The sequence below is a fragment of the Burkholderia sp. 22088 genome, assembly GCF_052045915.1.
GTDB classification, from domain to species: Bacteria; Pseudomonadota; Gammaproteobacteria; order Burkholderiales; family Burkholderiaceae; genus Burkholderia; species Burkholderia cepacia.
This window is the reverse complement of the sequence record NZ_JBQEPY010000004.1, coordinates 170,575-226,315: the sequence shown is the minus strand read 5'-3', so window position 1 is coordinate 226,315 and position 55,741 is coordinate 170,575. Positions and strand designations below refer to the sequence as shown.

Sequence of the window (55,741 nt, the reverse complement as noted above, 5' to 3'; positions counted from 1 at the left end):
TCCTGACGGCAGCGCCGCTGGCAGTCGAGCCGAGCACGGGTGAAGTGCACCTGCGTCACCACGTCAGCCCGAACGGCTACTACCGCGGCAAGAAAGTCGTCAAGACGAAGAACGACTAAGCGTCAAGTCACGCGTTGCGCGCTACGTTTGCCGTTCGCGTGACAACTGGTTCGCTTGACACTTTCCTGGCTCAACAAAAAGGCGGCATTCAACTGCCGCTTTTTTGTGCCTGAAATTCGTCGCATTCCATGACCGTAAAGCTCACAATCGATTGCATGGGAGGCGACCACGGCCCGTCCGTGACCGTTCCCGCGGCAGTCAAGTTCGTCCGCGCGCATCCCGATGCGCACCTGATGCTCGTCGGCATCGAAAGCGCGATCCGCGCTCAGCTGAAAAAGCTGAAAGTCCTCGACGATCCCGCGCTGACCATCGTTCCCGCCACCGAAGTCGTGGCGATGGACGACCCTGTCGAAGTGGCGCTGCGCAAGAAGAAGGATTCTTCGATGCGCGTCGCACTCAATCACGTCAAGGAAGGCGCGGCGCAGGCCTGCATCTCCGCCGGCAATACCGGCGCGCTGATGGCCGTTTCCCGTTACGTACTCAAGACGCTGCCCGGCATCGAGCGGCCCGCGATCGCGTTCGCGCTGCCGAACCCGACCGGCTACACGATGATGCTGGATCTCGGCGCGAACGTCGACTGCGAACCGCAGCACCTGCTGCAGTTCGCGGAAATGGGGCACGCGCTCGTGGCTGCGCTGGAAGGCAAGGAGCGTCCGACGATCGGCCTCTTGAACATCGGCGAAGAGATGATCAAGGGCAACGAGACGATCAAGCGCGCAGGCGAACTGCTGCGCGCCAGCACGCTCAACTTCCGTGGCAACGTCGAAGGCAACGACATCTACAAGGGCACGGTCGACGTGATCGTGTGCGACGGCTTCGTCGGCAACGTCGCGCTGAAGACGTCCGAGGGGCTCGCGCAGATGCTGTCGGACATCATCCGCGAAGAGTTTGGCCGTTCGCTGATGTCGAAGCTGATGGCGCTGCTCGCGCTGCCTGTCCTGATGCGTTTCAAGAAGCGCGTCGATCACCGCCAGTACAACGGCGCGGCGCTGCTGGGGCTGAAGAGCCTCGTGATCAAGAGCCATGGTTCGGCCGATGCCTACGCGTTTGAGTGGGCAATCAAACGCGGGTATGATGCCGTCAAAAACGGCGTGCTGGAGCGCCTCACGCGTGCGATGGCGGATAATTCGGTGTCGCTCGGCGACGGCGAACACAACGCGGGCGGCGCGGGCCATGCAAGCCCCGCCGCAGGCCATCACGCCGAACCTTCCGCTGCGCAATCCTCTAAAGCATAAATGGCCCAATCGACTCTCTATTCCCGCGTGCTCGGCACGGGCAGCTACCTGCCGCCTGACCGCGTCACGAACCAGCAGTTGACCGATCGTCTTGCGAAGGAAGGCATCGAGACGAGCGATGAATGGATCGTTGCGCGCACGGGCATCCATGCGCGCCATTTCGCCGCACCGGACGTCACGACCAGCGACCTCGCGCTCGAGGCGTCGCGTCGCGCGATCGAGGCCGCCGGCATCGATCCGCAGTCGATCGACCTGATCATCGTCGCGACTTCGACCCCCGATTTCGTGTTCCCGAGCACCGCGTGCCTGCTGCAGAACAAGCTCGGCATCAAGAACGGCGGCGCGGCCTTCGACGTGCAGGCCGTGTGTTCGGGCTTCGCGTACGCGATGGCGACGGCCGACAGCTTCATCCGCAGCGGCCAGCACCGCACCGCGCTCGTGGTGGGCGCGGAGACGTTCTCGCGCATTCTCGACTTCAAGGACCGCACGACCTGCGTGCTGTTCGGCGACGGCGCGGGCGCGGTGATCCTGTCCGCGTCGGAAGAGCCGGGCGTGCTCGGCAGCGCGCTGCACGCGGACGGCAGCTACTCGCATATCCTCTGCACGCCGGGCAACGTCAACCGCGGCGTGATCGAAGGCAGTGCGTTCCTGTACATGGACGGGCAGGCCGTGTTCAAGCTCGCGGTCAACGTGCTCGAGAAGGTCGCGATCGAGGCGCTCGCGAAGGCGAATCTCGCGCCCGAGCAGATCGACTGGCTGATTCCGCACCAGGCCAACATCCGCATCATGACCAGCACCTGCCGCAAGCTCGGCCTGCCGCAGGAGCGCATGGTCGTGACGGTCGACCAGCACGGCAACACGTCGGCCGCGTCGATCCCGCTGGCGCTCGACACCGCGGTACGCGACGGTCGCATCCAGCGTGGCCAGCACGTGCTGATCGAAGGCGTCGGCGGCGGCTTCACCTGGGGCGCGTCGGTCTTCCGCTACTGATCCGCGGCGCGCGACTGCTGCGCGCGGATCCCACCGGCGCGCCATTCGTGCGCGCCGTCCGAATCGATTCAATTGGGGACGATATGAAATTTGCATTCGTATTTCCGGGGCAGGGCTCGCAGGCGGTCGGCATGCTCAACGCATTCGCCGATCTGGCCGTCGTGCGCGAGACGCTCCAGGAAGCGTCCGATGCACTCAATCAGGATCTCGGCAAGCTGATCGCCGAAGGCCCGGCCGAAGAGCTGAACCTCACCACCAACACGCAGCCCGTGATGCTGACCGCGGCCTATGCGTGCTATCGCGCGTGGCAGCAGGCGGGCGGCCCGGCGCCGTCGATCGTCGCCGGCCACAGCCTCGGCGAATACACGGCGCTCGTCGCCGCCGGCGCGCTCGCGTTCAAGGATGCCGTGCCGCTCGTGCGCTTTCGCGCGCAGGCGATGCAGACGGCCGTGCCGGTCGGCCAGGGCGGCATGGCTGCGATCCTGGGGCTCGATGACGACACGGTGCGTGCGGTATGCGCGGAAGCCGCGGAAGCGGGCGTCGTCGAAGCAGTGAACTTCAATGCACCCGCACAGGTCGTTATCGCAGGCAACAAGGCCGCGGTCGAAAAGGCCTGCGAGATCGCGAAGGCGAAGGGCGCGAAGCGCGCGCTGCCGCTGCCGGTGTCGGCGCCGTTCCATTCGTCGCTGCTCAAGCCGGCGTCGGATCAGTTGCGCGACTACCTCGCGAACGTCGACGTGAAGGCGCCGCAGATTCCGGTCGTCAACAACATCGACGTCGCCGTGGTCAGCGATCCGGCCGCGATCAAGGACGCGCTGGTGCGCCAGGCCGCGGGCCCGGTGCGCTGGGTCGAGTGCGTGCAGCACATCGCAGGCACGGGCGTCACGCACGTGATCGAATGCGGTCCGGGCAAGGTGCTCGCCGGCCTGACGAAGCGCATCGACGGCAACCTGACGGGTGCGTCGGTGTTCGATCCGGCGTCGCTCGACGAAGCGCTCAAGCTGGTGACCGCCTGACGCGGCGCCTTTTCTCAAGAGACGGATATTCGATTCATGGACAAGACTCTCGATAAACAGGTTGCGATCGTTACCGGCGCATCGCGCGGCATCGGCCGTTCGATCGCGCTCGAACTCGCGCGCCTGGGCGCGACGGTGATCGGCACGGCGACGAGTGAGTCGGGCGCCGCAGCGATCACCGCGGCGTTCGCGGAAGCGGGCGTCACGGGTCGCGGTGCGGTGCTGAACGTCAACGACGCGGCAGCCGCCGAGGCGCTGATCGACGCGACCGTGAAGGAATTCGGTGCGCTGAACGTGCTCGTCAACAACGCGGGCATCACGCAGGACCAGCTCGCGATGCGGATGAAGGACGAGGACTGGGACGCAGTGATCGACACCAACCTGAAGTCGGTGTTCCGCCTGTCGCGCGCGGTGCTGCGCCCGATGATGAAGGCGCGTGGCGGCCGCATCATCAACATCACGTCGGTGGTCGGCTCGGCCGGTAACCCGGGTCAGGTCAACTACGCGGCTGCGAAGGCCGGCGTCGCGGGCATGACCCGTGCGCTCGCACGTGAAATCGGCAGCCGCGGCATCACCGTGAACTGTGTGGCGCCGGGCTTCATCGACACCGACATGACGAAGACGCTGCCGGAAGAACAGCAGGCCGCGCTCAAGACCCAGATTCCGCTCGGCCGCCTCGGCAGCCCGGAAGACATTGCCCATGCCGTCGCGTTCCTCGCATCGCCGCAGGCCGGTTACATCACCGGTACGACGCTGCACGTGAACGGCGGCATGTACATGTCGTAACGATTTTCGTTTACCATCCGCGCCGTATCCCGTTTTTCAGGCGGATCGGCGCTTGATCGACCATCAAGCCAACGCGCGTTTTGGCGTCAGCAAACCTGATAAAATGCGCGCACTTGTAAATCTGAACTTTCCCTCGGAGGGGTAATGGACAACATCGAACAACGTGTCAAGAAGATCGTCGCTGAACAACTGGGCGTCGCGGAAGCCGAGATCAAGAACGAAGCTTCGTTCGTGAACGACCTGGGCGCCGACTCGCTCGACACCGTCGAACTGGTGATGGCTCTCGAAGACGAGTTCGGCATGGAAATCCCGGACGAAGAAGCAGAGAAGATCACGACCGTTCAGCAAGCGATCGACTACGCTCGCGCAAACGTCAAGGCGTAACAGGCGCCTTTCGCGCTTGTCCGCCACGTCGCCGCGATCTTCGCGATTGACGCGCCATCCTGCCGGCCTCGCGCCGGACGGACTAACAGCCACAGGGCTCGCAGGGCTGGTTCCTGTGGCCACTGTGGCTTTTGTTTTTGTCATCCAATAATGGAAAAGAGGTTACCGTGAGCCGCCGTCGTGTTGTTGTTACAGGCCTGGGGCTGATTTCGCCTGTTGGCAATAATGTTGCCGACGGCTGGGCCAATCTCGTCGCCGGCAAGTCCGGCATTGCCACCGTCACGAAGTTCGACCCGTCGAACCTCGCCGTCCATTTCGCGGGCGAAGTGAAGGGGTTCAGCGCCGAGGAGTACATCCCGGCGAAGGAAGCCCGGAACATGGATACGTTCATCCATTACGGCATCGCCGCCGGCGTCCAGGCCATCAAGGACAGCGGGCTGGAAGTGAACGAAACCAATGCGGAACGCATCGGCGTGCTGGTCGGTTCCGGCATCGGCGGCCTGCCGATGATCGAAGATACGCACCAGACCTACGTCGATCGCGGCGCGCGCCGGATTTCGCCGTTCTTCGTGCCGGGTTCGATCATCAACATGATCTCGGGTCACCTGAGCATCATGTTCGGCCTGAAGGGCCCGAACCTCGCGGCCGTCACGGCCTGCACGACCGGCCTGCACAGCATCGGCCTCGCGGCGCGCCTGATCCAGGCGGGCGACGCCGACGTGATGGTCGCGGGCGGCGCCGAATCGACGGTGTCGCCGCTCGGCATCGGCGGTTTCGCGGCAGCGCGCGCGCTGTCGACCCGCAACGACGATCCGGCCACCGCGTCCCGGCCGTGGGACAAGGACCGCGACGGCTTCGTGCTGGGCGAAGGTGCGGGCGTGATGGTGCTCGAGGAATACGAAGCGGCGAAGGCGCGCGGTGCGAAGATCTACGCGGAAGTCTCGGGCTTCGGCATGACGGGCGATGCGTACCACATGACCGCGCCGAACATGGACGGCCCGCGCCGCTGCATGGTCGCGGCACTGCGCGACGCCGGCGTGAACGCGGACGAGGTCCAGTACCTGAACGCGCATGGCACGTCGACGCCGCTGGGCGACAAGAACGAGTCCGACGCGGTGAAGGCGGCTTTCGGCGAGCATGCGTACAAGATCGTCGTGAACTCGACGAAGTCGATGACGGGCCACCTGCTGGGCGGCGCGGGCGGCCTCGAGTCGGTGTTCACGGTGCTCGCGCTGCACAACAACGTGTCGCCGCCGACCATCAACATCTTCAACCAGGACCCCGAGTGCGATCTCGATTACTGCGCGAACACCGCACGTGACATGAAGATCGACGTGGCCGTGAAGAACAACTTCGGCTTCGGCGGTACCAACGGCACGCTGGTGTTCAAGCGCGTCTGACGCCGCAGTCACTTGACGAGTCAATTCGATGCGCCGGCCGGGCGTCCGCAGCGCTTTGCGTTGCGGGCCTCGGCCGTGTCATATGTCGTGCTGGCCGCGTTCGTCGCGTCGGCTGCCGCGTCGGCCTACCTGTTCTGGGCGCCGCGCGCGGGCGCTGCTGCGGGCGCATGCGTGTCGGCCGTGACGGCTGCGCTGCTGGCCGTATGCGCCGCACGGGCCTGTGCCCGCCGGCTGCCGGCCGAGCTGCGGATCGACGCGTTCGGGGAAATTGCGGCGTTTGGCCGCACCGGGCGCCTGCTGGCCCGTGGCCGCGTGACGGGGCATGCGCACTGGAGCAGCCTGCTGCTGGTGCTGTCGGTCGGGCAGGGTGCCCGGCGGGCCCGGCCGCTGCTGATTCCGGCCGATGCGCTCGACGCGGCATCGTTCAGCGCGCTTTCCGTGCTGGCGAAGACGGCGGGCGCGGCGGGGCGGGCATGACGGCGGCGCGGTTACGTACCGTAACCAGCGTCCGGCGCGGGAACGTTACAATGACGCTCCGCGTTGCATCCCTAGTTAACGGATTTGTCAGGTGAGTGAAAAAGAAATCGATCAGGCTCTGGTCGAACGCGTACAGAAGGGCGACAAGGCGGCGTTCGAACTCCTGGTCTCCAAATACCACCGCAAGATCATTCGGCTGATCTCGCGCCTCGTGCGGGATCCCGCCGAGGTCGAGGATGTGGCCCAGGACGCGTTCATCAAGGCGTATCGTGCGCTGCCGCAATTCCGCGGCGAATCGGCGTTCTATACGTGGTTGTACCGAATTGCCGTCAACACGGCGAAGAACTACCTTGCGACGCAAGGCCGCCGGGCGCCGACCTCGACCGAGGCCGATGCGGAGGAAGCGGAAACTTTCTCCGACGCAGACCAACTAAGGGATATCAACACGCCTGAGTCGATGTTGATGAGCAAGCAGATTGCCGAGACGGTCAACGCTGCCATGGCTCTGCTGCCCGAGGAACTGCGCCAGGCAATTACGCTGCGCGAGATCGAGGGCCTGAGCTACGAAGAGATCGCGGAAATGATGGGCTGTCCGATCGGGACGGTCCGGTCGCGGATCTTCCGTGCACGCGAGGCAATCGCTGCCAAATTGCGTCCGCTGCTCGATACGCCCGAAGGCAAGCGCTGGTAAGCGCGACAGGCGGAGCGACGCGGGTCGGGGTCTAGTTACGGTTAGAGTCGTGAAGTCACGACGGGGTGTGCAAGATGGGGAGCATCATGGGGTCGGTCAATACGCAGTCGCAAGCGTGCTCGCGCGGTGAGCGCCTTTCCGCGCTGGTCGACGGCGAAATGTTCGATGGCCCGGACAACGGGCAGTTTCTGGCTGAGCTCAACCGCGCGGATCGCGCTGCGTGGGCCCATTACCACCTGATCGGCGATGCGCTGCGCTCGGACGAACTGGCGCTGTCGCCCGCGCTGAGCGTCGCGTTCACCGCGCGCATGTCGGCTGCGCTCGAAAGCGAGCCGCACCTGCTCGCGCCGGCGGCAGCGCCCGTCGCGCGCAAGCTGCTGTCGCTGCGCCGGCGCGTCGTGCCCGCGTTCGCGGTTGCCGCCGCGGCGGCCACGCTGACGTGGATCGTCGTCCCGCAAATGCAGACGGCCGGTGCCCCGGGCGCCGTCCAGGTCGCGTCGGCCGGTGCGCCGCAAGGCGGCAACCTGCAGCGCGTGACGGTTGCGCAGGCATCGGCCCAGCCGGGGCTGCAGGACGTCAACATCATCCGCGACGCCAGCCTCGACCAATACCTTGAAGCGCACCAGCAATTCGCGCAGCAGCCCGTCGTCACGGGTTCGATGCCGCTGATCCGCGCTGCCGTGACCACCACGCCAGGCCAATAAACCCGATGCGGACATTGCAGTTGAATCAAGCCATCTCCGGATGGAAGCGGCTGCCGGCCCTCCTGCTTTGCGCAGCCGCCCTGTTGTCCGTTCAATCCCTTCCTGCCAGCGCCCAGCAACCGGACGATCCCGTCGCGACCCGCAAGGGTGCCGCGGACTGGCTCGACCGCGTCCAGCAAGCGGCGCAGCAGCAGAGCTACGAAGGCACGTTCGTCTATCAGCGCGGCGGGTATGTGCAGTCGTCGCGCATTGCGCACGTCGCGTCCCGCGACGGCGAGTTCGAACGCATCGAGACGCTCGACGGCAAGCCGCGCAAGCTGCTGCGCCACAACGACGAGCTGTACACGTTCGTACCCGAGCGCAAGCTGTGTGTGGTCGAGCGCCGTCAGACGCGCGACTCGTTCCCCGCGCTGCTTGGCGCGAGCGGCGAGCACGTGATGTCCGTCTACGACGCGAAGTCGCTCGGCAAGGATCGTGTCGCTGGGATCGACGCGCAGGTCGTCGAGCTCGTGCCGAAGGACGCATACCGCTTCACGTACAAGCTGTGGGCCGATGCGCGCACGGGGCTGCTGCTGCGTTCGCAGACGCTCGATGCGAACGATCATGTGCTCGAGCAGATCGCGTTCTCGCAATTGCAGACGGGCGGCGCAAGCGGCGACAAGGCCGCGATCGCGGCCGGCATGCGCAACCTGAGCGGCTGGACGGTCGTACGTCCGCCGGTCGCGACGGTCGACATGGAAGCGCAGGGCTGGCAACTCGCACCGAGTGTCGCCGGTTTCCAGAAGATTCGCGAAGTGCGCCGGCCGATGGCCGCGCGCGACGCGGGTGAGCCGCCGATTCCGGTCGATCAGGCCGTCTTCACCGACGGTCTCGCGACGATTTCGGTTTTCATCGAGCCGGCCGAAAAGAATACGCGCAAGGAAGGCGCGGGCAGCACCGGTGCAACGAACGTTCTCGTGAAGCGCCGCGGCGACTACTGGATCACCGTGCTCGGCGAAGTGCCGCCGGCTACGTTGCAGCAGTTCGCGTCTGCCATAGAATACAAGGCTTCCAAGTAACGCTACGGCTTCCGACATGATGAAACTCACGCTGCGCAAATGGCTCGCGGCGGCGGCGCTGTCTGCCTGCCTGCCGCTCGTGCCACATACCGCGGTCGCGGTGACGGCTCCCGCTGCCAGCCTGCCCGACTTCGCCGATCTGGTCGAAAAGGTCGGGCCGGCCGTCGTGAACATCCGGACCACCGCCAACGTGCCGACGAGCAGCGGCCCGCGCGGGATGCTCCCGCCGGGCTTCGACAACGGCGACATGTCGGAATTCTTCCGGCGCTTCTTCGGCATTCCGCTGCCGCAGGCGCCCGGCAACAGCGGCGGCAACCCGAAGAACGCGCCGGCGCCGGACAATCCGCCCGACACCGAACAGAATCGCGGCGTCGGTTCGGGCTTCATCGTGTCGGCCGACGGTTACGTGATGACCAATGCGCACGTCGTCGACGATGCGGACACCATCTACGTGACGCTGACCGACAAGCGCGAATTCAAGGCGAAGCTGATCGGCGTCGACGATCGCACGGACGTCGCGGTCGTCAAGATCCAGGCGTCGAACCTGCCGGTCGTCGCGATCGGCGATTCGAACAAGGTGCGTGTCGGCGAGTGGGTCGTCGCGATCGGTTCGCCGTTCGGCCTCGACAACACGGTGACGGCCGGCATCGTCAGCTCGAAGAGCCGCAACACGGGCGACTACCTGCCGTTCATCCAGACCGACGTCGCCGTGAACCCCGGCAACTCGGGCGGCCCGCTGATCAACATGCAGGGCGAGGTGATCGGCATCAACTCGCAGATCTACAGCCGTACCGGCGGCTTCATGGGCATCTCGTTCGCGATCCCGATCGACGAGGCGATGCGCGTGGCCGACCAGCTGAAGGCGACGGGCAAGGTCACGCGCGGCCGGATCGCGGTAGCGATCGGCGAAGTGACGAAGGACGTGGCCGACTCGATCGGGCTGCCGAAGGCGGAGGGCGCGCTCGTCAGCAGCGTCGAGCCGGGCGGTCCGGCCGACAAGGCGGGCATCCAGCCGGGCGACATTATCCTGAAGTTCAATGGCCGTTCGGTCGACACGGCGTCGGATCTGCCGCGCATGGTCGGCGACACGAAGCCGGGCACGAAGGCGACGGTCAGCGTGTGGCGCAAGGGTCAGGCACGCGATCTGCCGATCACGATCGCGGAAACCCCGGCCGAATCGACGGCGAAGGCCGAGCAGCGCAAGAACGCGCCGCAGAAGCCGCGCCAGGCCAACTCGCTCGGTCTGACGGTCAGCGACCTGACGGCGGAGCAGATGAAGACGCTGAAGCTGAAGAACGGCGTGCAGATCGACGGCGTCGACGGCCCGGCCGCCCGTGCGGGCTTGCAGCGCGGCGACATCGTGCTGCGTGTCGGCGACACCGACATCACGAACGCGAAGCAGTTCGCCGAAGTGACCGCGCAGCTCGATCCGCAGAAGGCGGTCGCGGTACTCGTGCGGCGCGGCGACAACACGCAGTTCGTGCCCGTGCGGCCGCGCCAGAAATAACGCGCCGATGTTCACGCTCTACGGCCGCGGCTGGTGCCACCTGTGCGACGACATGCGCGACGCCCTGGCGCCGGTGGCGGCCGAATTCGGTGTTGCGGTCGATTACATCGACATCGATACCGATGCGGCACTCGTCGCCCGCTACGACGAGGACGTGCCCGTGCTGCTGCTGGACGGTGCGGAAGTGTGCCGCCACCGGTTCGACGCCGCGAAGGTGCACGACGCGCTCGCGGCCCGGCGCTGAAGCCGGGCTGCCGCCTTGCGGCGGCGCCTGGCACCGGGCTTTGCCCGGCGGGCGGCCCCGGCAGGGTGCCGCGCGGGCCGGCGTTGGAAATACCGCCCGGCGAAGGCCTTTTCGGCTAAAATAAGCCGTTTTTTCACCGACTTACACAAGGCGTGCTCAGCGGTCGTCGAGCGCGCCTTTTTCGCTTGATCGGCACTGAATGGATCATATTCGCAATTTCTCGATCATCGCGCACATCGACCATGGCAAGTCGACGCTCGCGGATCGCATCATCCAGGTATGCGGCGGCCTCGCCGACCGTGAAATGGAAGCGCAGGTGCTCGACTCGATGGATATCGAGCGCGAGCGCGGCATCACGATCAAGGCGCAGACAGCCGCGCTGTCCTATCGCGCGCGCGACGGCAAGGTCTACAACCTGAACCTGATCGACACGCCGGGGCACGTCGACTTCTCGTACGAAGTCAGCCGTTCGCTGTCCGCGTGCGAAGGCGCGCTGCTGGTCGTCGATGCGAGCCAGGGCGTCGAGGCGCAGACGGTCGCGAACTGCTATACGGCGATCGAGCTCGGCGTCGAGGTCGTTCCCGTGCTGAACAAGATCGACCTGCCGGCCGCGAACCCCGAGAACGCGATCGAGGAGATCGAGGACGTGATCGGCATCGACGCGACCGACGCGACGCGCTGCAGCGCGAAGACGGGCCTCGGCGTCGAGGACGTGCTCGAAGCGCTGATCGCGAAGGTGCCGCCGCCGAAGGGCGATCCGGCCGCGCCGCTGCAGGCGCTGATCATCGACTCGTGGTTCGACAACTACGTCGGCGTCGTGATGCTGGTGCGCATCGTCAACGGCACGCTGCGTCCGAAGGACAAGATCAAGATGATGGCGACCGGCGCGCAGTATCCGGTCGAGCACGTCGGCGTGTTCACGCCGAAATCGCGCAATCTCGAATCGCTGTCGGCGGGGCAGGTCGGCTTCATCATCGCCGGCATCAAGGAACTGACGGCCGCGAAGGTCGGCGATACCGTCACGCATGCGACCAAGGCTGCCGCCGAGCCGCTGCCGGGCTTCAAGGAAGTGAAGCCGCAGGTGTTCGCGGGGCTGTATCCGGTCGAGGCGAACCAGTACGACGCGCTGCGCGAATCGCTCGAGAAGCTGAAGCTGAACGACGCGTCGCTGCAGTACGAGCCGGAAGTGTCGCAGGCACTCGGTTTCGGTTTCCGCTGCGGCTTCCTTGGGCTGCTGCACATGGAAATCGTGCAGGAGCGGCTCGAGCGCGAGTTCGACATGGATCTCATCACGACCGCACCGACGGTCGTCTACGAGGTCGTGCAGAGCGACGGCTCGACGATCATGGTCGAGAACCCGGCAAAGATGCCGGAGCCCGGCCGCATCGCCGAAGTGCGCGAGCCGATCGTCACCGTGAACCTGTACATGCCGCAGGACTACGTGGGCTCGGTGATCACGCTGTGCGAGCAGAAGCGCGGCTCGCAGATCAACATGCAGTATCACGGCCGCCAGGTGCAGCTCACGTACGAGATCCCGATGGCCGAGATCGTGCTCGATTTCTTCGATCGCCTGAAGTCGGTGTCGCGCGGCTACGCGTCGATGGACTACGAGTTCAAGGAATACCGTTCGTCGGACGTCGTGAAGGTCGACATGCTGATCAACGGCGACAAGGTCGATGCGCTGTCGATCATCGTGCACCGCTCGCAGTCGCAATACCGCGGCCGCGAAGTGGCCGCGAAGATGCGCGAGATCATCCCGCGCCAGATGTACGACGTGGCGATCCAGGCTGCGATCGGCGCGCACATCGTTGCGCGCGAGAACATCAAGGCGCTGCGAAAGAACGTGCTTGCGAAGTGCTACGGCGGTGACATCACGCGAAAGAAGAAGCTGCTCGAAAAGCAGAAGGAAGGCAAGAAACGGATGAAGCAGGTGGGTTCGGTCGAGATCCCGCAGGAAGCGTTCCTTGCGATCTTGCGCGTCGAAGACAAATAACAGGACTGTTCCTTTTATGAATTTTGCGCTGATTCTTTTTGTGCTCGTCATCTTGACGGGCGTAGCGTGGGTGCTGGACAAACTGGTGTTCCTGCCGCAGCGACGCAAGGCGGCCGACTCGGCGATCGAGGAGTTCGATCGCCAGCAGTCGCGCATCGACAAGCGTTTCGCGGATGAAAACGCGGTGCAGACGCGTTCGAAGCTGCGCGACGAAAAGCTGCGCCAGCCGTGGTGGCTCGAGTACACCGCGAGCTTCTTCCCGGTGATCCTGGCGGTGTTCGTCGTGCGTTCGTTCGTCGTCGAGCCGTTCAAGATTCCGTCGGGCTCGATGGTGCCGACGCTGCTCGTCGGCGACTTCATCCTCGTCAACAAGTTCGAATACGGGCTGCGCCTGCCGGTGACGAACACGAAGATCACGCAGGGCAGCCCGCTGTCGCGCGGCGACGTCGTCGTGTTCCGCTATCCGAAGGACGAGTCGGTCGACTACATCAAGCGCGTGATCGGCCTGCCGGGCGACACCGTCGCATATCAGGACAAGCAGCTCACGATCAACGGCCAGCCGGTGCCCGAAACGCCGCTGCCCGATTTCTTCGACGACGAGCGCCAGAATTACGCGAAGCAGTTCGAGGAAACGATCGGCAACAAGAAGAACGCGATCCTCAACAACCCGGCCGTGCCGCCGTTCGTGATGGGCGCATACGACTATCCGTTTCGCGACAACTGCACGTACAACAGCCGCGGCGTGATCTGCAAGGTGCCGCCCGGTCACTACTTCATGATGGGCGACAACCGCGACAACAGTGCGGACAGCCGCTACTGGGGTTTCGTGCCGGACCAGAACATCGTCGGCCGCGCGTTCTTCATCTGGATGAACTTCAGCGACCTCAAGCGCATCGGTTCCTTCAACTGATCGCATCCGGGTCACTCGCAATACGCGACGCACGGGCCGCGTCGCGTATTGCCGAACTACTTTAAGAACCGGCGGTAACACCGCCTCGTCACGCCTTTTCGCGTCCGGCCGTGCCGTTTCGGCCCGACCGGCGCCCGCGTTATACTCCTGCACATGCCCCTATCCCAGTTGGAAAGCCGGCTGCGCTACGAATTTCGCAATGCGGAATTGTTGCGCCAGGCTTTGACCCATCGTAGTCACAGTGCCACGCACAACGAACGGCTCGAGTTTCTCGGCGATTCCGTTCTGAATTGCGCGGTGGCTGCCCTTTTGTTCCAGCGTTTCAGCAAGCTGGACGAAGGCGATCTGTCGCGCGTACGCGCCAACCTCGTCAAACAGCAGTCGCTGTACGAAATTGCTCAGGCCCTGAATATCTCGGACGGGCTGCGGCTCGGCGAGGGGGAGTTGCGCAGCGGCGGGTTCCGCCGCCCGTCGATCCTCGCGGACGCGTTCGAAGCCATCATCGGGGCGGTGTTCCTCGATGGCGGCTTCGAAGCCGCCCAAGGGGTCATCAAGCGCCTCTATATCCCGATTCTCGACCACATCGATCCGCGCACGCTCGGCAAGGACGCGAAGACGCTGCTGCAGGAATACCTGCAGGGGCACAAGATCGCGCTGCCAACCTACACGGTGGTCGCCACGCATGGTGCGGCGCACAATCAGCAATTCGAAGTCGAATGCACGGTGCCGAAGCTCGACGTGAAGGTGTCGGGCTCCGGGGCGAGCCGGCGCGCGGCCGAGCAGGCCGCCGCGAAGAAGGCGCTCGACGAGGTAATGGCGGCCGCGCCGATGCTGGCCACCAAGCCGAAGCGCTCGAAAAACGCACGCGGGTCGAAGCATGTCGAACCCGAAATCGTACCGGGCGTGAAGGGCGTGCAGGAAGCACTCGACCTGCGCTCGCCGGAGCGCAAGGAACGCGCGGCGGCGCGCGAGGCGAGGGCGGCCGGTGCAGCGCCCGCAGCAACTGCGGCGACCGGTAATGAGCCGGCCGCGGCGCCGATGGCCGCGATTCGCGCGGCGCATGTCGACGCATCTGCCGAGAAGGGTGAGCGGGCGGCGAAGCCGGCGGTCGACAAGGCTGCTGAAAAGCCAGCTGAAAAGCCGGCCGAGCGACCCGACAAGTCCGCGGAGAAGCCCGCTGAAGCCGTGCCCGCCGCACGCGCAGCCGACAAGCCGGCTGCGCAGGCCGCCGATCCGGCCCCCGCGTCTGCCGACAAGACTTCCGCCGGTACCGACTCCGCTTCGCGCACGGCCGCGCGCACGCGCGACACGGCGGCACCGGATTCCGAGACGCCGCCGGGCGGCGTGAGCCTCGCTGCCGCGCAGGCGCGCGTGGCCGATGCCGACCACTGAATTGCCCATCGATCGTGCCGCGCGCCGCGCGGCCGTTTCCGAACCTGTCTCCCAAACGATATGAACACTCCCGCTCCTACCGGTTTTCGTTGCGGCATGATCGCGATCGTGGGCCGCCCGAACGTCGGCAAGTCGACGTTGATGAACGCACTCGTCGGCCAGAAGATCAGCATCACGTCACGCAAGGCGCAGACGACCCGCCACCGCATCACCGGCATCAATACGTTCGACGACGCGCAATTCGTGTTCGTCGACACGCCGGGCTTCCAGACCCGCCACAGCACCGCGCTGAACCGTTCGCTGAACCGCGCGGTCACGTCGACGCTCACGTCGGTCGACGTGATCCTGTTCGTGATCGAGGCCGGCCGTTTCGGGCCCGACGACCAGAAGGTGCTCGACCTGATCCCGCCGGGCATGCCGACGCTGCTGATCGCGAACAAGATCGACCGCGTGACCGACAAGGCGTCGCTGTTCCCGTTCATGCAGCAGATGAGCACGCTGCGCGAATTCACCGAGCTCGTGCCGCTGTCGGCGCAGCGTCCGGAAGACATCAAGCGCCTGCTGGACACGATCAAGCCGTACCTGCCGGAAGGCGAGCCGATCTACGGCGAGGACGAGCTGACCGATCGCAGCTCGCGCTTCCTCGCCGCCGAAATCCTGCGCGAGAAGGTGTTCCGCTGGACCGGCGACGAACTGCCGTACACGAGCACCGTGCTGATCGACAAGTTCGAGGAGGAAGGGCGCCTGAAGCGCATCTTCGCGACGATCCTCGTCGAGCGCGATTCGCACAAGGCGATGGTGATCGGCAAGAAGGGCGAGAAGCTCAAGCAGATCAGCACCGAGGCGCGGATGGACATGGAGAAGCTGTTCGACGGCCCCGTGTATCTCGAGACCTTCGTGAAGGTGAAGAGCGGCTGGGCCGACAACGAGGCAGGGCTGCGCGCCTATGGGTACGAATGACGCACTGACGTCGACCGAAGACGCGGTGACGGCCGGCGCGAACGACGCGCCGCTGCCGGCACCGCCCGAACCGCCGCGCAAGGCGCGGCGCGCGACGTCTCGCACGTCCGATTTCCGCGTCGCCGAGCAGCCGGCGTTCGTGCTGCACAGTTACCCGTATCGTGAAACGAGCCTGATCGTCGACGTGCTGACGCGCGATCACGGCCGGCTCGCGCTCGTCGCGAAGGGCGCGAAGCGCCCGCACTCCGCGCTGCGCGGCGTACTGCAGACTTTCCAGCCGCTGCTGCTGTCGTGGTCGGGCAAATCCGAGGTGCGCACGCTCACGGGCGCCGAGTGGGTCGGCGGGATGCTGCCGCTCGGCGGCGACGGGCTGCTGTGCGGCTTCTACGCGAACGAGCTGCTCGTGAAATTCTGCGCGCGCGAGGATCCCCAGCCGCCGCTCTTCAATCACTACGTGCTGACCCTCACGCGCCTCGCCCACGGCGAGCCCGCGGTGCAGGTACTGCGCTCGTTCGAGCGCGTGCTGTTGCGCGAGACCGGCTACGCGATGGCGCTGAACCGCACGGTCGCGCGCCGCGCGGTCGAGCCTGACCGCCGCTACGTGTTCGATCCCGAGCGCGGCGTGCGCAACGCGGACGACGAAGTTCCGTCGCACTGGCCGGTCATTTCCGGGCAGACGTTGCTCGACATGGAGCAGGACGATTACCATCGAGCCCAGACGGTTGCGCAAAGCAAGACGCTGATGCGCTTCCTGCTGAACACCTATCTCGGCGGTACGCCGCTTGCCACGCGTCAGATCCTGATCGACCTGCAAAACCTATGAGCTTCTTCCTGACAACGCCCACCGCCATCGACCTCGGCGTGAACATCGACCACGTCGCGACGCTGCGCAATGCGCGCGGCACGACCTATCCCGATCCGATCCGGGCGGCGCTCGCCGCCGAGGAAGCCGGCGCCGACGCGATCACGCTGCATCTGCGCGAGGATCGCCGCCACATCGTCGATGCGGATGTGCGCAAGCTGCGCCCGCTGCTGAAGACGCGCATGAATCTCGAATGCGCGGTGACGGCCGAGATGCTCGATATCGCCTGCGAAGTGCGCCCGCACGACGCGTGCCTCGTGCCCGAAAAGCGCGAGGAACTGACGACCGAAGGCGGTCTCGATGTCGCCGGCCGCTTCGAGGCCGTGCGTGCGGCGTGCAAGCAGCTTGCCGACGTGGGCGTGCGCGTGTCGCTGTTCATCGACCCGGACGAGACGCAGATCCGTGCCGCGCACGAAGCAGGCGCGCCGGTGATCGAGCTGCATACGGGCCGTTATGCCGAAGCGCACGACGAAGCCGAGCAGCAGCGCGAATATGAGCGCATCGTCGCGGGCGTACAGGCCGGTGCGCAGCTTGGCCTGAAGGTCAATGCCGGTCACGGGCTGCACTACACGAACGTGCAGCAGATCGCCGCGATCGACGGCATCGTCGAGCTGAACATCGGCCATGCGATCGTCGCGCACGCGATTTTCGCGGGCTGGGACAATGCGGTGCGCGAAATGAAGGCGATCATGGTCGCCGCACGCGTCGCCGCGCTGCATGGCGGCGCGCGTTGAAGATGAAAGGCCGCCGCGCATCGCACGTCATGCCTGACCCGGCTCAGCCGGGCCACACCGGCGCGTACTGACATGGCGATCTACGGCATCGGTACCGACATCGCACAGGTGAGCCGCGTCGCGGCCGTGCTCGAACGCACGGGCGGCCGGTTTGCCGAGAAGGTGCTGGGCCCCGACGAACTGCGCGTGTTCCATGCGCGCCGCGCCCGCTCCGAGGCGCGCGGCATCGCGTTCCTCGCGACGCGCTTTTCCGCGAAGGAAGCGTTCTCGAAGGCGATCGGGCTCGGCATGCACTGGCCGATGACGTGGCGTGCGCTGCAGACCCTCAATCACCCGAGCGGCGAGCCGTACGTGGTCGCGTCGGGCGAGCTGGCCGACTGGCTTGCCGCCCGCGGCATCACGGCACGCGTGACGGTCAGCGACGAGCGCGACTACGCGGTGTCGTTCGTGATCGCCGAGACGGACACCGCGCCTGCCCCTGTTTCCCGAACCTCCTCCTGACGGAATTCCCGATTCGATGAAAACGACTCCCGGCCCGGTCATGCTCGACGTCGTCGGCACGGCCCTGTCGCGCGACGATGCGCGGCGCCTCGCGCATCCGAATACCGGCGGCGTGATCCTGTTCGCGCGGCACTTCCAGAACCGTGCGCAACTGACCGCGCTGACCGATTCGATCCGCGCGGTGCGCGAAGACATCCTGATCGCCGTCGATCACGAAGGCGGGCGCGTGCAGCGTTTCCGCACCGACGGCTTCACCGTGCTGCCCGCGATGCGGCGCCTCGGCGAGCTGTGGGATCGCGACGTGCTGCTCGCGACGAAGGTCGCGACGGCCGTCGGCTATATCCTGGCCGCGGAATTGCGCGCATGCGGGATCGACATGAGTTTCACCCCCGTGCTCGACCTCGATTACGGGCACTCGAAAGTGATCGGCGATCGCGCGTTTCATCGCGATGCGCGCGTCGTCACGCTGCTCGCGAAGAGCCTGAACCACGGGCTGTCGCTCGCCGGGATGGCGAACTGCGGCAAGCATTTCCCGGGGCACGGCTTCGCGGAGGCCGACTCGCACGTGGCGCTGCCGACCGATGACCGTACGCTCGATGCGATCCTCAAGCAGGACGTCGCGCCTTACGACTGGCTCGGCTTGTCGCTGTCCGCGGTGATTCCCGCGCACGTGATCTACACGCAGGTCGACAAGCGGCCGGCCGGTTTTTCGCGCGTGTGGCTGCAGGACATCCTGCGCGGGCGGCTCGGCTTCACCGGCGCGATCTTCAGCGACGACCTGTCGATGGAAGCCGCGCGCGAAGGCGGCACGCTCACGCAGGCGGCCGACGCCGCGCTCGCTGCCGGTTGCGACATGGTGCTCGTCTGCAACCAGCCGGACGCGGCCGAGGTCGTGCTGAACGGGTTGAAAGCGCGGGCAACGGACGAGTCGGTGCGACGCCTCAAGCGGATGCGCGCGCGCGGCAAGGCACCCAAGTGGGACAAGCTGATCGCGCAGCCCGAATACCTGCAGGCGCAGGCGCTGTTGAGCAGCGCACTGGCATGAACGGGGAGGGGATGGTGCGACGTGTGCCATTCCCCGTCGCCGAAACAAAAAGCCGCGCAGTTGCGCGGCTTTTTCATGGGTTACTGCGGATGCGAACCGGGTAGCGTCACGAGTCAAGCGGGCCGGGACGGTGATTCTCTTGGCGCAACTAACGGTCTGATTCCGCCAGTGCCTGTAAGCATCGACGCGCCCGCTCAGTTCACCTTCATCCGCTGCAGCTTGTTGTACAGCGTCTTCGGGCTGATGCCGAGCAGCGTGGCCGCGCGGTGGCGCGTACCGCCGACCGCATCGAGGGTCGCGCGGATCAGCAGATCCTCGACGTCGGACAGCGGCGTGCCGACCTTGATCTGCACGCTGCTGCCGTTCAGCGCGGCGCCGGCCGAGAAACTCGGCTCGCCCGCGCGCAGCGTCTCGATGAAATCGCCCGATGCGTCGTACGCGAAGCGCACGCGTTCCTGCAGTTCGCGCACGTTGCCCGGCCATTCGTAGGACAGGCATTCGCGCACGAAGCCCGGTGCCGCGCGCTTGTCGGTCGTGCTGCGGCCGGTTGCGCGCGCTTCGCGGTTCAGCTCGTCGATCAGCGCGTCGCCGATCGCGAGTGCATCGCCGTCGCGCTCGCGCAGCGGCGGCATCGTGATCGACGCCGCGTCGAGGCGCAACCACAGATCCTCGCGCAGCGTACCGTTCGCGACCGCTTCGCGCGCCGGGCGGCGGGTGGTCGCGATCAGCCGGAAATCGCTCGTGATCGAACTCGTGCCGCCGATCCGCATGAAGTTCTGCGAATCGAGCGCATGCAGCAGCGCTTCCTGCAGCACGAGCGGCAGCGCGGTGATTTCGTCGAGGAACAGCGTGCCTCCGCCGGCCTGCTCGAACAGGCCCGATTCGCGGCGCTCGGCGCCGTCGAACGCGCCGCGCTCATGGCCGAACAGTACGCTGTCGAGCGATGCGCCGTGCCGACCGGCCTGCGCGATCGTCCTGCAGTCGAACGACACGAACGGCCCCTTGCGGCGCCGGCTCAGGTCGTGCAGCGTGCGCGCGGCCAGCTTCTTGCCGGTACCGGCTTCGCCGGAGAACAGGACGGCCGTTTCGGTGCGCGCGTTGTGCTCGATCATGTCGTACACGTGCTGCATCGCGTCGCTGCGGCCGACCAGTGCGCCGAAGCGGCCGAGATGGCGCAGCGATGCGCGCAACGACTGCACTTCGTCGATCAGTTCGTAGGGGCGGGGAATCCGCGCGAGGAGGCTGCGCAGGCGCGGAATGTTGATCGGCTTCAGCAGGTAGTCCCAGATGCCGTGACGCAGGCCCTCGATGGCGCTCTCGACCGTCGCATTGCCCGTCAGCACGATGACGGGCAGCGAGCCGTTCGGCTGTTGCTGCGGCAGGTGCTGGAGCAGGTCGAACCCGCTGCCGTCCGGCAGGTTCAGGTCGACGAGCACGACATCGGGAATCGAACGGCCGAGCGCCGTGCGCGCTTCGGCGAGCGACGTGGCCGTGTCGACCGAGAAGCCGTCCGCGGCGAGCAGCGCGGTGAGGCCGGACAGACTGTTGGGATCGTCTTCGACAATCAGGGCGTGTGGCATGGTGGACGCGAGTCGAGTCAAGAGAGGCGGGCTGTCGGTCATCGGGGCCGCAGCCGCATGTCAGATTAAAGACTGATTTTATGCCCCGCTGAACGCGTAACGAGCATTATTTCTCCGGCGCTATAAAACAGTTACCGATGATACAAATTGAATATCTTTACCGGTGGCTTTTGTGCTTTACATGAGCCTGGCCCGCGCTCGCTTGTTGGCGCCGGACAAACAAAAAGCGCCCCGAAGGGCGCTTTGTTCGATGCGGGCATCGCCGGCGATTACGCGCGGCTGCGGTATTCGTTCGTGCGCGTATCGATTTCGATCTTGTCGCCGGTGTTGCAGAACAGCGGCACTTGCAGTTCGAAGCCCGTTGCGAGCTTGGCGTTCTTCAGCACCTTGCCCGACGACGTGTCGCCCTTGACTGCCGGTTCCGTGTAGGTGATCTCGCGAACGAGGACCGTCGGCAGTTCGACCGAGATCGCCTTCTCGTTGTAGAACACGACTTCGCAAGCCATGCCGTCTTCGAGGTAGTTCAGCGCTTCGCCCATCATTTCGGCTTCGACTTCGAACTGGTTGTAGTCGGCGTCCATGAACACGTACATCGGGTCGGCGAAGTACGAGTACGTCACTTCCTTGCGGTCGAGCACGACGACGTCGAACTTGTCGTCAGCCTTGTACACCGCTTCCTGGCCTGCATTCGTCAGCAGGTTCTTCATCTTCATCTTGACGACGGCGGAGTTACGGCCCGACTTGTTGTATTCAGCCTTGGCGATGACCCATGCGTCGCTGCCGATCTGCACGACGTTGCCTACGCGGAGTTCCTGTGCGGTTTTCATAAAAAACTGTCCTGATCAAATCAAATAAATAGGTGCCTGAGCGTTGCACAACGGGTGAGGCGCCAAGCAGACGCGTTCCGGTGGGCGCCAAAAGCAAGCGCTTGCGCGGTCGGCCGTCGGATAACCGCTTATTTTAACTGAGATTTTGCGTATTCCGCCAGCTTTCCCGTGAGATCGCCGACGGCCGCGAGCGCATCGGCCCAGCGGGCCGCGTTGGCGTCCAGTGCGGCGCGGTGCTGCCAGAAATCCGCCCAGTCGGGCGTGCCGGCGCCGTTCCAGGCATGCCAGAACCGCTCGAGCGCCGCGCGCGGCGCGTCGGCGAGGCCGGCCGACAGGTGCGCGAGCGCGGCGTCGAGCTTCGGCAGGTGCACGTCGTCGGCCTGCGGATAGATGTGCCACACGAACGGCTTGCGTGCCCACTGCGCGCGGACGAACGAATCCTCGCCGCGCACGAAATTGATGTCGGCCACCCACAGCAATGGATCGTAGTCAGCCTGGGGGACGAACGCGAGCCCGTGAGCCGTCAGGTTGCCGCTGTGCGCATGCGTGCCCGCGTCGAACGACTCGACCCCGAAAAAACGCGCGACGGCAGGGGACACGCGGCCGGCCGGCACGAGCGCGACGACCGGCGACGGGCCGTCGCGCCACTGCGCGAGCAGCGCGTCGACGGCCGGATTCTCGTACGCGAACAGGCTGACGACCGTCGTGCCGGCGGCCGGCGGCGCGCCGCCGGTCGCGCGCCGCCACCATGCGTCGCGCGCCGCCGCGTCGGCTTCGAAGGCCGTGCGGCGCGAATCGAGGTCGTGCTCCTTCAGGACGCCGCCGGTGCCGGCCGACAGGCCGGGGAAGAAGAACGTCTTCAGCAGCGGGTAGCGCGGATGCGGCGACGGGCGCAGATGGAAGTCGGCGACCCAGTCCTCGGCGCTCAGGTATTCGAGGTTGATCCACACCGGGCGGCGCGCGCGGCGCGCCATCGCCGCGAGATACGCGCCGGGCAACTCGCACGCGAACGCTTCGATCACGACATCGGCGATCTCCAGCGCGTCGCCGACTTCCGCATGCCAGTGCTCGACCACGATCGTGTCGACCGTCTGCCGACTCGCGTCGGGATCGACCCCGGGCAGCAGGCGCGAGAACGTGCGCAGGTCGTCGATGAACAGGCGAACCTGCCAGCCGTGCTCGTGCGCGAGCTGGCGCGCGAGGCGCCAGCAGACGCCGATGTCGCCGAAATTGTCGATCACGGTACAGAAGAGGTCGCAGGCGATCGGTTCGCCCGGCGCGGCGGGCAGGGGGGCAGCGGTGGTGCGTGGCATCGAAGCGGGCCGGTGAATGCTCTAAACTGGCGATTCTAATAGACCCGTTCCGCGTTACAAGGCGCCCGGATCACGCATGACATCCCCTGAAGCTCCCGATACCCCGTTCGAACCGAAGAAGATCCTTGCGCAGTTGCCGCACATGCCGGGCGTCTATCGCTATTACGACACGACGGGCGCCGTGCTCTATGTCGGCAAGGCGCGCGACCTGAAGAAGCGCGTATCGAGCTATTTCACGAAGACGCAGCTGTCGCCGCGCATCGCGATGATGGTCACGCGCATCGCGCGCATCGAGACGACCGTCACGCGTTCGGAGGCCGAAGCGCTGCTGCTCGAGAACAACCTGATCAAGGCGCTCGCGCCGCGCTACAACATCCTGTTTCGCGACGACAAGTCGTATCCGTATCTGAAGCTCACCGCGCACCGCTTTCCGCGCATGGCCTATTACCGCGGCTCGGTCGACAAGCAGAACCAGTATTTCGGGCCGTTCCCGAGCGCCTGGGCCGTGCGCGAGAGCATCCAGATCCTGCAGCGCGTGTTCCAGTTGCGCACTTGCGAGGATTCGGTCTTCAACAACCGCACGCGGCCGTGCCTGCTGCATCAGATCGGGCGCTGCACGGCGCCGTGTGTCGGCGCGATCTCCGACGAGGATTACGCGATCGACGTGTCGAACGCCGCGCGTTTCCTGCTCGGCCGGCAGTCCGAAGTGATGAAGGAGCTCGAGCAGAAGATGCACGCGTTCGCGTCCGAGCTGAAATTCGAGCAGGCGGCGGCCGTGCGCAACCAGATGAGCTCGCTCGCGACGGTGCTGCACCAGCAGGCGATCGAGGTCGGCAGCGACAGCGACGTCGACATCCTGGCGGTGGTCGCGCAGGGCGGGCGCGTGTGCGTGAACCTTGCGATGGTGCGCGGCGGCCGGCATCTCGGCGACAAGGCGTATTTCCCGACGCACGTCGAAAGCGCGCTGACGCTCGCCGAAGGCGGTCTCGGCGACGAGTCCGAACTGCCGGAGGCGGCCGCCGCGCCTGCCGCCGCGCCGGCCGACGCATTCCCCGACCTGCCCGCCGAAGAATCCGGCCGCGCGCGCGGCGACGCGGCGGCGTCGGTCGAGGCCGAGGTGCTCGACGCGTTCATCGCTCAGCACTATCTCGGCAATCGCGTGCCGCCCGTGCTGGTCGTGAGCCATGCGCCCGCGAGCCGTGACCTGCTCGAGTTGCTGTCCGAGCAGGCCGGCCACAAGGTGTCGCTGGTGCGGCAGCCGCAGGGGCAGCGGCGCGCGTGGCTGTCGATGGCCGAGCAGAATGCGCAGATCGCGCTCATGCGGCTGCTGTCCGAGCAGGGCTCGCAGCAGGCGCGCACGCGTGCGCTCGCGGAGACGCTCAGCTATGAATGCGACGATCTGGCGACGCTGCGGATCGAATGCTTCGACATCAGTCATACGATGGGCGAGGCGACGCAGGCGTCGTGCGTCGTCTACCACCATCACAAGATGCAGTCGGGCGAGTACCGCCGCTACAACATCACCGGGATTACACCGGGCGACGACTACGCGGCGATGCGGCAGGTGCTCACGCGCCGCTACGAGAAGATGGTCGAGCAGGCGGCCCAGGCGGCGGCTGTCGACGAAGCGGCCGGCATCGACGGCGAGTCGACGCGCCAGGCCGAGGCGTCGAGCCTGCTGCCGAACATCGTGCTGATCGACGGCGGCAAGGGTCAGGTCGAAATCGCGCGCCAGGTGTTCACCGAGCTCGGCCTCGATACGTCGATGCTGGTCGGCGTCGCGAAGGGCGAGGGGCGCAAGGTCGGCCTCGAGACGCTCGTGTTCGCGGACGGCCGCACGCCGCTCGAGCTCGGCAAGGAGAGCGCCGCCCTGATGCTCGTCGCACAGATTCGCGACGAGGCGCACCGCTTCGCGATCACCGGCATGCGCGCGAAGCGGGCGAAGGCGCGCCAGACGTCACGGCTCGAGGAGCTCGAGGGCGTGGGCGCGAAGCGCCGGCAGCGGCTGCTCGCGCGGTTCGGCGGGTTGCGTGGTGTCGTTGCCGCGAGCGTCGAGGAACTCGCGAGCGTCGAGGGCATCTCGCATGCGCTCGCCGAGCAGATCTACAAGCAGCTTCACTGACGCGGCCGTGCGGCCGGCTGCCTCGCCAGCGTTCTTGTGGCAGGCCGGTCGACACGGCACAATTGCGAATCCTTTACTGTCCCGCATGCCATGCCGTTCAATTTCCCGATTTTCCTGACGTGGGTACGGATCGTGCTGATTCCGCTCGTCGTCGGCGTGTTCTATCTGCCGGACACGGTGATGGGCGGCGCGCACCGCAATCTCGCGGCGGCGGCGATCTTCATTCTCGCCGCGCTGACCGACTGGTTCGACGGGTTTCTAGCCCGCAAGTGGAACCAGACGTCGTCGTTCGGCGCCTTTCTCGATCCGGTCGCGGACAAGCTGATGGTGACGGCGGCGCTGCTGATCCTCGTGCAGATTTCGCGCGTCGATGCGGCGATCGCGCTCGTGATCGTCGGCCGCGAGATCGCGATTTCGGCGCTGCGCGAATGGATGGCTCAGATCGGCGCGTCGAAGAGCGTGGCGGTGAATCAGCTCGGCAAGTTCAAGACCGCATGCCAGATGGTCGCGATTCCGATGCTGCTGTTCTACGGGCCGCTGCCGCTCGGCATCGCCACGATCGATACGCGCGTGTGGGGCGAGTGGCTGATGTATCTCGCGGCGGTGCTGACGATCTGGTCGATGCTGTACTACATGAAGCTCGCGTGGCCGCAAATTCGCGAGCGCGGCGGCGCGTGATGCGTGTCACGCGTTCGGTCGAGCAGGTTTTTTGGAAAAAGGGCTGGAAAAGCCCTTGACACACGAATGTGCCTTCGACATAATCTCGCTTCTCCGCTGCACGACGAAGTAAGTGTGTGACGGGAAAGCAGTAGCGCAGCAACATGCGGGAGTAGCTCAGTTGGTAGAGCGCAACCTTGCCAAGGTTGAGGTCGCGAGTTCGAGACTCGTCTCCCGCTCCAGATTTTTTCTGGCAGCGTGTAGTACGGCAAAGCGCTGCAGATGCAGGACACATGCGGGAGTAGCTCAGTTGGTAGAGCGCAACCTTGCCAAGGTTGAGGTCGCGAGTTCGAGACTCGTCTCCCGCTCCAGATTTTTTCTGGCAGCGTGTGGTACGGCGAAGCGCTGCAGATGCAGGACAATGCGGGAGTAGCTCAGTTGGTAGAGCGCAACCTTGCCAAGGTTGAGGTCGCGAGTTCGAGACTCGTCTCCCGCTCCAAGTAATGGGGAAGCCACGCTTCCCTTTTTATTTGATGGACCTCCGGTCCTCGAATAAAAAATCTGTCTCTTGCCTCACGGCATCCGGACAGTCCGCTTTTGGCGCGATAGCAAAGCGGTTATGCAGCGGCCTGCAAAGCCGTTTAGGCCGGTTCGACTCCGGCTCGCGCCTCCAAGTAAGAAAAGAAAAAGCCCTGAGAAATCAGGGCTTTTTCTTTTGACTATCACGAACGGTTGCACAAGAAGAATGCGGAAGCTGCGCGCATGATGCTGCAGCTCTATCCGGCGGAACAGATGGCCGCAGAGCCAAAGTAACTTGGGCGGTGACATGCATGCAGCGCCGGTGTTGCATGTTCGAATCATTATTCGGTGACGTACTGGCACACTCGCCGAGTTCCAGTAAAGGCATTTGGCGAGCGCGGAACCGTTGTGATGCGGCGCCTCTCACATCGTCAGTCTCGGCACTTTTCGCCGATTTCGTCCCATTGACCACCCGCACGGTGTATCGACGCTGCAACGCATTTGCCAGGACTCGCCCGTATTTGATGCTCGGCATCGCCGAGCACTGTTCGGGCGGTGCAGTCGTGAGGCTGGCACGTTGTTCGCTTCATCAGTTGCGTTGGGAACGATAGTCGTTGCCCATTCACGATCGCCCGACGATTCAACTTGCATGCGTCTCGGGAGGGCGTCCGAAACGTGGTGCGTTCGCTCTCCATTGCCACGGAAAAGGGGGCGCGTCCGGACGAAATTGCGTCGTTGCGAGGCCAAACGCAGCATCGAAACTTGTGGTCTGGCAGGCGATCCCAATTAAAACATCAGACAAATAAGCGGCATCCAGGGGACGACCATGGCGAACATTCAACATACAATTCCTCGTCGTCTGAAAATGGCTGACCGTGCCCAGCAACTGCTGGATCTTCATTTTCCCGGCATACCTGAAATTTGGCTTTGGCACCCACATCGAAACGTTGGGTTCGTCACTATTCCTCGTACGCTACCGATTGCGATGCAAGCCGTCGACGCCCAGTCAAAGAGACAGCCAGCAGGTCAAACACTTTTCTGCCTGTGGGCAAGGGCGTGGAATTATCCAGTGCTGTCAATTGCCGATCCCTTGACCTTGGCGGCAGAGGTCGGATTCACCGGCGAGTGCGCTGTCGACACCTGGCGTCGCAGGATGAGTAGGCTACGCGAACTGAATTTCATCCGAACCAAGCCTGGGCCGTCTGGGCAGTTCCATCATGTCTTGCTACTGAACCCAAACGCAGCCATGGAATGGATGCGATCAAACGGCCTAGTACAGGACGAACTCTACGTCCGGTTCGTTGAGTGTCTTGCGGACATCGGTGCTCTTGACGAAACGGAGCCGATACGCCAATTGGGGGCGCAGCAACCAGTTCCTATGGCCTGTAATTCGCAAACAAAGTCTGGACAGGCCCGCTGAATGCGGGCCCCTGTGCAATCAGCAATTGCCTTTCTTCGCCTGTCCCGGTGGGCAGAATCCGTTCCCCGGGCCACCCTGCGGTGCAACAACTACCGGTGCACCCGGAACGTATGCGACGCACCCACTGAGCGTGCCGACCATGCTCGCCGCTGCAAGCAACGCGATAACCCCTTTTTTCACTTCGTTCTCCCGTTATTGATGAAAGGGCCGAACGGCCCTTTCGGTGCGCTGCCGACGCGTCAGAAGCTGAAATTGACGTTCGACTGGCTGGTCGTTGCGTTGACGTTCGTCGATTGCGTTGCCCCCGACGCTGCGTCCGCTTCGATCGTATATTGTGCGGCGGCGGCCGGCGATGCGGCGAGCGCGACCGGTAGCGAACCCGAGTAAGTGCCGACGATCGGCGCGGCAGTGGGTACGTTGAGCGCATAGGCGCCCGTATCCAGGTTCGCGTTGATCGACGTGATCTCGTAGGCATTCGTGTCGATCGTCTGCAGCGCGCGCACGAATGCATTGGCGCTGGCAGTCACCGCACCGCTGACGGTGCTCATCGTCGACGCCGGCAGCGTGATCGGTGCGGTCGACGCCGACACCGCCGTGGTCGTGTTCACGACGACCGGGACGGAGCGCACGATACCCGACGCGAAGTTGTTCTGCACGATCACGACATCGTAATTGCCTTGCGTCGAGCTCTGGATCAGCGGCGACAGCACGAACTTGCCGGTGCTGTCGGCCACTGTGCCGCGGACGACCTTGCCGCCTTGCTCGGCATAGACCGTCGCGCCGGCTTCGGCCGAGGCAACGTAACCGGAGATCGCGCCGCTCACAACTGTCGGGACCGCAGTGACGACGGGTTTCAGCGCATACGAGCCGTTGCCGCGCTGGACGATCGACTTGCATGCGTTGAAGTCGAGCACGAGATCGACGAGCGTGTTGGGCTGGACCGTGAACGGGTGGATGATCTTGTAGCCACTTTGCGTCGCGCTCGGCGTGGCGAGCGCCTGTTCGGTGCCGCCGGTCGGGACGACCGAGTTCGCGAGGTTGTTACCTTGATTCTGTGCGAGAACCAGGCGGACTTGCTGATACTGGCCGGCGGGCAGGGCGGTCTGCCCGAGATCGGCGAGCACGCCGTTGGTCAGCGACAGCAGATCGATTTTCTGCGGTGTAGCGAGGGATACGGTCGACCAGCCGGCGTCGTTGTCTGCAGCGTTCGCGTTTGCGTTGACGCGGACTTGCGAGACGGTGATGTACACATGGTCGAAGCCACAGGATGGCGCATCCGTCATCGCGACGTGCAGCGTACCGGTTTGCGTGCCGCCACCGTCGTCGCCGCCGCCGCAACCGGCGAGGATGAATGGTACGAAGGCGGCGCAAAGGGCGCCTTTGATGATGTTGTTCATGTCACCCCCCAAGTTGGGATCGTTATTGTGGGTGACAGAAGAATAGCGGCACTCCAGCCTACTATTTGGGCATCTTTGAAACCAACAGTAACATTCTGTTTGATCAGTCAATTTTTACCGGGATTGGTGTCGCTTCGGATGGCGGCGGACTCAGGAGCGATTGCTTCTTCGTCGCTCGCGATGTGCGCATCGCAGATAGGAGGCGACGACCTGATGTCGGGTGACGAGCATATGCGCCGGCAAAGTCTCTTTTGTCACACGGTAGCGTCGCTTGGCCCAAGTCTATTTGAATGCCCCACGCGAGCAGACATGACTGCGTCGTTCGGCACTGCACGTTGCTTTGCAACTCTGATGGAGGGATCTAGCGCCGAAAAATGCGAAAGCCCGCTGAGAGCGGGCTTTTTTGTGTGCTACAGATTTGCTACAGCAAGGGGCGGAAGCCTTGCGGGACAACCCCCGCGCGTATCATTCCATCCCCGGAACTATGGGGCGTACCCGTCGCCGCTGCGAGGAGTGCTGGCGTCATTATTCCGTCGACTTCTTTGTGGTCGTTATGGCCGCATCACTCTGTTCCAGTCGATGTCGTGGCCTGCAGCTTGCAGCTCCTGGCCTAATGTTCGCTTCCAGCCGTCGCCCGAGTCCATCGCAACCCACACTACGCCAAGATAATCACTGGGAATCTCAAGCTCGCCTCGTTTGAGCGCACACACCTTGTCTCGACCGAGTTTGCCAATAAAATAGCCAAGCTCAAGCATTACATTTTGTCGCGCGCGTGCCTTGGGTTCGCCACCTTTCACGCAACCTTCATCGTCTGGCGTCAGCAGGACCACGGCGAAACCGACATCATCGTTCGCCTCGATTTTTTCGATGATCGTGCGTCCTTGGTTAGCCTGCTCGTGCAGGATGATTGCTTCGAAACCAATTTTTTCCAGAAAGCGGGCGACTGCCTCGCGGGCTTCACCGTCGTGTCCATGGACTACAAATACACGCCGTGAGAGTGCTGGTTCTTCCGTTTCCATGGGGGGAGGCACTGATGCCGGCGTATGCTGAGCGTCCTCCAGATCCTCCTGAAGCGCACGTTTTGCAGCCTCTAATAACACAATTGATTGCGCGATATTCTTCTTCGTACCTTCCACATAGTGGTGCCTTTGCGGGTAGGTATCAGTAAACACGCCTGTCCGGAACTGAAGATGAGCAGCTGATTGGAAGCGTTTGTAAACAGATGTGTTTTCGCCGAAACATCGGTCCAGTGTGTCTTTGATGTCGGCTGACAGTGCCGTCAGTGCCGGAGATAGTCCTTCTGGTACAGAGCTAGCATCGAACGCTTGCAATTCGGCGATACGATCGTTCAGTCGGCCGATGCCGCGCTGAATCATAGATGGAGAAAGCTGCAGCTTGGGGGCGACTGTTTCTTCCGGTTTGGCGCGGGCCATGGCCCCTCCCGTTACGTAGGATAAAGGGCATTATCGTACATCGACCTACGTGCGACCTTACGTGAGCTGTAGCTGTCTGGGGATAAAGTGGTCAATTTGGATGGTTAATTTAATTAAGTAATTGAATTTAAAGTAAGTGTGTCGGCCTGCAAAGCCGTTTAGGCCGGTTCGACTCCGGCTCGCGCCTCCAAGTAAGAAGAGAAAAAGCCCCGCTTCGGCGGGGCTTTTCTTTTTTCCGCGCCCGTTGCGGAGATGGTTCGTGAGACGGGCGAGATGGATGCGGTAGCATGACGCGACGCCGCGGGCGTTCGAGCCCTGCGCGAAACGTCGAGGCTATCGATGCAGAAACCTGGTGAGGCGGATTGAACACCCCGGAGCCCGAAACGAGGGAGGCGCGGCTTTCCGACTGCACCGCAATCGCGAGGCTGTTGTGCCAGCTCGGATATGACGTCACGTCCGCGCTGATCCATGAAAAATTGCTGTCGCTGGCCGACAAGTCGAGTGACCGGGTCTGCGTGGCGATTCTGAATGGCGAGATTGTCGGCAGTATCAGCCTGCATATCCTTCCGCTCTTTCACGCGGCCGGTAATCTCGGGCGCATTACGAGCATGGTCGTCGACGAGCGTCACCGGGGATGCGGAATCGGCGCTGCGCTGATGGCGGACGCGCAACGTTGGTTCGAGCGCGGCCGATGCGTGAAGCTGGAGGTGACGAGTGGTGACCAACGTCCGGACGCCCACCGTTTTTATACGCATCACGGTTTCGCGCGCGACGGGCAGCGTCTTTCCAGGAAAATGCGCACGTAGCGCATGTTTGAAAACAAAAGCCCGCTGCGAGCGGGCTTTTTGATTTCGGCAGATGCAGCGGGATTCTCGAGCAGGCTTCGGCCATGCGATGCCGCTCGTCCATCGCGACATCCGCTCAGCCGTCCACCGGTTGCGCAGGCGTGTCGAGCGTCAACTGATAGAACGCCGCGTCGAGCCAGCGGCCGAACTTGAAGCCCGCTTCCTTGATCGTGCCCGAGTGCACGAATCCCAGCTTCGCATGCAGTGCGATGCTCCCCGCATTGGCCGCATCGATGCAGCCGACCAGCACGTGTACTTCCGCTTCCCGCGCGCGCCGGACGACTTCGCGCAGCAGCACTTCGCCAAGCCCGCGGCCACGCTGGTCGTGATGCACATACACGCTGTGTTCGACCGTGTACTTGAACGCGGGAAACGCGCGGAACGTGCCCCAGCTCGCGAAGCCGAGCAGCGTGCCCGACGCGTCGACCGCGCCGATGACCGGGAAGCCGCCTGCGCGTTTCGCCGCGAACCACGCGACCATCGCTTCCGGCGGACGCGGCTTGTAGTCGTACAGCGCGGTCGAGTTCGCGATCGCGTCGTTCAGGATCTCGAGGATGGCCGGCGCATGCTCGGCCTCGCTGCAATCGATCAGGCGCACGTCGTCGCGCTGTTTCGGGGAATTCATACGGACTCCTGTGGGCAGTAAGTGGGTCGCGCGCACGGCTGCTGCGACGACGCGTTCATCAGAGGGTGCGCATACCGGCGGCGGATGCGTCGCAGATCACGACGACATAACGCGCGGCGTGCGGCGACGGGTTGCTGAAAATCAGCGGCTGGTCGAGCCGCATGGCCAGGCAGTCGCCTTCGTGAAGTTCGTGAAGCGTTTCGCCGAGCGTGACGTCGACGCGGCCGCTGATGATCCACACCTGCTGATGCAACGCGCTTTCGCGCCCGCCACTGTCGTACGCGACGCGCGCACCGGGCGGGAAATCCACCTCGACGAGCTGGATCGGCGACGGCCAGCCAGCCGGGGAGAGGTTGCGGCGCACATAACCGGACGCCGGATCCCGCCATTCGGCCTGCTGCGCGCGGCGTGCCAGCGGCTGCGCGGGCGCGTCGTCGTGGTCGCCGCCGAACAGCCCGGCCAGCGACACGCCGAGACCGGCTGCCAGCTTGTCGAGCACGACGGCCGTCGGGCTGGCCGATGCACGTTCGATGAGCGAGATCATCGAACGGCTGACGCCGGAGCGCGCGGCCAGTGCATCGAGCGTGTAGCCTCGTACGGTGCGCAGGTCGCGCACGCGCCGGGCGATGCGTTCGTTGATGCCGGTGTCGTCGGCAGCGGCGGTGACGGATTCTTTCATGGTGGATTTATTTTCCAGCAAACTGGAATTCAGTGTCAACGCCGATGACGGGCTGGCGGCTCAACGGAATCCGCATGGCTTGCCCGCCAGCCGACCGCAGCGTAATATACGAACCGGCTACGTTTCGTTTAATTGGGGATATATGGGCATCATCAAGATTTCCGAGCACATGCACGAGCGGCTGCGCTCGACCAGCACGGCGCTGAGCCGCTCGATCAACGCACAGGCCGAGCACTGGCTGCGCGTCGGGATGCTGGCGGAACTCAATCCGGCGCTGTCCTACGGCGACATCTGCCGGATGCTGATCGAGGCCGAAGCACGGGGCGGCGACGCGGGGCCGGCGGAACCGGTCGAACACGGCATCGAGCAGGTGGCGTAATGGCGAAGCGAGACATCCCGATCCGCGGCATGGCGGAAATCGCCAAGTCGCGCGAAGCCGCGAAGCTGGCGTCGCAGGTGCTGACGATGATCACCGAGCACGTGAAGCCGGGCGTCACCACCGACGAACTGGACGCACGCTGCCGCGAATACATCGTCGACGTGCTCGGGGCGATCCCGGCGAACATCGGCTACCACGGTTATCCGAAGACGCTGTGCACGTCGGTCAACCACGTGGTGTGTCACGGTATCCCGACGTCGCGGCCGTTGCGCGACGGCGACATCGTGAACCTCGACATCGCGGTGATCAAGGACGGCTGGTTTGGCGATACGAGCCGCATGTATTTCGTCGGCGAACCGAATGAACTCGCGCGGCGCCTCGTCGCGACGACCTATGAGGCGATGCATGCGGGCATTCGCGCGGTACGCCCGGGCGCCACGCTCGGCGACGTCGGCTACGCGATCCAGCAGGTCGCGCATCGCGAAGGATTCAGCGTGGTTCGCGAGTACTGCGGGCACGGCATCGGCGACGTCTATCACGACGAGCCGCAGGTGCTTCACTACGGCCGCCCGGGCACCGGCGTACCGCTGCGGCCGGGGATGATCTTCACGATCGAGCCGATGCTCAACGCGGGCAAACGCGACACGCGCATGCTGGCGGACGGTTGGACGGTCGTCACGAAGGACCATTCGTTGTCGGCCCAATGGGAGCACATGGTCGTGGTGACGGAAACGGGCTTCGAGGTGCTGACCGAGGATGTGAAGCCGCAAGCGTTCCCGGCGCTGTCCGGCACGCACGCTGCCTGACGCGTAAAGTGCGCCGCGAAGGGCGGTGCGGCGGCACAGTGAAACGGGCTCCTTTGCGGAGCCCGTTTCGTTCGAGGTCATGCGGCGCTATTCATGCGCGAACGCGGCGACCTGCCGCGCGCCGCGCAGTGGATGAACGCGGCTCAGCCGCCGCTCAACCGCGCGCCTTCTGCCAGGCGGATTCGACGAATACGCGGCAGAGCGCCTCCATCCCCTGGCGGTCTTCTTCGTCGAAGCGCGCGGCTACCGGGCTGTCGACGTCCCACACGCCGATCAGCGTGCCGTCGCCGGCCACCAGCGGCACGACGATTTCCGATTCCGACGCGGCGTCGCACGCGATATGGCCGGGGAAGTCATGCACGTCGCGCACGACCTGCGTCTCGCGCGTCTGCGCAGCCGTGCCGCACACGCCCTTGCCGAGCGCGATCCGCACGCAGGCGGGCTTGCCCTGGAACGGCCCGACCACGAGCTCCGTCCCGTCGAAGAAGTAGAAGCCGGCCCAGTTGAGACGGTCGAGCGAGTGGTAGACCAGCGCGGCGAAGTTGGCCGCGTTCGCGGTCAGGTCGCGTTCGGATTCGACGAGCGCGCGTGCTTGCTCGACGAGCGTCGCGTATTGATCGGCCTTGGAGGCGTTGGGGTCGTTGGACAGCGTGAACATGGCGGAAAAGCGATCAGGGTTGTGGAATGCGCGATGCGCGTACCGCAGTCTACGGCACGCACGCACGGTTTGCAGCGCGCGGTTGCGCGTGACGCGGCGAGCTCAGTCGGGTTCGAGTTCGGCAAACCGCGCGGCCAGAAAATCGAGCAGCGCGCGCACCGCAGGCAGCAACCCCCGGCGCGACGCGAACACCGCATGCACGATCTCGCGGCGCGGTGCCCAGTCGGGCAGCACGGTTACCAGCGCGCCGCGCGCGACCTCGTCGCGCACCATCATCGTCGGCAACTGCACGATGCCGACACCCGCGACGGCCGCCGCGCGCAACGCGAGCATGCCGCCGGTCACAAAGCGCGGCAGGTGGTGGATTTCCGCATGCGCGCCGTCGGGCCCGCGCAGCCGCCACACGTGCGTGGACTGCGGGACGCCGTGATCGAGGCTCGGCAGGCGCGCGAGATCGGCGGGAACGGCCGGTGCGCCATGCTCGCGCAGCAGCGCGGGGCTCGCGACGAGGCACTGGCCGCGCTCGGCCAGCACGCGCAGCGCGAGATCGCTGTCCTCGAGCGGCGGCGGGCGTACGCGGATCGCGACGTCGATCCCTTCGCCGACCACGTCGACGCGCCGGTTGGTCGCTTCCAGATGAATCTCGACGCGCGGGCACGCGACCATGAACGCGGCGATCATCTCGCCGACGAGCGAATCGAGCAGCACGATCGGGCAACTGACGCGCACGATGCCGCGCGGCTCCTCGTGCAGCAGCGCGATCGCCTCGTCGGCCGCATCGGCCTCGACGAGCATCGCGCGGCAATGCGCGTAGTAGGTCTGGCCGACGTCGGTAACGGTGAAGCGGCGCGTCGAGCGCTGGATCAGCCGCATCCCGAGCCGCGCCTCGAGCAGCGCGATGCGGCGGCTCAGCTTCGATTTCGGCATGTCCAGCGCACGCCCGGCCGGTGCGAAGCCGCCGTGTTCGACGACCTGCACGAAATAATAGAGATCGTTCAGATCCCGCGCTTTATCGTTCATGAAATGGAACGCTGAGTGCGATTTTGGCAGTCTACCGGATCGATCGTTCCACCTCTATATTCCTGTCCAGGATGCGAAACACGTGTTTCGCCGCAATTCGGAGAAGGCAATGAAGAAGATCCAGGGTGTGTACAGTGCGCCGCGCGGCCATTGGGTCGGCGACGGTTTCCCGGTGCGTTCGATGTTCAGCTACCAGTCTCACGGCGCGCATCTGAGCCCGTTCCTGCTGCTCGACTACGCCGGCCCGGCCACGTTCGAGCCGGGCTCGGCCTCGGCGCCGCGCGGGGTCGGCCAGCATCCGCACCGCGGGTTCGAGACGGTGACGATCGTCTATGACGGCGAGGTCGCGCACCGCGACTCGACCGGCGCGGGCGGCGTGATCGGCCCGGGTGACGTGCAGTGGATGACGGCCGCGAGCGGGATCCTGCACGAGGAATTCCACTCGGAAGGGTTCACGAAGCGTGGCGGCCCGCTCGAGATGGTCCAGCTGTGGGTGAACCTGCCCGCCAAGGACAAGATGGGGGCGCCCGGCTACCAGACGCTGCTGGACGCGGACATCCCCGTGGTCGAGCTGCCGGACGGCGCGGGGCGTGCGCGGATCATCGCGGGCGAGCTCGACGGGCGGCGCGGCCCGGCCCGCACGCATACGCCGATCGACGTATGGGACGTGCGGCTCGTGGCCGGCGGCCATGCGCGGTTCCCGGTCGCCGAAGGGCGCACGCTCGCGGTGGTCGTGCTGAGCGGTACCGTGCAGGTGAACGGCGAGACGGTCGCCCGCGAAGCGCAGTTCGTGCAGCTCGGCCGCGACGGCAGCGACGTCGAGATCGAAGCGAACGGCGACGCGAAGCTGCTGATCCTGAGCGGCGAACCGATCGACGAGCCCGTCGTCGGATACGGGCCGTTCGTGATGAACTCGCAAGCGGAGATCCGCACCGCGATCGAGGACTTCAACAACGGCCGCTTCGGCCAGATGCCGGCATGACGGACAGGCCCCGCGCAATGCGGGGCCTTTTTTTCGGGGACGGGCAGCCGGTCGCGCGGCGCGTGCGCTTCGGGGCATAATCGACGATTGCCGCGCGCCGGCCGGCGCGCCCGAATCAGGACCGACCATGAACGCATCCGCCGCATCCCCGAGCGCCGCCGATCTCGACTGGCGCTGGAAATCCTTCGACGCGCTGACGGCGCGCGAAGTCTATTCGATCCTCGAAGCCCGCAGCGCCGTGTTCGTCGTCGAGCAGAATTGCGTGTATCGCGACATCGACGACGCGGACCAGGCCGCGTGGCACCTGGCTGCATTCGATCCGGCCGGGCGCCTCGCCGGCTATCTGCGCGTGCTGTTGCCGGATGCGCAGAACACCGATGTCCGCATCGGCCGCGTGCTGACGACCGCCGCGTTTCGCGGCGCCGGCCTGGGCAACGGGCTGCTGTCGCGCGCGCTCGAGCATATTCGCGCGCAGTGGCCGGATACGCCGGTGAGCCTGCATGCGCAGGCCCACTTGCAGCGTTTTTACGGGGCATTCGGCTTCACGCCGAGCTCGGACGTGCACGACGAGGACGGCATCCCGCACGTGTGGATGAGCAGCGCGCGCGCGTAATGCGTGCCGCGCCGCGCGGCAGTCAGTGCGCGGCGCGCGCGACCGACGGCGCGTCCGCGCGTTGCGCGGCCCGTTCGCCGATCAGGCGGCCGCGGGCGGACAGCCGCAGCCAGTGCCGCAGCGCGATCAGCGCGCCGATCACGCTCATCATCGAGCCGGGAATCCACAGCAGCAGGCCGCCGATCTGCTGGTCGCGCAGCGGGCTCAGCCACGTGAACGCGCGGCCGCAGATCGAATAGATCGGATACAGCTCGTGCGGCGTGAAGAAGATCAGCGCGCCGAGTGCGATCTGCGGCGGGATCGCCGCGACGACGATCAGGATCCGGCGGCCCGGCGACAGCCGCGCAGGCGGCGCGGGGCGCGGATCGACGACGAGCCACCAGAACAGCAGCCCGTCGATCACCATGCTCCAGTTCATCACGCGATAGAGACGCCAGTCGAGCATCGCGATGAAGTGGATCGGCGACAGCAGCCAGAAATAGATCAGCCCGACGAACAGCACGACCGCGACGACGGGATGGAACACCACGTCGAGTGTCGCGCGCACGGGCGCCCACGCGAGGGCGGGGCGCACGAAGCGCTGCCGCCAGCGAAACGGGATGCCCGCGCGAATCGCCGCGCCCGGATAGGACAGCGCGATGAAGAACGGCCCGAGGTGGTGCAGCACGAGGTGCTGCGCGCGGTGCAGGAAGAACTCGTGCTCGAAGAAATAGTCGAGCCGTGTATGAAGTGCGATGTAGAGCGCCGTCAGCCCGAACCAGAACGAGAACTGCCGCAGCGGCGACACCTTCGCCTTCTTCACGCCGCGCGCGAACAGCACGGCAGCGGTGAGCACCGCGATCACCACGGTCGGCGACGGTTCCCACGGATCGAGCCAGTACAGGAGGTTCATCGCGCGCGCATCACTTCGCCTGGGCCGGCGATTTCACGGCGAACGGCGCATCGACCGTTTCGCCGTCGGAGAATTTCAGGCGCAGGTGCACGGTGTCGCCCGGCTTGATCGCGTGCTTCGGCTCCTCGAGCATGAAGTGGTAGCCGCCCGGTGCGATGTCGACCTTGCCGCGCGCGGGGACTGTCAGCTTGTCGACCATTTCCATCTTCTGCGTCGAGCCGTTCGAGACGGTCTGGTGCAGCATCGCCATCCCGTAGTCGGGGCTGTCGACGTCGACGAGATCGACCGGCTTGTCGCCCGTGTTCACGATCGTCACGTAGCCGCCGGCCGGCAGCTTGTTCGGCAGCCAGCGCACCCATGCGTTCTGCGCGGTGATCGCGCCGGCGGCATAGGCGTGGGTGCCGGCGCACAGCGCGGCGAGGAGGGCGAGCGTCTTGAGTGTCGTCTTCGTCTTCATGTCGTGAGAGGAATTCAGGTGGTGGAGGCGGTGTCGATGATCCGGCGCACATCGGCGGCGATGGCGTCGGGCGAGTCGCGGTCGGTCGCAAGCAGGCGGGCGCGGCCGGTTGCGTCGAAGATGTAGACGGCCGAGCTGTGCGTGACTTCGTAGCCGTCGGACGGATCGCGCTGTTCCATCTGGTACGCGACGCGATAGCGCTTCGCGAGCGATTCTATCTGGCGGTCGGTGCCGGTCAGGCCGCGCGCATGCGCGGCGTCGAACGCGGCGACATACGATTGCATCGCCTGCGGCGTGTCGCGCGCAGGATCGACCGAGACGAACAGGATGCGCACGTCGTTGGCCTGCGGGCCGAGCTTCGCCAGCACTTCCATCAGCCGTGCCATCGTTTCGGGGCAGACGTCGGGGCAGTGCGTGTAGCCGAAGTAGACGAGCGCGACCTGGCCGTGGAACGCATCGGCGTCGACGGGATGGCCGTCGCCGCCCGTCAGCGTGAACGACAGGTCGGGCAGGTGGCCGGTGACGTTGGTCAGGTTCCAGCGCGGCTCGTCGTGCGTGCACGCGGCGAGCGCCACGGCGGCGGCGAGGGCCGCGGTCGTGCGGATGAGGCGGGAGAAGCGCCGGTGCGGCGCTGGGCGGGCAGACGACATCCTGGGGCTCGATCGGACGGAAAGGTGACCGGCCGGCGCGATGCCATGCGTCGCGCGGCAGGCGGTTGCGACTGTAGCGCAATTCGCGCGCCCGCGTCCTTTCGAAACCCGTACGGGGCGGGCGAGCGGGGCAATATGTCGCAGTCGACGCAATCGGCGGCGGACGGCCGGCGATGCGCCGGTTTCGCCCATCTCGGTGCGCAGGCGCGGTAAGATGCGCACAATTCCATCGCGCAGCGGCGGTGCGGCGTTTGCCGGCCGCCTCTCAGACTATCGAATCGATGCAATCCGTTCCGGCTTCCCTGTCCCTGACCGATACCGCGTTCTTCTTCGACTTCGACGGCACGCTCGTCGAACTGGCGCCGACGCCCGACAGCATTCACGTTCCGCCGTCGCTGCTGACGCTGCTCGACGAGCTGCGGCGCCGCTCGCACGGTGCGGTCGCGATCGTGTCCGGGCGCGGTATCGACAACCTCGACACGTTCCTCAAGATGCCCGGCCTGCCGATCGCCGGCCTGCACGGCGCGGAGCGCCGCGATGCGAACGGCGACACGCAGCGCATCGGCTTCAACGACGAACGCCTGCTGCGCATCGAGCGCGAGCTGGCGGCCGTCGTCGACCGTCATCCGGGCATGCTGCTCGAAATCAAGGGCGCGGCCGTTGCGCTGCACTACCGCAACGCGCCCGAGCGCGAGGCGGCTGCGCGGGCGGCCGCCGAGCGCCTCGTCGCCGACTATGCCGATGCGTATGTGCTGCAGCCCGGCAAGATGGTGTTCGAGATCAAGCCGAAGGGGGTCGACAAGGGGCGCGCGCTGGCCGCGTTCCTCGACGAGCCCCCGTTCGCGGGCCGCGTGCCGCTGTTCGCGGGCGACGACCTGACCGACGAGAAGGGCTTCGCGGTGGTCAACGCGCGCGGCGGCCTGTCGATCAAGGTCGGCGCGGGCGAGACGTCCGCCCGCACGCGGCTCGATTCGGTCGACGCGCTGCATGAGCAGATCGCGCACTGGCTCGGTGCGGGGCAGCCGCACGCATGAGTCGCCTCATCATCGTTTCAAACCGCGTCGCACCGATTTCGGAAGGCGAACCGGCGGCAGGCGGCCTCGCGATCGGTGTCTACGATGCGCTGAAGGAGACGGGCGGCATGTGGTTCGGCTGGAGCGGCGAGGTCGTCGCGTCCGGCGCGCCGCAGATTCGCGTCGAGGAGCACGGGCCGGTCACGTTCGCGACCATCGGCCTGTCGCGGCGCGACTACGACCAGTATTACCGCGGCTTCTCGAACGCGACGCTGTGGCCCGCGTTTCACTACCGCACCGACCTGATCCAGTACGACCGTCACGAGTTCGAAGGCTACAGCCGCGTCAACGTGTGGCTCGCGCAGCAGCTCGTGCCGCTGCTGCAGGACGACGACGTGATCTGGGTGCACGACTATCACCTGATCCCGTTCGCGCGCGCGCTGCGCGCGGCCGGCGTGAAGAACCGCATCGGTTTCTTCCTGCACATCCCGTTTCCCGCCGCGCAGGTGCTCGTCAACGTGCCGCCGCATCGCGACCTGGTCGAGTCGCTGTGCGCGTTCGACCTGCTCGGCTTCCAGACCGAACCCGACCTGCGCGCATTCTGCGATTACGTCGAATCCGAAGCGGACGGCGTGATCGAGCGCGACGGCCGCCTGGTGACGGTGCGCGCATTCGGCCGGACGCTGCGCGCGGCCGCGTATCCGATCGGCGTGCATCCGGACGAGATCGCGGCGCTCGCGCAGGCCGGCGAGCACGGCAAGGCGGTGCGCACGCTCGCGACGTCGCTGCGGGGCCGCAAGCTGATCATGAGCGTCGACCGGCTCGATTACTCGAAGGGGCTCGTCGAGCGCTTCCGCGCGTTCGAGAAGTTGCTCGAGCACGAGCCGTCGCATCGCAATCGCGTGTCGTTCCTGCAGATCGCGCCGTCGACCCGTGCGGAGCTGCGTGCGTACCAGGACATCCGCCTGCAGCTCGAAGGAGAGTCGGGACGCATCAACGGACGCTTCGCCGAGCTCGACTGGGCACCGATCCTCTATATCCATCGCCAGTACGACCGCCAGCTGCTCGCGGCGCTGTACCGGCTCGCGCGGGTCGGCTACGTGACACCGTTGCGTGACGGGATGAACCTCGTCGCGAAGGAGTACGTATCCGCGCAGGATCCGGACGATCCGGGCGTGCTCGTGCTGTCGCGTTTCGCGGGCGCCGCGCGCGAGCTGACGGGGGCGCTGATCGTCAATCCGATCGATATCGACGGGATGGCCGATGCGTTGTCGCAGGCGCTGACGATGCCGCTCGCCGAGCGGCGCGCGCGTTATACGGACATGATTGCGCAGCTTCGCGAGAACAACGTGTCGGTGTGGCGCGACAACTTCCTGCGCGATCTGCAGCACGCGTAACCGACGCCCCTCGCCGGAAATGAAAAAGCCGCAGTGCGAGCAGCACTGCGGCTTTTTTGCTGGCTGCGGGCCGGTGCGTCAGGCCACGCGTTCGCCGGTCGGCGTGCTGCCGTCGGGCGCCGCGTGATGGCGGCCGTGCTGCTTCGCGAGCAGGTCGCGGTACAGGCCGGGGCGGTTGCGCAGCACGTCGGGCGGCCCGTCGTCGATGACCTTGCCGTTGTTCATCACGATGATCCGGTCGAAGTTGCGCAGCGTCGACAGGCGGTGCGCGATCGCGATCACCGTGCGACCGACCATCAGGCGGTCGAGCGCGCTCTGGATCGCTTCCTCGGATGCGCTGTCGAGCGCGGACGTCGCTTCGTCGAGCAGCAGGATCGGCGCGTTCTTCAGGATCGCGCGCGCGATCGCGATGCGCTGGCGCTGCCCGCCCGACAGCTTGACGCCGCGGTCGCCGACGATCGTGTCATAGCCTTCCGGCATCGCTTCGATGAATTCCGCGCAGCGCGCGTCGCGCGCGGCCGCGAGCACTTCGTCGCGGGTCGCATCGGGGCGGCCGTATGCGATGTTGTCGTAGATGGTCCGGTGCAGCAGCGAGATGTCCTGCGGCACGAGCGCGATCGCGTGGCGCAGGCTGTCCTGCGTGATCGTCTTCACGTCCTGGCCGTCCACCTGCACGACGCCGTCCTGCGTGTCGTAGAAGCGCTGCAGCAGCGCGAGCACGGTCGACTTGCCGGCGCCCGACTTGCCGATCAGGCCGACGCGCTGGCCCGGCTCGATATGGAGATCGAAGTGGTCGAGGATCGCGCGGCGGTGCGGATACGCGAACGTCACGCGCTCGAAGTCGACGCGGCCGCCCTTGGCCGACAGCGGCTGGGCGTCCGAGCGATCGGGCATCCCGTGCGGCTCGAGCAACGTCTTGACGGCTTCGGACAGGCGCGCGACGTGCTGGGTGACGTCGACGAGCGCGACCGCGAGGTCGCGCGTGCCGTGCAGGATCGTGAAGCCGAGCGAGCTGACGAGCACGATGTCGCCGGACGTCGCGCGGCCCTGGTCCCACAGCCAAAGCGCCCAGCCGAGCAGGCCGGCGGACAGCATCGCGGTGATCACCGCGTGCAGCAGGCGCAGCTTTTCGAGATAGAGCAGGCTTTGCTGGCGCGCATCCATCTCGGCCTTGACCGTTGCGCCGAAGCGCTTCTGTTCGCGCAGCGTCATCCCGAACGCACGCACGAGGCCCATGTTGCCGATCACGTCGACGAGTTCGCCGTCGACCGCGGCGGCCTTCGCCGCGAACGCATGGTGGCGGGCCGAGCCGCGCCCGGCGAGCTTGAACAGGATCACGGACAGCACGGCCGAACAGCCGAGCAGGCCGGCGGCCATCATCGGATTGACGACGATGATCATCAGGATCGCGCCCATCACCGCGATGCACGGCGGCAGCACGTTCCACGCCATCGTGTTCTCCGACGTGTAGACGGCGTTCGACGTGGCCGTGATGCGGCTCGCGAGCGTGCCCGGCTGCTTTTCGGAGTAGTAGGTCGGCGAATGACCGATCAGGTACTGGAACAGGTCGCGCCGCAGGTCGCCGGTGACCGCGACGAACGTATGCGCGGCGACCCAGCCGCCGACGCGCCACAGCAGGTTGTCGGCCGCGATCAGCCCGACGAGCAGCGCGAATGCGCTCCACAGCGGGCCGGGGTGATGACGCCCGGTCGCCAGCACGTCGATCAGGTGCTTGATCGCGTATTGCGAGCCGAGCGCGCAGCCGACGGCGGCCAGCACGCTGCAGAGCACGATCAGGTGGGCAACGGGATGCAGGCGGATGTAGCGGAACAGGAACGCGATCGGCCGGTGCGCGTAGCTCGACAGCTTCGCGTTGTGGGCGTTGCGCTGGGCAGGGGTGAGAGATTCCAAAATATGCGTGCGGTGATTCGGTGATTGAGCGTGGCGGCGGGATCGCTTGCCGGCGTTCGCCCGGACTGAATAATCCGGCATTGTAAACAAGGCCGTGCGCTGCGCTGCGCGAATCTTGCCTCGGCCAGGGGTGCGCGATCGATTTTGAGATAAAATCCGGCATCCCGTCCTGTCTCATGTGCCGGAATCACGCTGCCGGCAGTCACGGGGGCAAGGAATGCCAAAAGGGCCTTCCACTCTAGAACGGACACCCAAGTCCGCGGGTTGCAAAGTGTTGCACCTTTGTAACAAAGTAAAGTGTTTGAAATGTTGTGCGCCGTATCGGGATTAACCCTAGATAATCGGCTCCGGGTTCGATTCCAGGTTTTTTACGAACCCCTGTCAACGGGTCTTCGTTTCAAACGTTCTATGCCTGTCGCGTCGCCGACGCTCCTTGAGCAGCGCGGGTTTGACGCCCCCGGCAGGCTGATTCGTCCGACTTTTCGGGCGAAATGCATCCAGCCCGGACCGCCGGCAGGTTGCCGACCCATACCTGGTTTTTAGCCGATTTTTTAGGAGTTGCGCATGCGAATCGCCCAAATCGCTCCGTTGCACGAAGCGGTGCCCCCGAAACTGTACGGTGGTACCGAGCGAGTGGTGTCCTACCTCACCGAAGCACTTGTCGAGATGGGGCATGACGTTACGCTCTTCGCGAGCGGCGATTCGCAAACCTCCGCGAAGCTCGAGGCGTGCTGGCCGCAGGCGCTGCGCCTCGACCCGACGATCCGCGACGTGATGGCCCCGCACATGCTGCTCCTCGAGCAGGTGCGCCGCCGCGCGGAAGAGTTCGACGTCCTGCACTGCCACATCGACTACTACCCGTTCTCGCTGTTCTCGCGCCAGCCGGTCCCGCATCTGACGACGATGCACGGCCGTCTCGACCTGCCGGAACTGCAGCCGATCTTCAATGCGTTCAGCGACGTGCCGGTCGTGTCGATCTCCGACAACCAGCGCATCCCGCTGCCGCAGGCGAACTGGCTGTCGACCGTTTACCACGGCCTGCCGGAAAACCTGCTGACGCCGATCCCGAACGTGAAGCCGAGCTACCTCGCGTTCCTCGGCCGCATCTCGCCGGAGAAGCGCGTCGACACGGCGATCCGCATCGCCGAGCAGGCCGGCCTGCCGATCAAGATCGCCGCGAAGCTCGACAAGGCTGACCGCGCGTACTACGAAGAGAAGATCAAGCCGCTGTTCGCGCTGCCGCACGTCGAGTACATCGGCGAAATCAGCGAAGCCGAGAAGACGGAATTCCTGGGCAACGCGCACGCGCTGCTGTTCCCGATCGACTGGCCGGAGCCCTTCGGCCTGGTGATGATCGAGGCGATGGCCTGCGGCACGCCGGTGATCGCGTTCAAGCGCGGCTCGGTGCCGGAAGTGATCGACAACGGCGTGTCGGGCTTCGTCGTCGAAGACGAACTGTCGGCCGTCGCGGCGCTCAAGCGCCTCGATACGCTGCCGCGCGAGAAGGTCCGCGCCGCGTTCGAAGCACGCTTCTCGTCGAAGGTGATGGCGCAGAACTACGTGAAGGGCTACGAGGAACTGCTGCGCCAGAAGCGTCGCACGGTGCTCCGCGAAGTCAACGCAGGCTGATTGCGGGCCGCCGCCCGGCGGCGCGCGGCTCGCTAACGACGCCCCGTCCGGGTTTCCGGCGGGGCGTTGTCACATCCGCGGCGCGGATCTGTTGTATTCTCGCCGCGCCCGACGCCGCGAACGGCCCCCGAAGCGGCCCGGCATGGCATCCAGCCATCTGTCCAGACGGTAATGTCCCTATAATGGCCGTGCCGTGAAATCCGGCCCCGCACGAATATCCAGAGGAGAGCAGTCTTGGCGAGAACGAAATCCACGCGCGCAGCGCCGGCCCCCGGCGCCGGTGTGATCTTCGCGTTGCGTGCGATCGGTCTCGTGCTGCTCGCGCGCTGGCTGTTCTCGATGTCCCAGATGGGCTATCGCTCGTCGCTGTCCGCGATGGTGTCGTCGCCCTGGGCGTTCGTCTACCTCCTGCTGATCTTCCTGCTGCTCGCGCTGCCGGGTGCCGTCGCGCGCGCCGAGCGGCCGTTCCATCCGCTGCCGCAGTGGCTGCGCCAGGCGCTGCGCGTCTTCGCGCTGATCGGTTTCCTGTTCGCGGTCTGGTCGATCGGCATGTTCGTCTGGGTGGATGGCTGGCGCCTCGCGCTGCATGCCGTGACGGCGACCAACGGCTGGCTCGTTGCGGCCCCGGCGCTTTATGCGGCGATCGTCTGGATTTGCCGCCCGCGGCCGCTGTGGCGGACCAACGTGGCGGCCCGCCGCTTCGCGGTCGGCCGTTATGCGATTTCGCTCGACGTGCTGACGCGCACCGCGATCGTCTGGATGGAAAGCCGCAAGGTCGGCCAGTACGACGCGCGCGAACTGTCGGTGCGCTGGCCCGGCCGTACGGCGCCTGCCGCCGGCGAAGGGGCGACGGGCGGACAGCCCTCGGTCGTGCCGCCGCGCCGCGGCGGCCTGTTCAATCGACCGAAGGTCGAGCTGCTGTGGGATTCGCCGGCGGCCGTCGGCCATAACCGGCAGATCGTCATGCGCGCGCCGCTCGCGACCGAAGGCGACCGCGTCGCGGTGCTTGCTCTCGACGCCGCGCTCAAACAGATCGTCTGACAAGTCCCGCGCACGGCGGGCGGGCGCGGGGGATTGGGGCGGCCGGCTAGGAACGGCCGGCTAGGTGCGGACGGCCAAGACCGGCCAGGCCCGGCCGAGTCTCGATATGGCCGGCCCGGTTCGCATCGCCATCCCGATCCGGATCCGGATCGGGATCCTGTTCGACTCGAGCGGCGTTTTCCGCCAGACACCCGCCTGCCAGGCCTCGCCGCTCCTATCCAGCCCGTCTCGGCCGGGCGATTCAGCCGCCCGGTCCGTTCCGCGCTCAGCGCACGAGGCAGGGGCGCTTGTTGTTGAAAGTCCACCCCGGAATCAGGTACTGCATCGCCGCCGCGTCGTCGCGGGCGCCGAGCCCGTGCTGCTTGTACAGTTCGTGCGCGACCGCGACGGCATCCATGTCGATATCGATGCCGAGACCCGGCCGCTTCGGCACCTCCACCAGCCCGTTCTCGATCTTCAGCGGCTCGCGCGTCAGGCGCTCGCCGTCCTGCCAGATCCAGTGCGTGTCGATCGCGGTGACCTGGCCCGGTGCGGCGGCCGCGACATGCGTGAACATCGCGAGCGACACGTCGAAGTGGTTGTTCGAGTGCGAACCCCACGTGAGGCCCCAGTCGCGACACATCTGCGCGACGCGCACCGAACCCTGCATCGTCCAGAAGTGCGGATCGGCGAGCGGGATGTCGACCGCCTGCAACTGCACCGCGTGGCCCATCTGCCGCCAGTCGGTCGCAATCATGTTGGTTGCCGTCGGCAGCCCTGTCGCACGGCGGAATTCGGCCATCACCTCGCGGCCCGAGTAGCCGTTCTCGGCGCCGCACGGATCTTCCGCGTAGGCGAGCACGTGATGCTGGTCGCGACACAGCCGCACGGCCTCGTCGAGCGACCATGCGCCGTTCGGGTCGAGCGTCACGCGCGCGTCGGGGAAGCGCTCGGCGAGCGCCGTCACGGCCTCGATCTCGCTCGCACCTTCGAATACGCCGCCCTTCAGCTTGAAGTCGTTGAAGCCGTAGCGCGCATGCGCGGCCTCGGCGAGCCGCACGACGGCCTCGGGCGTCAGCGCGGCTGCGTCGCGCACACGCGTCCAGTCGTCGGTCGCGCCGCTGCCGTCGCGGTAGGGCAGCGCGGTCTTCGTGCGATCGCCGACGTAGAACAGGTAGCCGAGCATTTCGACGCGCTCGCGTTGCTGGCCCTCGCCGAGCAGCGCGGCGACCGGCACGCCGAGATGCTGGCCCAGCAGGTCGAGCAGCGCGGCCTCGAGCGCGGTGACCGCGTGGATCGTCGTGCGCAGGTCGAAGGTCTGCAGACCGCGGCCGCTCGCGTCGCGGTCGGCGAAGGTGCGCCGCACGTCGTTGAGCACCGCATGGTAATTGCCGACCGGCTGGCCGACGACGAGCGCACGCGCATCGTCGAGCGTGCGGCGGATGCTTTCGCCGCCGGGCACTTCGCCGACGCCGGTCCGGCCCGCGCTGTCCTTCAGGATCACGAGGTTGCGGGTGAAGAACGGGCCGTGTGCGCCGCTCAGGTTGAGCAGCATGCTGTCGTGGCCGGCGACCGGGATCGCTTGCAGGTCGACGATGCGCGGCGTGTCGTGGGAGGGCGAGGCAGGGACGGCGTTCATGGGCGGCGATGGCAGAAGGGTGGGCAATGCCGTGCGGCAAAAGCTTTGCCGCGCGCGGCAGGAGGTGCGATCATTCGACAACCGACGTGCGCGGCGCGCAAGCCCCCGCAGGTCGATGCAACCCGGAACGGGGTGGGAGCGACAACCTGACCAGCGGAGCGCAGAACGCGAAAGCTGGCTGATCGTAAGGCATGGGACCAGGCAGTGCCGGCGTGCGCGCTTGAGTCGACAGGAGATCCGTGTTTTGATCATCAGTCGTCGGATGACTTGTGACGCAGTATAATGAATCATCGGCTTTCACTCAAACCCCGCGTAAACCCTCGGCTCACATTACGATCATTCAAAAAGGAACCGGCCTCATGTCCGTGCCTACGCTTCCCGCAGCGCCGCGCCGTCGCGCACGCAGCCTCGCACAAGATGTCGTCGACGCGCTGACCGCGCAGATCGAAAACGGCACGCTGCGTCCCGGCGACAAGCTGCCGACCGAAACCGAAGTCATGGCGGCGCAGGGCGTGAGCCGTACGGTCGTGCGCGAGGCCATCTCGCGGATGCAGGCAAGCGGCCTCATCGAGACGCGTCACGGCATCGGCAGCTTCGTGCTGGAGCCGTCGCGCCGCCAGACGCTCGGGATCGACCCGGCGACGATCACGACGCTACGCGACGTGCTCGCGGTGCTGGAACTGCGCATCAGCCTCGAGAGCGAATGCGCGAGCCTCGCCGCGCAGCGCGCGAACGAAACCGACCTGGTCGCGTTGCGGCGCGCGCTCGACGCGATCGCAACGGGGGCGGGCGGCGGCCGCGACACGGCGCAGCTCGACTTCCAGTTCCACCTGCAGATCGCGCAATCCACCGGCAACCGCTATTTCGTCGACATCATGACGCAGCTCGGCACGTCGATCATCCCGCGCACGCGCGTGAATTCGGCCCGCTTTGCCGGTGACGATCTGGAGCGGTACGTCGGCCGGCTGAACCACGAGCACGAGGACATCTACGAGGCGATCGCGCGCCACGACCCGGAGGCCGCACGCGCCGCGATGCGCACGCACCTCACCAACAGCCGCGAGCGGCTGCGCCGCGCGCACGAGGCGGCCGAGGCCGAGCGCGACACGCAGGCCGGCTGATGCGCCGGGCGGTGCGTCCGCCCGGTCGAATCCCGTCAACATCAGTCGTCATACGAGATCGATATCCGTTCATCGATCTCCGCGGCCGGGCGGCGTGTCCGCCGCCGGCCGCCGGCACCGCCGATCAGCCTCCCTTCGTCGTGATCGTCTTCCACGCGCCGCTCTTCACCTGGTACAGCGTCGACATCCCGCTCTTCAGCGAGCCGTCGTTCGCGAACGAGATGCGGCCGGTGACGCCTTCGAAGTCGATCTTCTTCAGCGCCGGACGATAGACCTTCGGGTCGGTCGAGCTGGCCGCCTGCATCGCCTTGATCGCCGCCCAAGCGGCGTCGTAGCCGAACTGCGCGTACGACAGCACGTCGACCCCGAAGCGCTTCCTGAAGCGCTGTTCGAAATCCTTCCCTTGCGGCAGCTCGTCGAGCGGCCGGCCGTATTCCCATGCCATCGCGCCTTCGGCGGCCGGGCCCGCGATCTTGATGAACTCGTTGTCCTTCACGCCGCCGCCGCCGACGAACTGCGCGTTCAGCCCGAGCTGGCGCATCTGCTTGATGAAGTTCGCGGCGAGCGAATCGAGCCCGCCGAAGAAGATCAGGTCGGGATTCTTGGCCTTCAGGCTCGTGATCTGCGCGCGAAAGTCGACCGCCTGGTTGCTGGTGAATTCGCGGCCGATGAGGTTCCCGCCGGCGGCCTTCACGGCCTTCTCGAACTCGTCGGCCTCGCCCTGGCCGAACGCGGTGCGGTCGTCGATGATCGCGATGCGCTTCGCCTTCGTCACGTCGACCGCGTACTTGCCCGCGTTGCCGGCGTTCTGGCCGTCGGTCGCGATCACCATGAACATGTTCGCCAGCCCGCGCGAGGTGAGCGTCGGGTTGGTCGCCGCCGGATCGATCACAGGGATGCCGGCCTTGTCGTAGACGACCGAGGCCGGAATCGTCGTCCCCGAGTTGAAATGGCCGACCACGACCGACACGTTCTGGTCGACGAGCGCCTGCGCGGCCTGCACGCCGATGCGCGGGTCGGCCTGGTCGTCCTGCACGACGAGGTTGAAGTGCGCGGGCTTGCCGGCGATCTGCACCTTCTGCGCGGCGGCATCGTCGAGCGCGAGCTGCACGCCGTTCTGCAGATCCTTGCCGTAGCCGGCGTTCACGCCCGTGAGCGGCGCGGCGAAACCGACCTTCACGTCGGTCGTGTCGGCAGCCCGGGCGGCCTGTTGCGAGAGGAGGGCAAGCGCGGATGCAATCGACACCGACAGCAGGGAATGACGGAATTTCATGTTGTTCCTCTTGTTCGATACCTGCGAGTAAGTACCGCACACGCTCGGGATGGCTGAACGCGTGCGACGGGCGGGCGGTTCGACCGCTTCTCGGAATCGGGCGGGGAGGTCGGCATCGTGATCCTCGGAAGAATCTCCCGTCAGGCTCGGCGAAGAGCCCCGATCGTTTCGATATATAGGTCGCCGATATGCGTGGGTCTTGGCAATTTGCCGCGCATTCGATGCGGATTTGCGCATAGCTTCCGCGCGTGCGGAGGCAGCCGGTATCGGGAGTTTCCCGTCGCGAACGGAGCGGGCGGAGAGGAGGAGCGGAAGCGAGGGGCAGGGAAGCGGCGCGGCCCGCCGGGGCCGCGCCGCCTCACGTGAGGCCGTCAGTCGGACAGCGCGTCCGATGCGGCTTCGGCATCGTCGTGCGATGCGTGCGTGCGGATCAGCGGATCGCTGGTGCTCGGGCGACCCGTCTCGACGTGGCCCGCGAAGCGGCGCAGGAAGCCGAGCAGCCGGCCGTCGCTGACGGTCAGGTCGTACCAGCCGTGGCTGCCGCGCAGATCCCAGTAGTCGTCGATCTGCTGGCCCGGCGCGAGATCGAACGTGCGCGCGCGGCCGTGGCCGTATGCGTTCGTGACCTTGAGCCGCACCGCCTTGTGGCCGCGGTTCATCAGGCGCAGCGTGATGTTGCCGTTCGCGACGTCATAGCCGTAGATCACCTCGGGGTTCACGTTCGCGCTGCCGACGCCGGTCGCGAACGGGCCGCGGAAATGGCAGTAGAAGCCGTTCGGGCCGTACACGTCGAGGTCGTACAGGCCGAGCGACGCCGCGGCGCTCCACGTGTCGGCGATCCGCTTGCCGGCTTCGACCGTGTACGCCCACGGGCCGTCGAGGCGGTTGCGCGACTGCACCTGGAACGCGGCGCCCGCCCGGCCCGTGTTCGCGAAGGTCAGCCGGAACAGGCCGTTGACCGATTCGACGCGGCCGTGCACGAACAGCTCGTAAGGCAGCGCGCGCGCCGGCCGCAGCCCGGCCTCCTGCTTCGGCAGCTTCTGCAGCACCGGCGGCACGGGGATGTAGTCGGGGTGGCGCAGGCGGTCGGGCGGCGCGTAGCCGCTCGTATCCGGCAGCGTCGGCCAGCCGGCGTCGGCCGTCGCGAAATCGAACGCGGCGGTCAGGTCGCCGCACACCGCGCGGCGCCACGGCGACACGTTGCCCGCCTTGACCGGGTATTGCGCGCCGAAACGCGCCTCGATGAATTGCAGCAGCGACGTGTGATCGAAGGTCTGCGAGCAGACCCAGCCGCCTTTCGTCCACGGCGACACGACGAGCATCGGCACGCGCGGCCCGAGCCCGTACGGGCCGGCCATGTGCGATGCGTCGCCGGGGAACACCTCGTTGGTCGTCGCGACCGTCGACAGCCCGTTGTCGCGCGACTGCGGCGCGAACGGCGGCTGCACGTGGTCGAAGAAGCCGTCGTTTTCGTCGTACGTGATGAAGAGCGCGGTCTTGCTCCACACGTCCGGATTCGACACGAGCGCCTTCAGCACCTGCTCGATGTACCACGCACCGTAGTTCGCCGGCCAGTTCGGGTGCTCGGAATACGCTTCCGGCGCGCAGATCCACGACACCTGCGGCAGCGTGCCGTTCTTCACGTCCTGCTGCAGGATGTCGAACAGCGTGCCGCCGGCGCTGATGTTGGTGCCGGTGCGCGCCTTGTCGTACAGCGGCGTGCCGGGCAGCGCGGTGCGGTACTGGTTGAAGTAGAGCAGCGAGTTGTCGCCGTAGTTGCCGATGTACGGGTTCTGCGTCCAGCCCCACGAGCCGTTCGCGTCGAGCCCCGTGCCGATGTCCTGGTAGATCTTCCACGACACGCCGGCCTGTTCGAGCACTTCCGGATAGGTCGTCCAGCCGTAGCCCTTTTCCTCGTTGCCGAGCACCGGGCCGCCGCCCGTGCCGTCGTTGCCGACGTAGCCCGTCCACATGTAGTAGCGGTTCGGGTCGGTCGAGCTCGGGATCGCGCAGTGGTACGCGTCGCAGATCGTGAACGCGTCGGCGAGCTGGTAGTGGAACGGGATGTCGTCGCGCTTCAGGTACGCCATCGTCGTGGTGCCCTTGTTCGACACCCACTGGTCGTAGCGGCCCTTGTTCCATGCCGCGTGCATGTCCTGCCAGCCGTGCGGCAGGTCCTGCAGGAACTGCAGGCCGAGCTTGTCCGCGCCCGGATGGAACGGCAGCAGCTCGGCCGGGCCGACCGGCTGGTGGAACACCGACTTGCCGTTCGCGAGGCGCAGCGGGCGCGGGTCACCGAAGCCGCGGACACCGCGCATCGTGCCGAAGTAGTGGTCGAACGAGCGGTTCTCCTGCATCAGGATCACGATGTGTTCGATATCGCGGATGGTGCCGGTGCGGCGGTTCGCGGGAATCGCGAGCGCATCGCGGATCACGGGCGGGAACAGATTCAGCGCGGCGGCGCCGGCGGTGCCGGCAGCGACGCGCAGGAAGTCACGACGGTTCGATCGGGTCATGGTCGTTATCGTGGGGTAAAAGGGACAGCCGATTGGCGGGACCTGCTGAAAGGGCGCACTCGGGTCGCAGGATGCGGCTGCGCCGGGTGGTGCCGCCGCGAGCATAGCGAGGAATCAGTGTCATTCATGTGAAGTCCGGAAACGTTTGCATCCGCGTCGAAGCGATATCGACGCTGCGTCGGGGCATATCGCGAACGGTCGTGGTGATGCAGGGGGTAGAGCGGGAAAGCGGGACAACAGGACAGCAGGAAAGCAGGAAAGCAGGAAAGCAGGAAAGCAGGAAAGCAGGAAAGCAGGAAAGCAGGAAAGCAGGAAAGCAGGAAAGCAGGAAAGCAGGACAACGGGACAACGGGACAACGGGACAACGGGACAACGGGAAAGCGCGGGACGCGCGCCGCTGAAGCGGCGGGCGATGCCGGTACGTCAGGCGTCCGTCACCCACGCGCCGAACCATTCGCTCGGGCGTGCGATCTCGTCCTGCGCGGCGACGAGTTCGAGCTCGTAGCGGCGTGCATCGTAGGTCGCCTTCACGACCGCATGCACGGCTGCGAGCGTGTGCTCGAACGCGGCGCGCACGGAGTCGCCGCGCAGCCGGCATGCGACGAAGATCGCGCTGGTCAGGTCGCCGACGCCGACCGGATGGCGCGGAAACGCGTACAGCGGGCGCTGGCCGATCCATGCCTCGGTTTCGGTGACGGCGAGCATGTTGAAGCGATCGGCCGGGCTGTTGCGGTCGTGCAGGTGCTTGACGAGGATGATTTGCGGGCCGCGCCGGATCAGCGCGCGACATGCTTCGACGGCTTCGGCGACGGTTTCGATGCGCCGCCCGACCAGCTTCTGCAGTTCGGTGTGGTTCGGCGACATGCCGTCGGCGAGCGCCGGCATTTCCTGGACCATGAATTCCTCGACGCCGGGTTCGGGCCGGATGCCGCCCGTCTGGCCCATCGCCGGATCGCAGAAGTACCACGCGTTCGGGTTCATCGCCTTCACCGAGCGGACGATCTCGACGGCCGCGCGGGCCTGCGGCGGCGAGCCGAGGAAGCCGGACAGCACGGCGTCGCAGCGCTTGAGCGCGCCGATCGCGGCGATGCCGTCGACGAGCTGCTCCATCTTCGCGGCATCGATCGCGCTGCCCGCCCAATGGCCGTACTGCATGTGATTCGACAACTGGACGGTATTGAGCGGCCAGACGTTGACGCCGAGGCGCTGCATCGGGAACACGGCCGCACTGTTGCCGGCATGGCCGTAGATGACGTGCGACTGAATGCTGAGGACGTTTTTCATGGGAATCGCCTGCACGCGTTTCAGGGTCACGTCACACGATACCCGAGTTCGTCGCGCGCGCGGAAGTCGCGCGGCCCCGGAGTGTTGCGCGCCGTCGTCAGCGCGACCGCGTAGAATCGCGGGGCGCGAGGCGGCCCGGCTGCCCGCGTGCGTCTCCAATCACCGTGATCGCCATGCTTTCGATTCGCAAGATGTTGTATGCCGTGCGCGCCGTCGTGCTCGGCGCGGGTGTCGCCGCCGCGTGCGCCATGCCTGTCGCGGCGGCCGCCGCATCGCCCGCCGGCAACGACGGGCCCGTGTACGGCCCGCGCCTGGAAGGGTTCACCTATCCGGCACCCGTGCGGGTGTATACGTTCGTGTCGCAACGCGAAACGCTCGAGATGGCCTATCTCGACGTGCCGCCGGCGCACCCGAACGGCCGCACCGTCGTGCTGCTGCACGGGAAGAACTTCTGCGCGGCGACCTGGGAGGACACGATCGGCGTGCTGAGCCGTGCCGGCTATCGCGTGATCGCACCGGACCAGATCGGCTTCTGCAAGTCATCGAAGCCCGATCGCTACCAGTACAGCTTCCAGCAACTGGCGCGCAACACGCACGCGCTGCTCGAATCGGTAGGGGTGAAGTCGGCGACGATCGTCGGCCACTCGACGGGCGGGATGCTCGCGATGCGCTACGCGCTGATGTATCCGAAGGCGACCGAGCAGCTCGTGCTCGTGAACCCGATCGGCCTCGAGGACTGGAAGGCGCTCGGCGTGCCGCCGCTGACGGTCGACTACTGGTATGCGCGCGAGCAGAAGACCACGGCTGACAGCATCCGCCGCTATGAGCAGGGCACGTACTACGCGGGCAAGTGGTCGCCGTCGTACGAGCGCTGGGTGCAGATGCTGGCCGGGATGTACCGTGGCGCCGGCCGCGACGCAGTCGCCTGGAACTCCGCGCTGATCTACGACATGATCCTCACGCAGCCGGTGGTCTACGAACTCGGCGCGATCCGCGTGCCGACGCTGCTGATGATCGGCGACAAGGACACGACCGCGATCGGCAAGGACGTGTCGCCGCCCGACGTGCATGCGAAGCTCGGCCGCTACCCGGAACTCGCGAAGCGGACGCAGGCCGCGATCCCCGGCGCGCAGCTCGTCGAATTCCCGGCGCTCGGGCACGCGCCGCAGATCCAGGACCCGGACGCGTTTCACAAGGCGCTGCTCGACGGGCTGGAGGCCGTGCACCCGCAGTGACGCGGGCGCGGGCGTGTGCCGTCAGCGCACCTCGCTCGCGAGCTCGTCGCGGATCTGCGCGGTCAGTTCGAACGAACGCAGCCGTGCCGCGTGATCGTAGATCTGCGCGGTGACGATCAGCTCGTCGGCTCCCGTCTGCGCGATGCGGTCGCGCAGCTTGTCGCGCACGGTGTCGCGCGAGCCGACCGCCGCGAACGACAGCGAATGCGCCACGGTCGCGAGCTCGAGCTCGTTGGCCTCGAGCACGTCGACGGGCGGCGGCAGCTTGCCCGGCGTGCCGCGCCGCAGATTGATGAACTGCTGCTGCAGCGACGTGAACAGGCGCTGCGCCTCGTCGTCGGTATCGGCGACGAACACGTTGACGCCGACCATCGCATGCGGCTTCGGCCACGCGGCCGACGGCCGGTACTGCGCACGATAGATCTCGAGCGCGCGCATCAGGTAATCCGGCGCGAAGTGCGACGCGAACGCGAACGGCAGCCCGAGCATCGCGGCCAGCTGCGCGCTGAACAAACTCGAACCGAGCAGCCACACGGGCACGTCGAGCCCCGCGCCGGGCACCGCGCGCACGCGCTGGCCGGGCACCGGCTCCGCGAAGTAGCGCTGCAGCTCGGCGACATCGTCCGGAAACGAATCGGCGCTGCCGATCAGGTCGCGGCGCAGCGCGCGCGATGTGGTCTGGTCGGTGCCGGGCGCGCGGCCGAGGCCGAGGTCGATGCGCCCCGGATACAGCGACGCGAGCGTGCCGAACTGCTCGGCGATCACGAGCGGCGCGTGGTTCGGCAGCATGATGCCGCCCGACCCGACGCGGATCGTCTGC

Annotated in this window: 53 protein-coding genes and 4 tRNA genes (2 of these 57 running past the window's edge); 39 read left to right on the top strand and 18 right to left on the bottom strand. The window is 66.0% G+C overall.

What is annotated here, in order from left to right; translation table 11 throughout:
* The 21 genes from rpmF to nagZ form a co-directional block, all read left to right on the top strand.
* Nucleotides 1-119, top strand: partial view of a 50S ribosomal protein L32 gene (gene rpmF, locus ACTJLD_RS09355; RefSeq protein ID WP_006051932.1) — the 3' portion only. 61 nt of this gene lie to the left of the window's left edge; only the last 119 of its 180 coding nucleotides appear in the window; its start codon lies off the left edge, out of view; the stop codon is at nt 117-119.
* A 129-nt stretch (nt 120-248) separates the two neighbouring features.
* Nucleotides 249-1,355: a phosphate acyltransferase PlsX gene (gene plsX / locus ACTJLD_RS09350; protein ID WP_027788012.1), complete on the top strand. Its 1,107-nt coding sequence runs from the start codon at nt 249-251 to the stop codon at nt 1,353-1,355.
* Nucleotides 1,356-2,345 (top strand): beta-ketoacyl-ACP synthase III, encoded by a 990-nt coding sequence (locus tag ACTJLD_RS09345; RefSeq protein WP_027788011.1) that lies wholly within the window; start codon nt 1,356-1,358, stop codon nt 2,343-2,345.
* Between the two features lie 83 nt (nt 2,346-2,428).
* Nucleotides 2,429-3,361, top strand: a complete 933-nt coding sequence (gene fabD, locus ACTJLD_RS09340) for an ACP S-malonyltransferase (protein WP_059695440.1) — start codon at nt 2,429-2,431, stop codon at nt 3,359-3,361.
* A 36-nt stretch (nt 3,362-3,397) separates the two neighbouring features.
* Complete coding sequence (fabG, locus tag ACTJLD_RS09335) at nt 3,398-4,147, top strand: 3-oxoacyl-ACP reductase FabG (RefSeq protein WP_006476504.1); 750 nt, start codon at nt 3,398-3,400, stop codon at nt 4,145-4,147.
* Between the two features lie 144 nt (nt 4,148-4,291).
* The gene (gene acpP / locus ACTJLD_RS09330; RefSeq protein WP_004197638.1) at nt 4,292-4,531 is read left to right on the top strand and encodes an acyl carrier protein; all 240 of its coding nucleotides are present in this window, start codon (nt 4,292-4,294) and stop codon (nt 4,529-4,531) included.
* Between the two features lie 167 nt (nt 4,532-4,698).
* Nucleotides 4,699-5,931: a beta-ketoacyl-ACP synthase II gene (gene fabF, locus ACTJLD_RS09325; RefSeq protein ID WP_021159697.1), complete on the top strand. Its 1,233-nt coding sequence runs from the start codon at nt 4,699-4,701 to the stop codon at nt 5,929-5,931.
* Nucleotides 5,932-5,943: 12 nt separating this feature from the next.
* Nucleotides 5,944-6,408 carry a hypothetical protein gene (locus ACTJLD_RS09320; protein ID WP_440658596.1) on the top strand — a complete coding sequence of 155 codons (465 nt, stop codon included), beginning with the start codon at nt 5,944-5,946 and terminating at the stop codon, nt 6,406-6,408.
* Between the two features lie 91 nt (nt 6,409-6,499).
* Nucleotides 6,500-7,099 carry an RNA polymerase sigma factor RpoE gene (gene rpoE, locus ACTJLD_RS09315; RefSeq protein WP_006490873.1) on the top strand — a complete coding sequence of 200 codons (600 nt, stop codon included), beginning with the start codon at nt 6,500-6,502 and terminating at the stop codon, nt 7,097-7,099.
* 86 nt (nt 7,100-7,185) lie between these two features.
* Nucleotides 7,186-7,803 (top strand): sigma-E factor negative regulatory protein, encoded by a 618-nt coding sequence (locus ACTJLD_RS09310; RefSeq protein WP_027788009.1) that lies wholly within the window; start codon nt 7,186-7,188, stop codon nt 7,801-7,803.
* 5 nt (nt 7,804-7,808) lie between these two features.
* Entirely contained in the window at nt 7,809-8,861 is a 1,053-nt protein-coding gene (locus ACTJLD_RS09305; protein ID WP_021159694.1) for a MucB/RseB C-terminal domain-containing protein, read from the top strand.
* A gap of 16 nt (nt 8,862-8,877) precedes the next feature.
* Nucleotides 8,878-10,368 (top strand): DegQ family serine endoprotease, encoded by a 1,491-nt coding sequence (locus tag ACTJLD_RS09300; RefSeq protein WP_440658594.1) that lies wholly within the window; start codon nt 8,878-8,880, stop codon nt 10,366-10,368.
* 7 nt (nt 10,369-10,375) lie between these two features.
* Nucleotides 10,376-10,612 (top strand): glutaredoxin family protein, encoded by a 237-nt coding sequence (locus tag ACTJLD_RS09295; protein WP_027788006.1) that lies wholly within the window; start codon nt 10,376-10,378, stop codon nt 10,610-10,612.
* A 199-nt stretch (nt 10,613-10,811) separates the two neighbouring features.
* Nucleotides 10,812-12,605 carry a translation elongation factor 4 gene (gene lepA, locus ACTJLD_RS09290; RefSeq protein WP_021159691.1) on the top strand — a complete coding sequence of 598 codons (1,794 nt, stop codon included), beginning with the start codon at nt 10,812-10,814 and terminating at the stop codon, nt 12,603-12,605.
* Nucleotides 12,606-12,621: 16 nt separating this feature from the next.
* Nucleotides 12,622-13,515 (top strand): signal peptidase I, encoded by an 894-nt coding sequence (gene lepB, locus ACTJLD_RS09285; protein WP_027788005.1) that lies wholly within the window; start codon nt 12,622-12,624, stop codon nt 13,513-13,515.
* A 153-nt stretch (nt 13,516-13,668) separates the two neighbouring features.
* Nucleotides 13,669-14,907, top strand: coding sequence for a ribonuclease III (gene rnc / locus ACTJLD_RS09280; RefSeq protein WP_059695446.1), 1,239 nt, complete (start codon nt 13,669-13,671; stop codon nt 14,905-14,907).
* Between the two features lie 60 nt (nt 14,908-14,967).
* Complete coding sequence (era, locus tag ACTJLD_RS09275; RefSeq protein ID WP_027788003.1) at nt 14,968-15,867, top strand: GTPase Era; 900 nt, start codon at nt 14,968-14,970, stop codon at nt 15,865-15,867.
* Nucleotides 15,854-16,690: a DNA repair protein RecO gene (gene recO, locus ACTJLD_RS09270; RefSeq protein WP_021159687.1), complete on the top strand. Its 837-nt coding sequence runs from the start codon at nt 15,854-15,856 to the stop codon at nt 16,688-16,690. Before era ends, recO begins: the two co-directional genes overlap by 14 nt.
* Nucleotides 16,687-17,463 carry a pyridoxine 5'-phosphate synthase gene (pdxJ, locus tag ACTJLD_RS09265; protein ID WP_021159686.1) on the top strand — a complete coding sequence of 259 codons (777 nt, stop codon included), beginning with the start codon at nt 16,687-16,689 and terminating at the stop codon, nt 17,461-17,463. Before recO ends, pdxJ begins: the two co-directional genes overlap by 4 nt.
* A gap of 72 nt (nt 17,464-17,535) precedes the next feature.
* Nucleotides 17,536-17,964 carry a holo-ACP synthase gene (acpS, locus tag ACTJLD_RS09260; RefSeq protein WP_440658593.1) on the top strand — a complete coding sequence of 143 codons (429 nt, stop codon included), beginning with the start codon at nt 17,536-17,538 and terminating at the stop codon, nt 17,962-17,964.
* A gap of 16 nt (nt 17,965-17,980) precedes the next feature.
* A complete protein-coding gene (gene nagZ, locus ACTJLD_RS09255) occupies nt 17,981-19,009 on the top strand; it encodes a beta-N-acetylhexosaminidase (protein ID WP_021159684.1) in 1,029 nt (342 codons plus the stop codon).
* Between the two features lie 194 nt (nt 19,010-19,203).
* On the opposite strand, the gene ACTJLD_RS09250 is transcribed toward nagZ, so the two are convergent.
* The 3 genes from ACTJLD_RS09250 to earP all read right to left on the bottom strand — a co-directional run bounded on the left by ACTJLD_RS09250 (nt 19,204) and on the right by earP (nt 22,729).
* On the bottom strand, nt 19,204-20,589 hold the full coding sequence (locus ACTJLD_RS09250) for a sigma-54-dependent transcriptional regulator (protein WP_027788001.1): 1,386 nt from the start codon (nt 20,587-20,589) through the stop codon (nt 19,204-19,206).
* A gap of 269 nt (nt 20,590-20,858) precedes the next feature.
* Nucleotides 20,859-21,416 carry an elongation factor P gene (efp, locus tag ACTJLD_RS09245; protein WP_011351421.1) on the bottom strand — a complete coding sequence of 186 codons (558 nt, stop codon included), beginning with the start codon at nt 21,414-21,416 and terminating at the stop codon, nt 20,859-20,861.
* Between the two features lie 128 nt (nt 21,417-21,544).
* Entirely contained in the window at nt 21,545-22,729 is a 1,185-nt protein-coding gene (earP, locus tag ACTJLD_RS09240) for an elongation factor P maturation arginine rhamnosyltransferase EarP (RefSeq protein ID WP_333976322.1), read from the bottom strand.
* Between the two features lie 76 nt (nt 22,730-22,805).
* On the opposite strand from earP, the gene uvrC reads away from it, so the two are divergent.
* The 7 genes from uvrC (at nt 22,806) to ACTJLD_RS09205 (ending at nt 27,447) form a co-directional block, all read left to right on the top strand.
* Complete coding sequence (gene uvrC, locus ACTJLD_RS09235) at nt 22,806-24,851, top strand: excinuclease ABC subunit UvrC (protein ID WP_321918909.1); 2,046 nt, start codon at nt 22,806-22,808, stop codon at nt 24,849-24,851.
* Nucleotides 24,852-24,941: 90 nt separating this feature from the next.
* Complete coding sequence (gene pgsA, locus ACTJLD_RS09230; RefSeq protein WP_021163085.1) at nt 24,942-25,529, top strand: CDP-diacylglycerol--glycerol-3-phosphate 3-phosphatidyltransferase; 588 nt, start codon at nt 24,942-24,944, stop codon at nt 25,527-25,529.
* A 145-nt stretch (nt 25,530-25,674) separates the two neighbouring features.
* Nucleotides 25,675-25,750: transfer RNA gene (locus ACTJLD_RS09225), tRNA-Gly, on the top strand.
* 53 nt (nt 25,751-25,803) lie between these two features.
* Nucleotides 25,804-25,879: transfer RNA gene (locus ACTJLD_RS09220), tRNA-Gly, on the top strand.
* Nucleotides 25,880-25,931: 52 nt separating this feature from the next.
* Nucleotides 25,932-26,007: transfer RNA gene (locus ACTJLD_RS09215), tRNA-Gly, on the top strand.
* 100 nt (nt 26,008-26,107) lie between these two features.
* Nucleotides 26,108-26,181, top strand: a tRNA-Cys gene (locus tag ACTJLD_RS09210).
* A 672-nt stretch (nt 26,182-26,853) separates the two neighbouring features.
* Nucleotides 26,854-27,447, top strand: coding sequence for a hypothetical protein (locus ACTJLD_RS09205; RefSeq protein ID WP_080982092.1), 594 nt, complete (start codon nt 26,854-26,856; stop codon nt 27,445-27,447).
* A 239-nt stretch (nt 27,448-27,686) separates the two neighbouring features.
* Here the strand turns inward: ACTJLD_RS09205 and ACTJLD_RS09200 are convergent, their stop codons facing one another.
* Nucleotides 27,687-28,844, bottom strand: coding sequence for a DUF4382 domain-containing protein (locus ACTJLD_RS09200; RefSeq protein WP_124815679.1), 1,158 nt, complete (start codon nt 28,842-28,844; stop codon nt 27,687-27,689).
* A gap of 551 nt (nt 28,845-29,395) precedes the next feature.
* On the bottom strand, nt 29,396-30,277 hold the full coding sequence (locus ACTJLD_RS09195; protein ID WP_334012001.1) for a nucleotide-binding protein: 882 nt from the start codon (nt 30,275-30,277) through the stop codon (nt 29,396-29,398).
* Nucleotides 30,278-30,639: 362 nt separating this feature from the next.
* On the opposite strand from ACTJLD_RS09195, the gene ACTJLD_RS09190 reads away from it, so the two are divergent.
* Nucleotides 30,640-31,083, top strand: coding sequence for a GNAT family N-acetyltransferase (locus ACTJLD_RS09190; protein WP_060196099.1), 444 nt, complete (start codon nt 30,640-30,642; stop codon nt 31,081-31,083).
* A 115-nt stretch (nt 31,084-31,198) separates the two neighbouring features.
* On the opposite strand, the gene ACTJLD_RS09185 is transcribed toward ACTJLD_RS09190, so the two are convergent.
* Nucleotides 31,199-31,747 (bottom strand): GNAT family N-acetyltransferase, encoded by a 549-nt coding sequence (locus tag ACTJLD_RS09185; protein ID WP_060086485.1) that lies wholly within the window; start codon nt 31,745-31,747, stop codon nt 31,199-31,201.
* Between the two features lie 58 nt (nt 31,748-31,805).
* Nucleotides 31,806-32,426, bottom strand: coding sequence for a helix-turn-helix domain-containing protein (locus ACTJLD_RS09180; RefSeq protein ID WP_027787996.1), 621 nt, complete (start codon nt 32,424-32,426; stop codon nt 31,806-31,808).
* 142 nt (nt 32,427-32,568) lie between these two features.
* On the opposite strand from ACTJLD_RS09180, the gene ACTJLD_RS09175 reads away from it, so the two are divergent.
* Nucleotides 32,569-32,805, top strand: a complete 237-nt coding sequence (locus tag ACTJLD_RS09175) for a ParD-like family protein (protein ID WP_021163089.1) — start codon at nt 32,569-32,571, stop codon at nt 32,803-32,805.
* Complete coding sequence (gene map / locus ACTJLD_RS09170) at nt 32,805-33,611, top strand: type I methionyl aminopeptidase (protein WP_027787994.1); 807 nt, start codon at nt 32,805-32,807, stop codon at nt 33,609-33,611. Before ACTJLD_RS09175 ends, map begins: the two co-directional genes overlap by 1 nt.
* Nucleotides 33,612-33,765: 154 nt before the next feature.
* Here map and ACTJLD_RS09165 read toward each other — a convergent pair whose 3' ends face one another.
* Nucleotides 33,766-34,269, bottom strand: a complete 504-nt coding sequence (locus tag ACTJLD_RS09165; protein ID WP_021163091.1) for a GAF domain-containing protein — start codon at nt 34,267-34,269, stop codon at nt 33,766-33,768.
* 102 nt (nt 34,270-34,371) lie between these two features.
* Nucleotides 34,372-35,289 (bottom strand): LysR family transcriptional regulator, encoded by a 918-nt coding sequence (locus ACTJLD_RS09160; RefSeq protein WP_021163092.1) that lies wholly within the window; start codon nt 35,287-35,289, stop codon nt 34,372-34,374.
* A gap of 109 nt (nt 35,290-35,398) precedes the next feature.
* Between ACTJLD_RS09160 and ACTJLD_RS09155 the strand changes: the two genes are divergently transcribed.
* Together ACTJLD_RS09155 and ACTJLD_RS09150 are read left to right on the top strand one after the other, a co-directional pair.
* Complete coding sequence (locus tag ACTJLD_RS09155) at nt 35,399-36,271, top strand: pirin family protein (protein WP_060196103.1); 873 nt, start codon at nt 35,399-35,401, stop codon at nt 36,269-36,271.
* A gap of 127 nt (nt 36,272-36,398) precedes the next feature.
* A complete protein-coding gene (locus ACTJLD_RS09150; RefSeq protein WP_021163094.1) occupies nt 36,399-36,884 on the top strand; it encodes a GNAT family N-acetyltransferase in 486 nt (161 codons plus the stop codon).
* A gap of 22 nt (nt 36,885-36,906) precedes the next feature.
* Here the strand turns inward: ACTJLD_RS09150 and ACTJLD_RS09145 are convergent, their stop codons facing one another.
* Genes ACTJLD_RS09145 through ACTJLD_RS09135 form a run of 3 tightly spaced genes read right to left on the bottom strand, consistent with a single transcriptional unit; the run spans nt 36,907 to nt 38,883 of the window.
* Nucleotides 36,907-37,776 carry a cytochrome c oxidase assembly protein gene (locus tag ACTJLD_RS09145; RefSeq protein ID WP_021163095.1) on the bottom strand — a complete coding sequence of 290 codons (870 nt, stop codon included), beginning with the start codon at nt 37,774-37,776 and terminating at the stop codon, nt 36,907-36,909.
* A gap of 10 nt (nt 37,777-37,786) precedes the next feature.
* Entirely contained in the window at nt 37,787-38,233 is a 447-nt protein-coding gene (locus ACTJLD_RS09140) for a copper chaperone PCu(A)C (protein WP_027787990.1), read from the bottom strand.
* A gap of 14 nt (nt 38,234-38,247) precedes the next feature.
* Complete coding sequence (locus ACTJLD_RS09135; protein ID WP_440658591.1) at nt 38,248-38,883, bottom strand: SCO family protein; 636 nt, start codon at nt 38,881-38,883, stop codon at nt 38,248-38,250.
* Between the two features lie 281 nt (nt 38,884-39,164).
* On the opposite strand from ACTJLD_RS09135, the gene otsB reads away from it, so the two are divergent.
* Nucleotides 39,165-39,917: a trehalose-phosphatase gene (otsB, locus tag ACTJLD_RS09130; RefSeq protein WP_027787988.1), complete on the top strand. Its 753-nt coding sequence runs from the start codon at nt 39,165-39,167 to the stop codon at nt 39,915-39,917.
* Nucleotides 39,914-41,293 (top strand): alpha,alpha-trehalose-phosphate synthase (UDP-forming), encoded by a 1,380-nt coding sequence (gene otsA, locus ACTJLD_RS09125; RefSeq protein ID WP_059695467.1) that lies wholly within the window; start codon nt 39,914-39,916, stop codon nt 41,291-41,293. The genes otsB and otsA overlap by 4 nt, the downstream gene beginning before the upstream one ends.
* Nucleotides 41,294-41,371: 78 nt before the next feature.
* On the opposite strand, the gene ACTJLD_RS09120 is transcribed toward otsA, so the two are convergent.
* A complete protein-coding gene (locus ACTJLD_RS09120; protein WP_027787986.1) occupies nt 41,372-43,204 on the bottom strand; it encodes an ABC transporter ATP-binding protein in 1,833 nt (610 codons plus the stop codon).
* A gap of 564 nt (nt 43,205-43,768) precedes the next feature.
* Between ACTJLD_RS09120 and ACTJLD_RS09115 the strand changes: the two genes are divergently transcribed.
* A complete protein-coding gene (locus ACTJLD_RS09115) occupies nt 43,769-44,833 on the top strand; it encodes a glycosyltransferase family 4 protein (RefSeq protein ID WP_027787985.1) in 1,065 nt (354 codons plus the stop codon).
* 234 nt (nt 44,834-45,067) lie between these two features.
* Nucleotides 45,068-45,874: a hypothetical protein gene (locus tag ACTJLD_RS09110; RefSeq protein WP_021163102.1), complete on the top strand. Its 807-nt coding sequence runs from the start codon at nt 45,068-45,070 to the stop codon at nt 45,872-45,874.
* A gap of 265 nt (nt 45,875-46,139) precedes the next feature.
* On the opposite strand, the gene gudD is transcribed toward ACTJLD_RS09110, so the two are convergent.
* Nucleotides 46,140-47,492, bottom strand: coding sequence for a glucarate dehydratase (gene gudD, locus ACTJLD_RS09105; protein ID WP_060196115.1), 1,353 nt, complete (start codon nt 47,490-47,492; stop codon nt 46,140-46,142).
* Nucleotides 47,493-47,851: 359 nt separating this feature from the next.
* Here gudD and ACTJLD_RS09100 point away from each other — a divergent pair, with 359 nt between their 5' ends.
* Entirely contained in the window at nt 47,852-48,613 is a 762-nt protein-coding gene (locus tag ACTJLD_RS09100; protein ID WP_027787983.1) for a FadR/GntR family transcriptional regulator, read from the top strand.
* Nucleotides 48,614-48,737: 124 nt separating this feature from the next.
* Here ACTJLD_RS09100 and ACTJLD_RS09095 read toward each other — a convergent pair whose 3' ends face one another.
* The 3 genes from ACTJLD_RS09095 to pdxY all read right to left on the bottom strand — a co-directional run bounded on the left by ACTJLD_RS09095 (nt 48,738) and on the right by pdxY (nt 53,686).
* On the bottom strand, nt 48,738-49,886 hold the full coding sequence (locus ACTJLD_RS09095; RefSeq protein WP_027787982.1) for a branched-chain amino acid ABC transporter substrate-binding protein: 1,149 nt from the start codon (nt 49,884-49,886) through the stop codon (nt 48,738-48,740).
* A 371-nt stretch (nt 49,887-50,257) separates the two neighbouring features.
* The gene (locus ACTJLD_RS09090; RefSeq protein ID WP_440658588.1) at nt 50,258-52,402 is read right to left on the bottom strand and encodes a phosphocholine-specific phospholipase C; all 2,145 of its coding nucleotides are present in this window, start codon (nt 52,400-52,402) and stop codon (nt 50,258-50,260) included.
* Nucleotides 52,403-52,825: 423 nt separating this feature from the next.
* On the bottom strand, nt 52,826-53,686 hold the full coding sequence (gene pdxY / locus ACTJLD_RS09085; protein ID WP_027787980.1) for a pyridoxal kinase PdxY: 861 nt from the start codon (nt 53,684-53,686) through the stop codon (nt 52,826-52,828).
* A 173-nt stretch (nt 53,687-53,859) separates the two neighbouring features.
* Here pdxY and ACTJLD_RS09080 point away from each other — a divergent pair, with 173 nt between their 5' ends.
* Nucleotides 53,860-54,921 carry an alpha/beta fold hydrolase gene (locus tag ACTJLD_RS09080; RefSeq protein WP_060312024.1) on the top strand — a complete coding sequence of 354 codons (1,062 nt, stop codon included), beginning with the start codon at nt 53,860-53,862 and terminating at the stop codon, nt 54,919-54,921.
* 21 nt (nt 54,922-54,942) lie between these two features.
* Here the strand turns inward: ACTJLD_RS09080 and ACTJLD_RS09075 are convergent, their stop codons facing one another.
* On the bottom strand, nt 54,943-55,741 hold the 3' portion of the coding sequence (locus ACTJLD_RS09075) for an LLM class flavin-dependent oxidoreductase (RefSeq protein WP_060086493.1). 200 nt of this gene lie beyond the right edge of the window; only the last 799 of its 999 coding nucleotides appear in the window; its start codon lies beyond the right edge, outside the window; its stop codon occupies nt 54,943-54,945.

What these genes read in the sequence shown, in the direction of transcription:
- plsX (WP_027788012.1), top strand. Translation starts at nt 249, where the DNA reads ATGACCGTAAAGCTCACAATCGATTGCATGGGAGGCGACCACGGCCCG.
- ACTJLD_RS09345 (WP_027788011.1), top strand. Translation starts at nt 1,356, where the DNA reads ATGGCCCAATCGACTCTCTATTCCCGCGTGCTCGGCACGGGCAGCTAC.
- fabD (WP_059695440.1), top strand. Translation starts at nt 2,429, where the DNA reads ATGAAATTTGCATTCGTATTTCCGGGGCAGGGCTCGCAGGCGGTCGGC.
- fabG (WP_006476504.1), top strand. Translation starts at nt 3,398, where the DNA reads ATGGACAAGACTCTCGATAAACAGGTTGCGATCGTTACCGGCGCATCG.
- acpP (WP_004197638.1), top strand. Translation starts at nt 4,292, where the DNA reads ATGGACAACATCGAACAACGTGTCAAGAAGATCGTCGCTGAACAACTG.
- ACTJLD_RS09310 (WP_027788009.1), top strand. Translation starts at nt 7,186, where the DNA reads ATGGGGTCGGTCAATACGCAGTCGCAAGCGTGCTCGCGCGGTGAGCGC.
- ACTJLD_RS09305 (WP_021159694.1), top strand. Translation starts at nt 7,809, where the DNA reads ATGCGGACATTGCAGTTGAATCAAGCCATCTCCGGATGGAAGCGGCTG.
- ACTJLD_RS09300 (WP_440658594.1), top strand. Translation starts at nt 8,878, where the DNA reads ATGATGAAACTCACGCTGCGCAAATGGCTCGCGGCGGCGGCGCTGTCT.
- ACTJLD_RS09295 (WP_027788006.1), top strand. Translation starts at nt 10,376, where the DNA reads ATGTTCACGCTCTACGGCCGCGGCTGGTGCCACCTGTGCGACGACATG.
- lepA (WP_021159691.1), top strand. Translation starts at nt 10,812, where the DNA reads ATGGATCATATTCGCAATTTCTCGATCATCGCGCACATCGACCATGGC.
- lepB (WP_027788005.1), top strand. Translation starts at nt 12,622, where the DNA reads ATGAATTTTGCGCTGATTCTTTTTGTGCTCGTCATCTTGACGGGCGTA.
- rnc (WP_059695446.1), top strand. Translation starts at nt 13,669, where the DNA reads ATGCCCCTATCCCAGTTGGAAAGCCGGCTGCGCTACGAATTTCGCAAT.
- era (WP_027788003.1), top strand. Translation starts at nt 14,968, where the DNA reads ATGAACACTCCCGCTCCTACCGGTTTTCGTTGCGGCATGATCGCGATC.
- recO (WP_021159687.1), top strand. Translation starts at nt 15,854, where the DNA reads ATGGGTACGAATGACGCACTGACGTCGACCGAAGACGCGGTGACGGCC.
- pdxJ (WP_021159686.1), top strand. Translation starts at nt 16,687, where the DNA reads ATGAGCTTCTTCCTGACAACGCCCACCGCCATCGACCTCGGCGTGAAC.
- acpS (WP_440658593.1), top strand. Translation starts at nt 17,536, where the DNA reads ATGGCGATCTACGGCATCGGTACCGACATCGCACAGGTGAGCCGCGTC.
- nagZ (WP_021159684.1), top strand. Translation starts at nt 17,981, where the DNA reads ATGAAAACGACTCCCGGCCCGGTCATGCTCGACGTCGTCGGCACGGCC.
- ACTJLD_RS09250 (WP_027788001.1), bottom strand. Translation starts at nt 20,589, where the DNA reads ATGCCACACGCCCTGATTGTCGAAGACGATCCCAACAGTCTGTCCGGC.
- efp (WP_011351421.1), bottom strand. Translation starts at nt 21,416, where the DNA reads ATGAAAACCGCACAGGAACTCCGCGTAGGCAACGTCGTGCAGATCGGC.
- earP (WP_333976322.1), bottom strand. Translation starts at nt 22,729, where the DNA reads ATGCCACGCACCACCGCTGCCCCCCTGCCCGCCGCGCCGGGCGAACCG.
- uvrC (WP_321918909.1), top strand. Translation starts at nt 22,806, where the DNA reads ATGACATCCCCTGAAGCTCCCGATACCCCGTTCGAACCGAAGAAGATC.
- pgsA (WP_021163085.1), top strand. Translation starts at nt 24,942, where the DNA reads ATGCCGTTCAATTTCCCGATTTTCCTGACGTGGGTACGGATCGTGCTG.
- ACTJLD_RS09205 (WP_080982092.1), top strand. Translation starts at nt 26,854, where the DNA reads ATGGCGAACATTCAACATACAATTCCTCGTCGTCTGAAAATGGCTGAC.
- ACTJLD_RS09200 (WP_124815679.1), bottom strand. Translation starts at nt 28,844, where the DNA reads ATGAACAACATCATCAAAGGCGCCCTTTGCGCCGCCTTCGTACCATTC.
- ACTJLD_RS09195 (WP_334012001.1), bottom strand. Translation starts at nt 30,277, where the DNA reads ATGGCCCGCGCCAAACCGGAAGAAACAGTCGCCCCCAAGCTGCAGCTT.
- ACTJLD_RS09185 (WP_060086485.1), bottom strand. Translation starts at nt 31,747, where the DNA reads ATGAATTCCCCGAAACAGCGCGACGACGTGCGCCTGATCGATTGCAGC.
- ACTJLD_RS09180 (WP_027787996.1), bottom strand. Translation starts at nt 32,426, where the DNA reads ATGAAAGAATCCGTCACCGCCGCTGCCGACGACACCGGCATCAACGAA.
- ACTJLD_RS09175 (WP_021163089.1), top strand. Translation starts at nt 32,569, where the DNA reads ATGGGCATCATCAAGATTTCCGAGCACATGCACGAGCGGCTGCGCTCG.
- map (WP_027787994.1), top strand. Translation starts at nt 32,805, where the DNA reads ATGGCGAAGCGAGACATCCCGATCCGCGGCATGGCGGAAATCGCCAAG.
- ACTJLD_RS09165 (WP_021163091.1), bottom strand. Translation starts at nt 34,269, where the DNA reads ATGTTCACGCTGTCCAACGACCCCAACGCCTCCAAGGCCGATCAATAC.
- ACTJLD_RS09160 (WP_021163092.1), bottom strand. Translation starts at nt 35,289, where the DNA reads ATGAACGATAAAGCGCGGGATCTGAACGATCTCTATTATTTCGTGCAG.
- ACTJLD_RS09155 (WP_060196103.1), top strand. Translation starts at nt 35,399, where the DNA reads ATGAAGAAGATCCAGGGTGTGTACAGTGCGCCGCGCGGCCATTGGGTC.
- ACTJLD_RS09150 (WP_021163094.1), top strand. Translation starts at nt 36,399, where the DNA reads ATGAACGCATCCGCCGCATCCCCGAGCGCCGCCGATCTCGACTGGCGC.
- ACTJLD_RS09145 (WP_021163095.1), bottom strand. Translation starts at nt 37,776, where the DNA reads ATGAACCTCCTGTACTGGCTCGATCCGTGGGAACCGTCGCCGACCGTG.
- ACTJLD_RS09140 (WP_027787990.1), bottom strand. Translation starts at nt 38,233, where the DNA reads ATGAAGACGAAGACGACACTCAAGACGCTCGCCCTCCTCGCCGCGCTG.
- ACTJLD_RS09135 (WP_440658591.1), bottom strand. Translation starts at nt 38,883, where the DNA reads ATGTCGTCTGCCCGCCCAGCGCCGCACCGGCGCTTCTCCCGCCTCATC.
- otsB (WP_027787988.1), top strand. Translation starts at nt 39,165, where the DNA reads ATGCAATCCGTTCCGGCTTCCCTGTCCCTGACCGATACCGCGTTCTTC.
- otsA (WP_059695467.1), top strand. Translation starts at nt 39,914, where the DNA reads ATGAGTCGCCTCATCATCGTTTCAAACCGCGTCGCACCGATTTCGGAA.
- ACTJLD_RS09115 (WP_027787985.1), top strand. Translation starts at nt 43,769, where the DNA reads ATGCGAATCGCCCAAATCGCTCCGTTGCACGAAGCGGTGCCCCCGAAA.
- gudD (WP_060196115.1), bottom strand. Translation starts at nt 47,492, where the DNA reads ATGAACGCCGTCCCTGCCTCGCCCTCCCACGACACGCCGCGCATCGTC.
- ACTJLD_RS09100 (WP_027787983.1), top strand. Translation starts at nt 47,852, where the DNA reads ATGTCCGTGCCTACGCTTCCCGCAGCGCCGCGCCGTCGCGCACGCAGC.
- ACTJLD_RS09095 (WP_027787982.1), bottom strand. Translation starts at nt 49,886, where the DNA reads ATGAAATTCCGTCATTCCCTGCTGTCGGTGTCGATTGCATCCGCGCTT.
- ACTJLD_RS09090 (WP_440658588.1), bottom strand. Translation starts at nt 52,402, where the DNA reads ATGACCCGATCGAACCGTCGTGACTTCCTGCGCGTCGCTGCCGGCACC.
- pdxY (WP_027787980.1), bottom strand. Translation starts at nt 53,686, where the DNA reads ATGAAAAACGTCCTCAGCATTCAGTCGCACGTCATCTACGGCCATGCC.
- ACTJLD_RS09080 (WP_060312024.1), top strand. Translation starts at nt 53,860, where the DNA reads ATGCTTTCGATTCGCAAGATGTTGTATGCCGTGCGCGCCGTCGTGCTC.